A 57,671-nucleotide genomic window follows, 5' to 3' on the forward strand; every position below is an offset into this window, starting at 1 on the left:
TTCCAATTCATATCAACAATGTCAAACAACAGAACTTCCAAACACCAGGCTCGAAAGCACAACGATAGAGAGCTATAAGCTCTTTTTCGCTTTATATTTTCTTAAAATATACTGCCTAGATTTAAGCTGTGATGAAGATCACAAATCCAAGGTTAGCTATTATAAGTCGGTTAAAAATTAGATCAAGTCATTATTTAAATTTCTCTTTAACCGTCCAGCGCATCTTCCAGTTTGTCACCGTTGTCTGCGCCGGTGAAGCTGGGTTATAAGGAGGTCCTTGGGTCTTGTCTATAGAAAAAAACAAAAAAATGAGTTTTTTTTTACAGCAATCACAAAAGTCCCAGTTTCTCTAGCTCTTCTAGCATTTCTTCCGGCATTTTTTCTGATTCGCCATCACCAAACGATTCGTAATCTGAGGCATCTAACGGGGAATCCTCTGCCCTTAAATAACGCCAACCCTGAAAAGGACGATGTTTACGACTTCTTACCCGAACAAGATTCTGATCAAGGATAAAGCGAGTCATAGATTTTCCCTCACTATCTTCAACCCGGACAATGTCCGTTACCAACTGCCTTGCCCTCACCTGGCCTTTGATCACCCAATAGATAGATCCGCCTGCGATTATTTCTTCACGTCTTTTGGGAAACATCCGCGTTTGGTGAAAAATCTCCCCGTACTGAGCCAAGCGGAGAGCTTGAAATTCTTCGAGCGTATCAGGACTTTCTGAGCCGACAGATAATTTAATCAAGTGAAGAGGCATAGAAAACTTACTCAACCAACTATTATAACAAACAAGACCAACCAAAATGATCTAAACAGACAACAAGAGGTACATTCAACATAAAACGTACGAAAGTTATCGCGCATGAGAATTAAGCCGTAAGAATTACGAAATGAAAGTTATTGGGTGAGTGTTAATGGATTTTTTACCGAACTTACTTTTGTTCTCTCTTCTCGGGTCCGCTTCTCGAATAAGACATAATTTCAGAAAACCCAAATAACAAGAGCATGACGCTAACAACAATTTGAATAGAGACAACAGCTTTGACGGCATCGGTCACAGGAATAATATCGCCATAACCTACTGTGCTGAGTGTAATGATTGAAAAATACAAACTGTCCAGAAAGGAGATCGCACGAACTTCACCCTGGATCGAAAAATGAGTTACCGCACTGTAGTGATCGATGATCCGATATAGAAAGCCAAATATCATCACATTCATGGAGTAGAAAGTCAGAAATGCAAAGGCAGGCATGACAAGCATTTCGATGCGTAAGAAAAACTCTTCAAACAACAATCCTGCTTCCAACAGAAAAGTCGCAACATCTTTGCTCACGACACTCACAACAAGTGTAATCCCCCCCATAGAGGCAAAGAAAATAACATCTCCCCAAAGAACAGGAATTGTATTTTCGGGAACAAAGAACGTCACCACACCAATAAGACTTATAGGAAATAACCATTTCACAGAACGAACGGTTAGTCCTTTGGCATTTTTGCGATGTTCAACAACCACAGACTTTATGCTTTTTCGATTAATCCAAGTTCCGCCAAAGAAACCAAGAATAGGCATAAAATACCCCACCCCCAGTAATTCGCCACTCACAAAGCTGAAGTTTGCCGTAACAAAAAAGCTAAATAAACAGGTGTAGAGAGCAATAAAATTTGCAACTGATATGGAAAAGAAACGGCTACCCGGAAAGACGCTGTAGAGATAAACAACATTAAATACGACAGCAGAAAAATAGACGATGAACTGAACAAAGTTTACTGATCCAATGGCCAGGGCCACAAGGAGAAAGATAAACGCTGTAAAGCCAGCTGCTTTCCAACTTCCGCTTTTAACCCTCGGCATCGCTTTCACCCCTTCTTCTTACACCATCAACAAAGCACTTTATTACCATCCCTTTTTTGTTATCCACTCCCCTAACAAAGGCATCTTGTCATATCCCCAGAAGGGTTCATTATTAAAGATAAAGTAAGGGCTACCAAAGACACCTGCTTCTTGAGCATCCTCTACGGCAGTCCACAGGGTATCCTTTATGCCTTGGTCCTTTATTCCTGTTTGGATCTCGTTTGTTTTAAAGTCAAGCGAGACCACAAGATCTGTGACGACACCGTTATCAGAAATATCCAAGCCCATTTGGTATCCAGCTTTAAAGACATTCTTGGCAAAAGTTTGTGCCAAAAATCGATCTTGATGCTTAAGCCAATAGAACGCACGACAGGCAGTAAGAGACATAAAGGGCATTTTGGGTGGCATGATGAAGGGTAACTTTTTTAGCCGCGCCGTACGCTCTAGATCATGTAGGGCATAATCCTGTTTCAACGGCATGGAAAGCAAGGGCTGCGCCCCAGTCTTTTTAAAAATTGCCCCAAGCAAAATAGGGTGCCAATGAACTGCTATGTCATAACGTTCAGCAAATTTATCCACATCCATTGCTGCGAAATATGCATAGGGGCTGGAAAAATCAAAATAGAAATCCAGCATCCCATTCATGCGTCGTCTTCCTGTAAAATCTGTCGGCTGATAACCAGACGCTGTATATCTGATGTGCCTTCGTAAATCTGGCACACCCTGACATCACGATAGATCCGTTCAACTTCGTAATCGCGTAGATATCCGTACCCGCCGTGGATCTGGATCGCATCCGAACACACACGCTCTGCCATTTCAGAAGCAAAGAGCTTGGCCATTGATGCTTCTTTCAAGCAAGGCTGACCGTTATCACGAAGTCGCGCGGCTTCTAGCAACAATAGCTCTGCCGCCTGTAAAGACGTTGCCATATCAGCAAGACGGAAAGCAACGGCCTGGTGCTTGGCGATCTCCTTACCAAAGGTTTTCCGCTCCTTGGCATAGCTTTTTGCTAACCTGTAGGCACTGCGCGCCATACCAATCGATTGCGACGCAATACCAAGCCGTCCGCCCTCTAAATTGGAAAGCGCGATCTTATAGCCTTGGCCTTCAGCGCCTAACAGATTGTCTTTTGATACTTTACAGTCTTCAAAAACCAGATGTGCCGTATCCGAAGCATGCTGGCCGAGTTTATCTTCAATATTAGCACAGGAGAAACCCGGTGTTTTTGTCGGCACAATAAAGGCAGAGATACCCTTTTTACCAGCATCAGGATCTGTAACGGCGAAGACAACAGCTATATCAGCATTTTTCCCCGTTGAGATAAACTGTTTCGATCCATTGAGGATATAATGATCACCGTCTTTCTTAGCTCGCATCTCTAAGGCTGACGCATCAGAGCCAGCCCCAGGTTCTGTCAAACAAAAACACCCAAGTAACTCACCAGTAGCAAGAGGCTTGAGATAAGTTTCTTTTTGCTCTTCTGTGCCGTAGTTCAGAATAGGAGAGCAAACCAAAGAATTTTGGACTGACATAATCGTCGAGCACGAGCCATCCCCCGCCGCAATTTCAATCAGGGCCAACACGTAAGAGATATGATCTGCACCTGCCCCGCCATATTCTGGCGGCACCAGCATTCCCATAAACCCAAGCTCTCCAAGTGCATCAATTGCCTGTCGAGGGAAAATTGCTTCTTTGTCCCACTTTGCCGCAAAGGGTGCGAGCTGCTCACGCGCAAATGATTGAGCCGTCTCGCGAATTAAAGTTTGCTCTTCGCTAAAGCGTGATGACATAGAAGCACCTTTCTACCAGGGAATTATGGTCCCATCATAATTGAAAAATTGTCCGGTTTGTTCGTGCGTAACCTTGCCAATAAGTTTACGTAATCCGGATACCGATTTTGCGATTGATAGCGGGGCCTGTTCACCGCCCATATCTGTCTGAACATGACCTGGGTGAACACAAATGACGGTGACCCCTTGTTCCTTTAGGTCAACGGACAGGCTTTTGGTCACAACATTCAGTGCTGACTTCGAAGAACGGTAAACATAGGCCCCGCCTTTCTCATTGTCTGCAACCGATCCCATTTTACTGGAAACATTTACGATTAGCTTTCGATCACTGCCAGCGACATGCTCGATAAAATTTTCAACCATGCGCAAGGGGGCCATGGTATTGACCGCAAAAGTATGCGCCCAGTCCTCGTAATCTATTTCGCCAAATCCAAGCCGGGGGCCGTAATAGCCAGCATTGTTGATCAGGATATCAATTTTTTCATCAAGCATCCCACGTGCAAGACTTGCCACGCGAAGACCATCGGTCACATCCAGTTTATGGGTGCTGACATCCCCCTCGATACCATGAAGGCCTTTTGCCTTATCCGGCTGGCGGCAACAGGCATGAACTTTCCAGCCATCAACAGCAAATGATTGTGCGAAAGCAAGTCCGATACCCTTATTGGCACCTGTGATTAAGACACTTGGCACGTGGCCACCCCATAGTCTGTTATCCCGATGGACATATATTGTCCTTCGCGCACCTTACGCCTTTCCCATTTCCAGTCAACACGCAGAAGCCTAATCAAACTGCGTAGTTAGTATAAAATTTGGAATTATCTATCATCACGGGATTTACCATTTTAAACGAAATTTATGAAGTTTTTTTGATAAGTAATTGTATTTAAATAAAACAAATGATTATTTTTCATCAAACACCAAATGTAAAAAAATAGCACCAAAGGGTTTCAGAGCAAGAATATTGCCGCTAATCCCAAGAAGGCGAAAAAGCCAATCACATCAGTAACTGTTGTCAGAAACACACTGGAAGCAACAGCCGGATCGATTTCAAATTTCTCCAGCCCTAAGGGGATAAGCGTACCGCACAACCCGGCAACAACCATATTAATCACCATCGCTGCGCCGATAACCAAAGCCAAGGCAGCCTGATCAAACCAAAGCCACGTCACAACACCTGTAAGGATCGCAAAGAGAAAACCGTTTATAATACCAATAATGAGCTCTTTACCGACAAAACGAGCTGCATTGGCTTCAGAGAGGTCTTTCATTGCTAATGATCGTACCGCAACCGTCAGGGTTTGCGTGCCCGCATTCCCGCCCATAGAGGCAACAATTGGCATCAAAACCGCCAAAGCAACAACTTTTTCGATCGTCGCATCAAAGAGACTGATGACAATAGATGCCAGAACAGCCGTTAAAAGATTGACCCCAAGCCAGGTAAAACGGGCTTTTGTTGTATCCGTAACATCTTCATAAAGATCGGGTTCGCTCACCCCACCCATTTTCATCAGGTCATCGCCGGCCTCTTCATCAATAACGTCGACAACATCATCAACTGTTATCACCCCGACCAGACGACCGCTTGCTTCCACCACCGGGGCCGAGATCAAGCCGTATTGCCGGAACATATGGGCAACGTCTTCCTGATCAAGCTCAAGAGGAATAATCCGCATATCATCGTCCATCACTTCATCAAGGCGAACATGACGCCGCGCTCTCATAACGCGGCTTGCGGGAATAAAGCCTACCGGATGATGACGTGGATCAACAACAAAGATGTCATAAAAATCATCCGGTAAATTATCGCTGACACGCATATAATCAATGGTTTCACCAATAGTCCACACAGATGGTACTGCAACGATTTCCCGCTGCATCAAGCGTCCGGCTGAATCTTCCGGATAACTCAGACTTTCTTCTATGACACGTCGATAAGCCTGTGGAAGAGCCGCCAGAATATGCATCCGGAGATCTTCATCCAGATCCTGAACCAGTTCGACCGCATCATCACTGTCCAGTTCCTGAACCAGCTTGGCGATGCCTTTCGGGCCAAGCCATTCAACAATCTCTTCACGGATAGTTTCATCAAGGTAGGGAAGGATTTCAGGATCAAACCCGGCCCCGATCACTTCCATCAAACGATAACGTTCATCACGCCCAAGAATTTCAAGCAGGTCAGCGGTATCAGCTTCGTGAAGGCCCTCGACAAGATCTTCAACATCGGAATCTCTGCTTTCTTCGAGGGCATCCTCAACAGCATGAATAAGATCAGAAGAAAGACCGAAGTTTTCCTCTTCTGAGAGACTTTGAAGATCGCTGTTGTTTTTTGTATCTTCCATCACCTCACCCCTACCGCTTGTCTTTTTGATACTGTTTTAATGCTTACTCTTCTGACTTTTACTACAGGAGGAACGTTACACCTTTTTATGCAACGCTCCTCTCAGCACTCATCAGAACCAGTATTTTCTGATCACGTATTTATCAGGCGATTATTTTTGAATCCGCCTTTCTCTGTTCTGTGCATCAACTACAGCAATTGCGGTCATGTTCACAACCCCTCTTCCTGTGACAGAAGGTGTTAAAATATGTGCAGGCTGTGCCGCGCCAACCAGGATCGGTCCGACGGGTAAGCCGTCTTCAACCGTCTTCATCAGATTAAAAGCGATATTAGCGGCGTCCAGATTAGGGAAAATTAACAGATTTGCAGGTCCAGTCAGGTTCGAGTTCGGGAAAACCCGATCACGAAGCTCGGTATCAAGTGCCGCGTCTGCATGCATTTCGCCATCAACTTCCAACTCTGGATCCATCTCTTCAATCAGAGAAAGAGCTTTGCGTACCCGGCAAGCTGATTCGCTATCAGAACTTCCGAAATTAGAATGAGAAAGCAAGGCAACCCGAGGCTTAAGACCAAAACGACTAACATGTTTAGCCGCGAGGATCGTGGTTTCAGCCAATTGTTGGGACGTTGGTTCCTGCGTTACATAAGTATCCGCCATGAAATACGTTCCACTCGGCATCAACATCAAATTGAGAGACGAGAAATCAGATACACCATCCTGAAGTCCAAGAACACCACGAACGTGCTTTAGATGACGATGGTAACCACCTGTCACCCCACAGATCATAGCATCCGCATCCCCGCGATAAACGGCAAGAGCAGCAATTACGGTATTACGTGTCCGTACAATCACTTTGGCTGTTTCAGGGGAAATCCCTTTGCGTTCCATACGACGGTGATACGTCGTCCAGTAATCATTATAACGGGGATCATCCTGTGGATTAATGATTTCAAAGTCTTTTCCAACCTTGAGCTTAATTCCCACCTTATCCATACGCATTTGCACAACATCCGGGCGACCAACGACAATAGGCACAGCCATTTTTTCATCGATTGCAACCTGTACGGCACGCAATACGCGCTCGTCTTCACCCTCGGCATAAATAACACGTTTGGGATCTTTTTTCGCACGTTCAAAAAGAGGCTTCATCACCATACCGGAACGATAGACAAAGCGTTTCAGTTTTTCACAATAAGCATCAAAATCTTCGATAGGACGGCTGGCTACACCTGTTTCCATTGCAGCTTTGGCAACGGCTGGCGCAATAATCGAAATCAGGCGTGGATCAAAGGGGCTGGGAATAATGTATTCCGGGCCAAAATTCTTGGCTTCACCACCCATGGCCTTGATAACGATTTCATCCTGCTCTTCCATTGCAAGGTCAGCAATTGCCTTCACACAAGCAACCTTCATCTCTTCATTGATGGCAGTTGCGCCAACATCCAGAGCACCACGGAAGATATAGGGGAAACACAAAACGTTATTAACCTGATTTGGATAATCTGAACGTCCCGTAGCCATAATGGCATCATCGCGGATCGCTTTTACTTCCTCGGGCATGATTTCGGGTGTCGGGTTAGCCAATGCCATAATGATTGGGTCTTTGGCCATACGTTTCACAAAATCAGGCTTCAGAACACCTGGTGCAGAAAGACCTAAGAAAATATCGGCCCCATCGATAACATCAGATAGTGTTCTCGCGTCTGTTTTCTGTGCGAAAACAGACTTCCAACGATCCATAAGCTCGTTGCGGCCATCATAAACAACGCCTTCAATATCTGTAACCCAGATGTTTTTGCGGTCAATTCCCAGAGAAACCAAAAGATTGAGACAGGCCAATGCAGCCGCACCAGCGCCAGAGGCAACAACTTTGACGTCTTTCTTGTTCTTTTTCACAAGACGTAGCGCATTATAAATGGCCGCAGCTACGATAATCGCTGTACCGTGCTGGTCATCGTGAAAAACAGGAATGTTCATTTTTTCACGAAGCGCATCTTCAACAATAAAACATTCCGGCGCTTTGATATCTTCCAGATTAATACCGCCAAAGGTTGGTTCCAATGCGGAAATTACATTGATCAATTTGTTTGGATCGGTTTCATCAATCTCAATATCAAAAACATCAATACCTGCAAACTTTTTGAAAAGAACCGCTTTTCCTTCCATAACAGGTTTGGATGCAAGCGGCCCAATAGCTCCCAGGCCGAGAACGGCCGTACCATTTGTAATAACGCCAACAAGATTACCGCGTGAGGTCACGGTAGAAGCTTCGGCTGGGTCTTCAACTATGACTTCACAAGCCGCGGCGACACCAGGCGAATAGGCCAAGGCCAGATCACGTTGGTTACCAAGTGGCTTGGTTGCGGAAATTTCAAGTTTTCCAGGTGTGGGATAACGATGATAGAATAGTGCAGCGTCGCGCAGGTCTTGCGTCATAAAGTTTATTGCTCCTTAGGGCAGTCGATGCCTTATATATAAATTGGGAACGGCTCGTTCCTGCCAATGACGGTCTTGACAGTGTGGCGCATAAAAGCGACACCCTGACGCGATTAAAACATAGCAATCCATGCGATGCCATAGATAGGATGAGTAAAACAGTGAAAAATTCCCTGATACTCCCAAATGATGGGCCAGAGGGTAAAGTTGAAGATGGATTACAGATCTCACAGGAAGAGCTGGGAATCGAGTGGCGCATTACGGAAAACCACGTCACCTATCCTGATGCTCTGAAGTTTATGGAAGATCGCGTTGGAAAAATTTTTAAGAAAGAATCTCCGCAAACTGTCTGGCTATTGGAACATCCCCCACTATACACTGCGGGCACATCTGCTGACAAAAAAGACCTGATCGATCCCGATCGTTTCCCTGTTTATGATGCAGGTCGAGGAGGTCAATATACCTATCACGGTCCAGGGCAACGGGTTGCCTATGCCATGCTTGATCTTAATCTCTACAACAAAGATGTTCGCAAGTTTGTGTACAATCTGGAAGAATGGATCATCCGCACACTGGCAAAATTCAACGTCAAAGGCGAACGCCGCGAAGGCCGTGTCGGTATTTGGATTGACCGAGGAAATGGCCGTGAGGACAAGATCGCCGCAATTGGTGTCCGCGTTCGAAAATGGATCACTTTTCACGGCATAGCCATTAATCTCGATCCTGACTTGTCACACTTTGAAGGCATTGTTCCCTGTGGAATTAATCAACACGGGGTCACATCACTTGTTGATCTGGGATTATGTGTCTCAATGGAAGATCTTGATGTGGCAATGAAAGAAGCTTTTTATGAAGTTTTTAAACCAAAAGGTTTACCAGCCTAAAAAACAAACCTGAAAAACTCGAAACCATCAAATTTGAACAAAATCAAGTTCACTGACCAACACAGATGTATCGATAATTTCCTCAACCGAGGTTACCTTAGCATGCTCAGGTCCTTCATAACATAGCTTGATCAATATATCGATCTTATCTAACTCTCCTTTGACAACAGCCTCAACCTGCCCTGTTGATAGATTTCGGACCCAGCCTACAAGCCCCAACTTTTGTGCAGTTTCAACAGTCCATCCCCGGTACCAGACACCCTGAACGCGTCCGGAAATCAAAAGTCTTATCTGTTTTGTCGTCATTTGGATGATCCCGATCTTTGCCCTGCACTTCTTTTCCAGCTTTTACTTCCTTACTCAGAAAAAGCAAGCCTAACTCTATCTTTAACAGCAATTATACGCCGCAATAAAGCACTTGAGCCAACGAAGAAAAGTATTCGTCGGCTCAAGTAATAGAAACAAGTAAAAAGAAGCGATGCAGTCTTATCAGGAAAACAACCGGCTTATTAGGAAAACAACTAGCTGCCCCTGCCTACGACGCTATTTCATAGGGTGTTTGCAGCGCGTTATTTGCTGATCTGGCAATTGATTCTGAATCTAGGCCAAAGTGACGGTAAAGATCCCCAATCGTGCCTGTTTGGCCAAAGTGCTCAACACCAAGAGGAATTGTGCTATGTCCGCCAACAGCCCCGAGCCATGACAGCGTCGCCGGATGACCATCAATGACAGTCAGAACAACACAGTGCTTCGGCAAACGTGAGAATAATTGCTCAACATGACTTGTGGCCTGACGATTGCCGCGACTGCGATCTCGCTGTGCTGCGGTCCACCCCGCATTCAACCGATCCGCAGACGTAACAGCAAGAACGCCAACGTCACGATTGTGTTGTGACAGCTTACCTGCTGCATCAATAGCTTCATTAGCAACGGCACCCTGATACACAATCACCAGCTCACAGTTTGGTCCCGGCTTACGCATCCAATAGGCACCATCGATAACGCCCTGTTCAAAGTCAGCATTTGACCTTTGTCCCGGCTGTTCCAACGGGTTTGTCGTCAAGCGGAGATACACGGATCCTCCCGTTTCATCCCGAAGCCAAGTACGTTCGTTCGGCTCGCCTTCGCCATCGCGCTGCATATAGTCAAAAGCCCACCCCATGATGATTGCCAACTCATCCACAAAAGCGGGTTCGAAGGCTGCCAAACCATCCTGAGACATACCAATCAAAGGTGATCCAATGGATTGGTGTGCCCCACCTTCCGGTGCCAGTGTAATGCCAGACGGTGTGCCAACAATCATAAAGCGTGCATCCTGATAACAGGCATAGTTCAGGGCATCCAAACCTCTGGCAACAAAGGGATCATAAACCGTTCCGATTGGTAACAGACGCTTCCCATAAAGAGAATGCGATAGGCCAGCAGCTCCAAGAAGCAGAAAAAGGTTCATTTCTGCAATACCAAGCTCAATATGCTGGCCTTCGGGCGTGAATTCCCATTTTGCTGTTGAAGGGATTTTTTCGTTAATAAAGGTGTCGCTCTGTTCACTACGGGCAAAGAGTTTTCGACGATTTACCCAAGGACCAAGGTTTGTTGTTCCTGTCACATCAGGCGATGTTGTTACAATACGCTGCGCAAGTTCAGAACTCCCCTTGGACAAGTCATCCAGGATTTTACCAAAGCCCATCTGGGTTGAAATTTCGCGATCACTTGCCAGCTCAATTTTTGGAACCTCGACAGTCGTATCAGAAAAGCGACGCATTCCCTTGGCAAAGAATGGTGTTTTATCCAGAAATTTCTGTAGCCCCTCGACATCTGAAACAGCAGCGAACTTCTCCCATTCCTGTCCTTTCGGCACGCCCATGTGAGCTTGCCACTCGGCCATTTGTGGTTGGTTCATCAATCCGCCGTGATTGTCTTTGTGTCCGGCAATCGGTGTCCCCCATCCCTTGATGGTATAGGCTAGAAAGCAAACGGGTCGATCATGATCGATGGCATCAAAAGTTTCCGCCATGGTTTGAACGCAGTTACCACCCAGATTTTCCATCAACTCGGCAAGCTCATCATCACTTCGCTTGTTGATCAGGGCCGTTACATCACCCTGATCCCCCAAAGCATCCATGAGGCGTTCGCGCCAAACTTTCCCCCCCATATAGGTCAAAGCGGAATAAAGTTGGTTCGGGCAACTATCGATCCACTCTTTTAACTTCTCTCCGCCCGGTTCCTGAAATGCTGCACGTTGCAGGTGACCGTATTTCACCCGAACAACATCCCACCCAAAAGCATCAAAAATCTGCTCTATACGCTGAAACAAACCTTCACGTACAATGCCATCGAGAGACTGGCGATTATAATCAATAATCCACCAGGTATTACGCAGGTCATTTTTCCAGCCCTCTTGCAGGGTTTCGTAAATATTGCCCTCATCCAGTTCCGCATCACCGACAAGGGCAACCATACGCCCAAGAGGTAAATCTTTGCCCCATGACTTCGCCTGAATGTAATCCTGAACCAAAGATGCAAAAGACGTTATCGCAACACCCAAACCAACAGAGCCCGTTGAAAAATCAACATCATCAATGTCTTTTGTTCGCGAAGGATAGGATTGAACGCCTTTGTACCCTCTGAAATTTTGCATCTTTTCCAGAGTTTGATTTCCCATCAGATATTGCATCGCGTGGAAGATCGGCGATGCATGAGGCTTCACAGCCACACGGTCTTCGGGTTTCAGAGCAGAGAAATAAAGCGCGGTCATGATTGACACCATAGAGGCCGAAGACGCTTGATGCCCGCCGACCTTGATACCATCTTCCTTGGGACGAAGATGATTGGCGTTGTGAATCATCCAATGCGAAAGCCACAGCAATCGTTGTTCAATTGTTTTCAAATGATTTATTTTTATTTGGCTCGCTTTATCAGACACGATGCTTTCCTCCCAAACTCAAAACGCCCAAAACCCATATCTCAGGGAACAATATAAAGACGCGCCCAAATGCTATTGAGGCAAAATACTGTTCAATTATAAACGGTACCATCTAACAAAAAGCGATATCTTGCTATTTGCACCTATTTCGAGATAATAATTAGGTGTTTTTTATGTTTTTAAGGATTTTTTAGTGGCTTCAGCTAACTTAGACGAAATAGACATTCGAATCTTACGCGAACTCAGAAATGATGGGCGGATTACTGCTGCGGAGCTCAGCCAACGTGTTGGTCTAAGCGTAACACCCGTTATCAGGCGTCTGAAGCACCTTGAGAACACTGGTATTATTACAGGCTATGTTGCTTTGATCGACGAAGTTGCCCTTGGCTATGAAATGTCGGTCTTTGTTTCCGTAAAGCTGGACAAACAGATAGATGCAGCCATCGAAAACTTCGAAAATGAAATGTTGAAGTTCCCAGAGGTTGTCGATTGCTGGTTGATGACGGGACACAGAGACTATCTGTTACGTGTCGCTATAACTGGTTTGAAAGAGTTTGAAGCGCTTATGATTGAAAGGCTCGTAAAGATCAAAGGTGTAGCCTCTATCGAATCATCTATTCCGATACGTCGGGTAAAGTCTGGGATCTCGAGAACGCCTTAACTCCACCTTTAACTCCAAAGTCCAAATTGGTGAAGGCTGATATACAGTACATACCAGCCTTCATTTTTGGTAATAACAGTTACCTTTTCAGATCTTAGATCTTTGCCAATTTCAACTCTTGTTCAATAGAGGAAAAAGAGCTCGCAACAGATAGATCACCTTTGCTATCAAACCGATCAGGGTCTTTTCATAAAAAGCGCCCCTTTCGATTTCGAGAGATTATCGGCATATAGATAGTTTCTTTTCTTCCCCACAAAATTCGACCTCGTGGATTTAAGTTCTGCATTTCAAAAAGCCTATATCGAGTTTCATTCAAGAATAAATCGGGAAACGATCACAGATACTTGCAACCTGTTTCTTAGACTTTTGGATAACGGCCTCTTCTGCTTCAGTACCCGCGGCCAAAATCATTTGGCTGATCATTTGTCCCAATTCGGAAAATTCAGCTTCCCTCATACCCCGTGTTGTTGTCGCACTCACACCGAGACGCAGACCAACCCAATCAACCGGGCGTTTGCTATCAAAGGGGATCGGGTTTTTGTTTGACGTAATATCTGCACGCTCCAAAAGCCTTTCAATCGTTTGTCCTGTCTTGTTGTGTGCACTGAGATCAAGCAAAACAATATGCGTATCTGTTCCACCAGATACGAGGTTAATCCCCTGCCCCAACAGCGTCTCGGCCAAGGTATGGGCGTTATTCTTTATTTGTCTCGCATAGGACTTGAACTCTGGCTGCAACGCTTCGCCCAGACAAACCGCTTTTGCCGCGAGAACTTGCGTATGGATAGATCCTTGAACACCTGGGAAAACCGCAGCCTGTATCTTCTTTTCATAGTCACCAGACTTGGAAAGAATAATTCCTCCGCGAGGACCACGCAGTGTTTTTGTCGTTGTGCAGGTCACAAGATCTGCATGGGGAATTGGGCTTGGGTGAGCACCACCCGCAACCAGACCCGCGAAGTGCGCCATATCAACATGAAAGAGCGCATCCACCTTTTTAGCAATGGCCGCCATCCGTTCAAAATCAATCTCCCTTGGATAGGCTGATCCCCCTGTGATCAACAGCTGGGGACGAATTTCCAATGCCTGAGCCTCCAACTTGTCATAATCAATCTGCCCGGTTTCACGCTCTACGCCATAGTGATGTGCTTCGAACCAACGACCAGATAAATTAGCGCCCAAGCCATGACTTAAATGACCACCTGCGGCAAGGTCCAGACTCAAGACCTTGTCGCCGGGTTTTAAAAGCGTAAAGAAAACAGCCAAATTGGCCTGACTGCCGGAATGAGGCTGAACATTAGCGTAGGCGCAGTTAAACAGTTCTTTAGCCCGATCAATCGCAGCCTGTTCAACAACATCGACATAACGGCCACCGCCATGAAAGCGCGCACCGGGATAACCTTCTAGCGTTTTGTTCGTCATCTCATGCCCCAAGGCATCAAGAACCGCACGACTGACAATATTCTCAGATGCAATCAATTCAATCTGGTCTTGTTGACGGGCTTTTTCATTTCGCAAAGCCTCGGCAATTAACGGGTCAGTCGCTGAAACGGGGGCGTCAAAATACACTGACATCTGAAATATTCCCTATAAAAGTATGCGCCAGCCCAAACCAATAGGCTTAAACATTATATGCAGGTTTAAACCCAAACGACATTCACAAATCAGCTTTATTCAAACTGGCGCAATTGAGTTACTGTCTCTTGAGGACCCAGTTATCATCACTCGAATTCAATGGACGTCGCAAATCAGTTTTGCTATATCTTAGGCCTAGAAAAACTGAGTCTAATTATTATGGCTATTGCTCCTCCACGCCCGCAAATTCCTCCCCTGAATTCTCTCCGTGCCTTTGAAGCAGCAGCGCGACTTGGCGGCTTTTCGATGGCATCTGACGAGCTTTGTGTGACCCCCGGTGCCGTGGCTCAACATGTAAAATCACTGGAAGCATGGGTTGGCGCCGAGCTTTTCATTCGAAGGTCACAAGGTGTGGAGTTAACTGAATTGGGGCAAAACGTCCTTTCAGAGTTCAGCGCTGCTTTTGATCAACTCGGTCTCGCCGTCCAAACACTGCGATCACAAGCAACACCCAAACATATTCGTATTGCCGCTCTCCCCAGTATTGCCCAACTCTGGCTCTCTCCCAAATTGCCTTCTGTCCGGAAAGCTGCGCCGGAACTAACAATCTCTGTCACAGCACTGGAGAAACAACCTAATCTACAACGTGAGCCTTTTGATTTATGTATTTTCTATCAAGATAACGTGAGCAACGATAAAGATGTCTTTTCCACTACATATGAAGTCTGTAAGGATATCATCTTTCCCGTCTGTTCCCCCCTAGTTGCCAAACGCTTGAATAACTATGAAGATCTAGACAAAGAACTTTGTCTTCATGACGCATCCTGGGCAGAAGACTGGTCTAAGTGGGTTTCCTATGCTTTTCCAAATGGCTTCCTGAACACCGATGGCTCTGTTTTTTCACTCTATGGTCTCGCCATAGAAGAAGCCCGTAATGGCGCAGGCATTATGATGGGGCACAAGGCACTGGTAGAAAACCATCTTAAAGACGGTAGCCTGGTCGTACCATTTGACGCCCCCTTAGCACTTGAGCGTGCTTTAGTCATCACAACGGCGAAATCGGCAAAGGATAATCCTTATCTTGGTTTGATTATCCAGACCCTACTGGAAAACAAATCAAAATAAGATGATAAAAATATCCTTCTTATTTTGTTTTTAAAGGTTCCAAGAAGTGTCACATTTATGCAATGGCTAGTAAGTAAGCGTTAAGCATTCAAAAATGATAAAGCCAACTCCCATTGAGGATGTTGTGCGCTTAGGAGTGCAAAATGAATGAAAACAAAAACGATGACCTTTCTTTTGATGAATTTGATGAAATCACCAATCCTGGCCCGGAAGTAACCGGGTTTGAGCAGGTTGTTGAACGCGCTATGTCACGCCGTAATTTTCTTGGCGGTGGCCTAGCCATTGGGGCATCTGCCTTTGTTTTGGGATCAACAGCTTTAACGCCTTTCACAGCAAAGGCAGCAAGCAATTTTGATTTTGAACCTATTCCAGCAAACTCTTTGGATACGGTAACTGTTCCCAAAGGATATTCATGGCAAGTTGTAACTCAATGGGGGGACGAGTTGTGGTCCAAATCCATTCCATTCGATCACAAAACACGCGGGACAGGCGAAAGCCAAGAGCTTGCCATAGGCGATAACAACGACGGCATGTCACTCTTTACAGTTGATGGACATCATCTGCTGGTTTCGAACAATGAATACACAAACCGCAGCATTATGTATGACAACCGTGAGAGCAAGTTACCGGAAACAGCCGATGACATTCGCAAGAGCAAAGCCGCTCATGGTGTTACTGTGGTAGAGGTAAAACAAGACGGTAAGAAATGGAATATTGTAAAAGATTCCAAATATAACCGCCGTATTACAGCTGATTCACCTATGGAAATTTCCGGCCCTGCACGTGGTCATGACCTGCTAAAAACATCCGCAGATCCATCCGGCACGCAGTCACTCGGCACATGGAATAACTGCGGAAATGGCCGCACACCTTGGGGCACCTATCTCGCCTGTGAAGAAAACTTCAACGGTTACTTCTCTAGCAGTGATGAAAGCTATACGGCAAGTGATGAGCTAAAACGTTATGGCGTCAAGAATGAAGACTGGGGCTATGCCTGGGCTACGGAAGACGATCGTTTTGACATTAGCAAAAACCCGAATGAGCCAAACAGAGCTGGTTATGTTGTGGAAATAGATCCTAGCGATCCGACATCAACACCCAAAAAGCGTACAGCTCTGGGACGCTTCAAGCACGAAAATGCAGAAGTTGTCATCAATAAAGACGATCATGTTGTCGTTTACATGGGTGATGACGAGCGCGGTGAATTCATCTATCGCTTTGTCTCCAAAGAAAAATTTGTTGAGGGTGGCGACAATAGAAATCTTCTGGATGAAGGTCAGCTTTACGTTGCCAAGTTCAACGATGACCAAAGTGGTGAATGGCTTGAGCTTTCCCCTGCCACAACGGGCATGAAGTCTCAGGCTGAAGTTTGCATTCATGCCCGCATCGCGGCCTCAAAAGTTGGTGCAACGACAATGGATCGTCCTGAATGGGTCGCATCACATCCAAAAAAAGCAGAAATTTACTGTGCTTTGACCAACAACAAAAATCGGGGCAAAAAGCCAAATGCTGGCGGTGACGAAACGCCGGTAACAGGCCCCAATCCGAGGGCTGCAAACCTCTATGGTCAGATCGTCCGTTGGAGACCTGAGGGCGAAAATCATACTTCAAAAGCTTTCTCATGGGATCTATTTGTGATGGCTGGCAACCCCACCGTTCACAAAGATACCTATGCAGGTTCCAAGAACATTGACGCGCACAATATGTTCAACTCACCAGATGGTATCTCATTCGATAACAATGGTAAGCTCTGGATCCAAACGGATGGCAAATATTCCAACAAGGATGATTTTGCGGGTATGGGAAATAACCAGATGCTGATCGGTGATACCGAAACTGGCGAAATTCAACGCTTCCTTGTTGGCCCTAAAGAATGCGAAGTTACAGGCATTACCTGGAGTGAAGACCGAAAAACAGTCTTTGTAGGCATTCAACATCCGGGAGAAAAAGGGGACAGCACGTTCCCCGGTGGTGAAGGAACTGCACCACGTTCTGCAATCATTGCAGTTACCAAAGACGATGGGGCGATTCTCGGCTAAAGAGAATAGCTTTTATTCATTTCAAGAAGGCAGAAAACGTAATGTTTTCTGCCTTCTTTTGTGAACGCCTAGACTTAAAAGCTTCCCTCCTCTTGACTAACAGTGTCATTTATTCTTAATAATAAGACGTCTGACGTCTGATAAATAAGAAATGATAAAAAATGGTTGGAATAGATAAAAAGCGCCAAATTCTTACACAGGATGAAGCATTTGAATATGGTTCAATTGTTCCCCCGATCTATCAGACCTCAACATTTACCTTTACTGATTATGATTCGCTAGAAGACAGATATTCAGGCAAAAGTAATGCCGATATCTATTCCAGAACAGAAAACCCGACCTCGCGTATCCTTGAAGAAAAACTTGCACAGTTAGAGGGGGGAGAAGCAGCAGCTGTATTCGGTAGCGGTATGGCTGCCATTTCCAGTACAGTGCTCGCATTGGTGAAATCAGGCGACAAAGTAGTATCCGTACAACACGCCTATTCTGATGCCTACCGTCTTTTCGAAGTCTTACTCAAGCAGTTCAACGTTTCAGTAGAATATGTTGATTGCTCTGACCTAGAAGCACTTGATGTTGCCCTGTGCGGTGCCAGATTACTTTTCCTGGAAAGCCCATCCAGCTTTACCTTTGAAACACATGACATAAGTGCAGTTGCCCAACTGGCCAAGAAACATAAGGTCATAACCCTTATCGACAATAGCTTTGCAACACCCCTTTACCAAAACCCGATTGAACACGGCATCGATCTCGTGGTTCATTCTCTCTCGAAATACCTCTCGGGTCACAGTGATGTGGTTGCTGGTTGCACGATTGGTTCAGAACAACTGATTAAAAATATCAGAGACACAAGCCTATCCCTTCTTGGCGGCAAACTGTCCGCAATGGAATCATCACTGATACTACGTGGTATGAGAACTTTAGAATTGCGACTGAAAGCCCACAGTGAAGCGGCTGATTATATCTTAAAGCACTTAGGAAAAGATCACCGTATCGCACAGATTAACTTCCCCGGTTATTCATCAAAAATCCCTGATAGCCTGACAGGAACCGGCGGACTTTTCTCTATTCAACTCGCCCAAGGTGCCAATATCAAAGCCTTTTGCGATGCTCTCGACGTATTTCGCCTTGGGGTTAGCTGGGGAGGTTATGAAAGCCTTGTATTACCCGTAGAGGTCGCAGGACGCATAGATTCAGGTCCCAACGCAATTAACGATTTCGGCGTACATAGAAATACCGTGCGCCTCTTTGCCGGGCTGGAAGGAAATGACCTGTTATTACAGGACATTCTTACAGGCCTCGCGGCCGCATTTTCTTCAGATCAACAACATATTTCTGATCAGAATAATGTGGCCATAAACAACTAAAAAAAATAATCAATCTGGGAGGACGTAATGAAGTTCAAAAAATATCTATCAGGAAGTGTTGCTGCCCTGTGCCTAGCGGCAACATGTTTCGGAACAGCTGCTTTGGCTGATGGAAAAAAAGCTGAAGTGATCCATTGGTGGACATCCGCAAGTGAAGCTGCTGCAATCAAGGTCTTTGCCGATCGCTTTCAAGAAGCCGGCGGCGAATGGGTTGATAACGGTATCGCTGGTGATGCTGCCAAACAAACTTTCACCAACAGATTACTGGGTGGTAATCCGCCACAAGTAGGGCAGTTCAACGTTACCCGTGAATTCGAAGAAATCGTTGACGCAGGGTTACTCAACAATCTGAATGCCGAAGCCGAAGCAGGCAACTGGGCCGAAGTTCTTCCCGGCATTATCAACAACGTTATCAAACGCGATGGCAACTACTATGCGGTTCCCGTTAATATTCACGGGTCAAACTGGCTGTGGTATAACAAGGCCGCTTTTGAAAAAGCAGGCGCAAAGCCCCCTACCGACTGGGACAGCTTCTTCGAAGCAGTTGACAAGCTGAAAGCCGATGGCGCGGTTCCTCTGGCTGTCGGTGGTGAAGCATGGCAGGAAAGACTGACCTTTAACGCCGTTCTGCTATCTGTTGCTGGTAGAGATTTTTACCTCAAGCTATTTAATGATCGTGATGCAGAGTTAATCAAGTCAGAAAAGATGGGCGAAGTCATCGACGTCTATACCCGTCTGCGGGATCTAGTAAGAGAAACCGACAAAGGATCTCCGGGACGTAGCTGGAACGAAACCACCAGCATGGTTATTACCGGCAAAGCTGCGATGCAGATCATGGGCGATTGGGCCAAGGGTGAGTTTATTTCTGCCGGTCAGAAAGCTGGTGTGGACTATGGCTGTATTCCAGCCGTTATCCCGCAATCACCTTACATGATCTCTGGTGATGTCTTCGTTTTCCCGAAAACAGGAAACGAGGCTGATCGCGAAACACAGTCTTTGATGGTCAACGTAATGCTGGACAAGGAAACCCAGGTTGCCTTCAATAACGTAAAGGGTTCAATCCCTGTACGTTCAGATGTTGATCCAAGCAAGCTGGATCCCTGTGGGGCACAAGCGATCAAATTAACATCAAGTGACGCAACCCATGTTGGGTCAACAGGTATGTATATCACGCCTGATCTCGCAGGCGCTATTCAAGATATTTATACTGAATACTGGAACGCAAGTGACATGACCAAAGAAGATATGGTTGCACGTCTTGTCGAAACTTTCGAAACAGTAAACTAACAGATAATCTGAACCCGGTATTATATTTGATTGAATGATAACAAGTTTGATTAACAAAATATCGGGTTCCTTTTATTCCCCCAACCAGGCGAGAAAATGAAATACCCTTTGATATCATCTCGGTTGGCTGCACGTTTGACGATTTTACCGTTTGTTGTCATTGCTTTGACAATTTTTGTCGGTTGCGTCCTCTGGTCTGTACAGCTTTCTTTTACCAGCTCCAAGCTGCTCCCGAATTCTGACTTTGTTGGCTTGGATCAATACATCCGTCTGTTTAATACGACGCGGTGGATTGTTTCCCTGAAGAACATGGTGATCTTTGGCGTTCTCTTTACGTCCGGGTCCCTGATCTTAGGGTTTTTGCTTGCTGTCTTCATTGATCAGAAAGTACGGGCTGAGTCCTTTTTCCGAACTGTCTTTCTCTATCCCCATGCTTTGTCCTTTGTTGTCACAGGACTTGCCTGGCAATGGTTTTTAAATCCTGCACTGGGTTTACAGGAAATGGTGCGCGTTGCAGGTTGGGAAAGCTTTACTTTTGACTGGCTTGTTAATCGGGATTTTGCCATTTACACCGTGGTTTTTGCAGCTATTTGGCAGGCATCCGGTTTGGTAATGGCCTTAATGCTTGCTGGCCTGCGAGGTGTTGACCCGGAAATCTGGAAAGCAACAAAAATAGACGGCGTTCCGACATGGCGCGTTTACTTGCACGTCATTATCCCTATCCTCGGCCCTGTCATCTTTACCTCCGTCATTTTATTATCTCTGTCAGTTGTTAAGGGGTATGACATCGTTGTTGCCATGACAGGTGGTGGCCCGGGTATTGCCACTGAAGTTCCGGCAAAATTTGTACTCGACCATCTTTTACAGCGTGCCAATATCGGCCTCGCAATGGCTGGCGCAACAGTGATGTTGTTGACCGTGATTGCTGCCCTAGCCCCTTGGCTTTACGTCAAACACGTCAAAAAGGGAGCTAATGGGTAATTATGACAATGACACAAAGTACATCAACACCCTCTCTTAAAAAACCTAGAACAATAATATCCAAAGAACGGATTGCGATTTATCTCTTTCTAATCATCTGTTCTCTTTTCTTTCTGCTACCACTTTACATAGTTCTGATTACATCGCTCAAAACCATGCCCGAGATCCGTATGGGCAATATCATGAGTTGGCCGGAAACATGGAACACAGATGCCTGGGTCAAAGCCTGGTCCACGGCGTGTACTGGTCTGCAGTGCGAAGGGGTAAGTGTCGGCTTCTGGAATTCTATCAAAATTCTAATCCCCAGCCTCTTCGTATCTATTCTGTCCGGCGCGATCTGCGGGTACGTTCTTTCATACTGGCGATTTAAAGGCGCAGAACTATTCTTTGGGATTATTCTATTCGGAGCCTTTATTCCCTATCAGGCCCTCATCTATCCGATGATTAAGATTTTCGCGACTTTTGGCCTCTATGGAACTCTTCCGGGGATTATTCTCGTCCATACAATTTTTGGGCTGCCCATCATGACGTTGATATTCAGAAATTATTATTCGACATTACCGTCAGAGATTTTCAAAGCAGCTCGTGTTGATGGTGCAGGTTTCTTTGGCGTGTTCTTTCATGTTTTGTTGCCCATGTCGACGCCGATCCTGATTGTCGCCGTCATCCTACAGGTCACAGGTATCTGGAATGATTTCCTGTTGGGATTGATTTTCGGCGGGCGTGAAAACATGCCCATGACCGTTCAACTAAATAATATTGTCAATACGGCGCGCGGTGCCAAGGAATATAACGTCAACATGGCGGCAACGTTCCTGACCGCTATGGTTCCTCTGTTGGTGTACTTTTTTTCCGGGCGTTGGTTCGTTCGCGGAATTGCAGCTGGTGCTGTTAAAGGATAAGAGATGCAAAACAATACAAATACAGCACATGTAAGTGCAAAAGATCTCAGTGTCAGCTTTGGCAAGGTCGATGTTCTTAAAAAACTAAACCTTGAAATCAACAAGGGGGAATTTCTTGTTCTTCTTGGTGCATCCGGTTGCGGGAAATCCACACTACTCAATACTTTTGCGGGCCTTCAGGAAGCAACAGACGGCGATGTCTGGATTGATGATCGGAACGTTACGTTTATGGAACCAAAAGACCGTGGCATCGCGATGGTATTCCAGTCCTACGCTCTCTACCCTAAGATGACTGTTCGTGGTAATTTATCTTTCGGTTTGAAAATGAACAAAACGCCGAAAGACAAAATTAATGAACTGGTCGCTTATGCCGCGCGGGTTCTTCAAATAGAAAACCTGTTGGACAGAAAACCCGGTGAGCTTTCGGGCGGGCAAAGGCAAAGGGTTGCAATTGGCCGCGCACTAGTACGAAAAGCCGATGTCTTTCTGTTTGATGAACCATTGTCAAATCTGGATGCAAAGCTGCGCTCAGAGCTTCGTGTAGAGTTAAAGCGCCTACACGAAGAACTTGGCGCAACCATGATTTACGTAACGCATGATCAAGTTGAAGCCTTGACCCTTGCCGATCGTATTGCCGTTATGAAAGCAGGTGTCATCCAACAACTTGGAACGCCGGATCAAATCTACAAAGAACCGGCAACACGCTATGTCGCCCAGTTTGTCGGCATGCCAAGCATGAACTTCGTTACCGGAAAAATAATAAACACTTCTGGTGGCACATACTTCGAAAATGGCGATATCAAATTTTCCATTGATGAGTATATCTCGAAACAACCGCTGAGAGACGGTCAGACAGTTGAACTCGGTATACGCCCGGAACATGTGGTTTTGGATACTGATGGTTCAACTACCTTTAATGTTGATATCATAGAAAAGCTAGGATCAGAGCTTATTGTCTGGGGTAAAGTTGGATCGACGTCCTTAACTCTGCGCGCTGAACCGGAATCTTCTGTTGCTTCAAAAGAAGTGCGAAAGATCAGCTTTAAGATTTCTGGATTGAATTTTTTCGACCCGGAAACAGGATTGCGTTTATAAAAGCTGTTATAGTCTCGTATTATATCTGAATAAATAAGATAAAATTGGAATTTTAATATGCTGGGTCTAGCCCCTATTTCCACAACGAATAAATCGGATATGATTGCTGAGCAGTTGATTCATTTCATCAATCTGAACAACTACAAGGCAGGCGATCAACTGCCATCCGAACGTGAATTGATGGAAGCTTTGGGCGTTGGACGCTCTTCTGTTCGTGAAGCCGTCAGAAAGCTCGAAGCCAAAAATATTATCCAAATCAGAAGAGGTGCAGGAACCTTTCTTTGTCGTCAGGTAAGTAAAGACGAAGTTCTGGTACCTATTAACATCGGACCAGAGCGGGATAGCCTTATTTTTGCGCTTGATATCCGGCGCGGGCTTGAAGCTGAAGCGGCCATGATTGCAGCAAGCAGAGGCACAGATGAAGCAATTGCCTTCATTGAAAAATGCCTTATAGCCATGGAACATGCCCATCAGACAAATGGCAGTGCGCGGGACGAAGACGCTGTCTTTCATCGTTCTATTTATCAGGCCACCGGCAATCCGCTTTTTGAGCAGTTAATTTCTGGTATGCGCGGACCGTTTCAAAGCTTCTTCAGCAAGCCTTTTGATCGACAGGACTTTGGACAAAGATCTTTTCCCTTACACCGGGAACTATACGAAGCAATCGCTAAACGAGACCCCGAGCTAAGCAGAATAACAACGCTAAAGCTCCTGGATTGCGTTGAGAGAGATATTCTAGAAATGGCTCCTGCATAAGTATATTTAAAATCTAACCATTATTTTTGATAAATGAACATGCTTAAAAAATCACTCGCGACATGGGACATGAAATCTGCCAAGGATATTCGTGCGATCTATACCCAATACGTGAATACACCAAGCTTTGAACAGGATTTAATGGATGTTCTGCTGGACAGAGAACTTCAATCTGGCTCCACATGGATTTTAAAGAACCACCTCTGTAATAAGGGTTCTTTTACCCCGCTCTATTCAAAAACCATACTCGATCATCTAGAGCTATTTGATCAGTGGGAAAGTCAGCTCCATATCCTTCAATCTTTTGAGCATTTGACCATAACCGCCGCACAAAAATTTACGGTAGAGAATTTCATTCGTCTTTGCTTGAGAAGCGAAAGGAAATTAATTCGTGCCTGGGGGTATCACGGATTTCATTTCTTCAGTAAGAAATTTCCTGAATATAAGACGGAAGCAGAGACTATAATGCAAAAAGCTCTGTTCGATGAAGCAGCATCAGTAAAGGCGCGAATTAGAAATTTACTCAGGGAATCCCCCCCTCAAAAAAAATCAACTAAACTTGAGAAAATCTGAGTCTGAAACAAGCCCCCTGCCCCTGTGTCGCTTCCTTATACTCTATAAATCCACCATGACGTTCCATAATTTCCCTGACAATTGGCAAGCCCAGACCACAGCCTTCATCGTCCCGTGTTTCAGAGCGATAAAAACGTTCAAAAATTTTATCGCGCTCGTCCTTAGAAACGCCGGGACCATCATCTTCAACCTCAATCATAGCATCTTCCAATTCCTGTTTTATCCGCACCGTAACCGTCGAATTTTCAGGACAATAATGTAATGCATTTTCAATTAAATTCTTCAATGCCTCTTTGATAAGCTCCTCATTCCCGACAACCGAATTAATTTGGTCTTCTTGCTCAAATCCCAAGTCAATTCGCAACGCAACCGCCTGAGGAACATAAACTCGCGTCACCTCCTCACTCAGTAGCTTTAAATCTATTATTTCCGATTGGAAGTTCTCCTCTTCCTGATGTGTTCTCGCCAAACTGAGAAGCTGATTAATCAAGCGTGATGTTTGTTTCGTACTCCGATTTAAATGCTCTAGTCGTTTCGTGATTTTCACCGGATCTTTTTCATCTTGCGCCAACTCAGCCTGAGTTTGGATCGCCGCAAGTGGTGTTCTGAGTTGATGTGCTGCGTTGGATGTAAAACGTTGCATCGCCTCAATAGAAGCGCCCAGTCTCTTCATCAGGTCATTAATTGCCTCAATCAAATGACGTACTTCTTGCGGAACTTCGTGCTCAATAGGCCTTAGATCCGAAGGTGTTCGTCTATTTAATGCTGCTTCCAACCTTACAAGCGGCTTAAGTCCCCATCCGATCCCGATCCATAACACAATTCCCGCAACCAATATCAACACCAGTTGACGAACAATGGCAGCTGTCATCATTTCATTGATCAGATTATTGCGCCCCTCAATCGTTTCGGCGACCATCACCGTAAAACGTGCTGACAAACGCCCCCCGGAAATGTGACGGGATATCACGCCAACCCGAATTGCATCACCGCGATAATCAGCATCAAAGAAAAGCGGTGCGCCATTTTTAGGAATTTCCTTATCATCCACGATGGGCAAATCATCATAGCCTGTAATAAAGCTATTTCCCGGGCCAACAACCTGATAAAATACGCGATCTTGCGCGGCCGAAGTTAACATTTCAAGCGCAACATAAGGCACATCAACTTCTAGCTGTTCTCCAACAACAACAACTCGTTCTGCAATCGCCAGTGCAGACCCCAGCAATACCCGGTCATAGGCCTCGTTGGCTGCTTTACTTGCACTGGAGCGAACTTCGAAAAGCATCAGAGCTGAGATAATCGCAAGCGCACCTAGCAACCATAGTAACAAACGACGGCGAAGGGACTTGCGTTGCCACCTCATTATTTTTCCAACAGATACCCAAGACCGCGAACAGTCTTGATATTGATATCGGCCGCCGCCAGCCTCTTTCTCAAACGGCTAATATAAAGCTCAACAGCATTGGGACTCATATCCTGATCAAAATTGGCAAGACTGTCTGCAATCTGTTCTTTGCTGACAACCTGTCCGGCCCGGCTGATCAAAAGCTCAAGCAAGCAAAATTCACGGCGTGGCAAGTCCAGAGGCTCACCCATCATCGAAACCCGGCGCGCCACACTGTCAAAGATCAGCTCACCGATGACAATTTCGGGTGATTTCAAGCCGCTTTGTCGCCGGAGAAGTGCTCGCACTCTTGCTTCAAGCTCAACCAGATCAAAAGGTTTGGTCAGGTAATCATCCGCCCCAAGGTCAAGACCTTTGACCCGATCATTTAGTGTATCCCGCGCAGTCAGAATTAGGACCTGAGCTTTACCACCATTCTGACGATATCGTTTTAAGATCTCCAGCCCGTCATAACCCGGCAGGTTTAGATCCATTACGACCAGGTTAAATTCCTGGGTTCGTAAAATATTGTCTGCTTCGGTACCGTCACCAACAACATCCACAGCCATTTCCATGCGGGTCAGCGCACTGGATATTCCATCAGCCAAAGCGGCATTATCTTCAACGACTAGTATTCTCATGCCCAAAAGACTAACTTTGTTCCAAGGGTTTTGAAAAGCCCGGGAATTAAAGAAAATCTATTTTCCTTCCTATGACAGGTTCTCGACAGCTTTGAACCATAATGTGAAGAAAAAAACAAAAACAGTAATTGGTTCCTAAGAAAGCAATAATGGACCAAGTATAAATCAGGGGCTCGGACTATTAAGACACGATCAACAACGCTACAACATAAGCTTGGTTTATTTTGTATGCCATTGCTTCAGGCTTTGTATTTGGTAATCATAATTGCCATCACCCAATCATATGTACATTCAGCCAAGGCCAAAGCTTTTGATTTTCCCGCAATTTCGGGCAAGGAAAACAATGTCATTACGATTTATAGCGTTACAGATGTTGATATTTTCCAAGGCACAATTGCTGACTTTCAAGAACTCTTTCCCGACATCTCGATCGTTTATCATGACCTGCAATCTCTTGAACTCTATGAACGCATCCAAGATGAAACCTTGAACAGTGATGTAACCGCAGATATTGCCATCAGTTCGGCCATGGATCTGCAAATGAAGCTCGCCAACGATGGCTTTGCACAACGCGTGGAAATATCGACAGCACAGGATATGCCGTCGTGGTCACAATGGCGGAACGAAGTCTTTGGCTTTACTTCTGAACCCGCAGTCACGATATACAACAAGGAATATTTTAAAGACCAACCGCTCCCCAAAACCCGTTTGGAAATGCAGCGCTTCCTCGCCGAAAGGCCTTCCGATCTTTTCGGTCGTATTGCCACGTACGATATAGAACGGAGTGGTGTTGGCTTTCTGTTTATGGGGGTTGATTCAGAACGATACAAAGGAATCTGGAATCTTATAAAAACCTTTGGCGCAAATGGCGTTAAGCTATCCACGAGCTCTACGGCAATTATCAATAACGTCAACAGTGGCAAATATGTTATCGGATACAATGTTCTAGGTTCATACGCCCTTGCAAGATTAGACAGCTCCCCGAACCTCGGAATACTCTACCCGGAAGACTATACAACGGTTCTATCTCGCCTTGCTATTATTCCCAAGGCTGCAAAATCGAAAGAAGCTGGTAAGCTTTTTCTAGAGTATCTTCTCTCAGAGCGAGGACAACAATTGCTCACGACCAGCGCGAAGCTTAATGCTGTGCATCCTGGAATAAAAAGTAGCGGCCCAGAAGAAATTCTCGCAGCTCAAGCCCGTAGTAATTTACAACCAATTAAAGTTGGTCCTGGCCTGTTAGTTTATCTTGATCAGGTAAAAAGACGGAAAACGATAAACCAATGGAACAAGTCATTGCGTGGCGAATAATAAATAACATTAAACAAACACTTTATACATCTGTATTAATTGATAATTTTATTTAATAAAAATTATTTTTCAAAACGACAGGGTAGTGACAGCTTTATCCCCTAGCCTACAGGTATTGAATGATAGGCCGCAGCTAAAAAAATAATAAAAGCGGTTAGGGAGACAGTAAAAAAACAGTTCAGACAATCTTCTGATCTGATAATTCCAATATGGACACCTCCCCCATCCGACTTCGTTCGGCGGTTTGTTATTCATCGAATTAACAATCATACTCGGAGGCCAATTCATGTTTGGCAAAACAACAAAATTATCCCGTCGTCTTGTGCTATCTATGGCAGCTGCTGCTGTTTCAGTGGGTATGGCCATGCCGCTTTCTTCTGCATCTGCCGCAGATCTCGAAAAAATCCATTTCCTTATTCCCGGTGGTGCCGGCGGTGGTTGGGATGGCACAGCACGCGGTACAGGCGAAGCCTTGACAAAATCGGGTCTACTTGGCTCTGCTTCGTTTGAAAACATGTCTGGTGGTGGTGGTGGTAAAGCCATCGCGCATCTTATCGAAACGGCTGAACGTCAGGGCGATACCTTGATGGTAAACTCAACCCCGATCGTTATCCGTTCACTAACAAAGGTTTTCCCACAGTCATTCCGTGACCTTGTCCCTGTTGCAGGTGTCATCGGTGACTATGCTGCTTTTGTTGTTCCGGCTGATTCCAAGTACAAATCTTTCGCAGAGGTTGTCGCTGATTTCAAGGCAGATCCAAAATCCGTGAAAATCGCTGGCGGCTCTGCACGCGGCAGCATGGATCACCTAGTCGCTGCACAGGCATTTAAAGCTGCGGGCGGTGACCCGAAAGCTGTGAAGTACATTCCCTATGATGCGGGCGGCAAAGCAATGGCTGGCCTTCTATCCGGGGAAACAGCACTACTTTCAACCGGTCTTTCCGAAGCGTTGGAACTGGAACGTAGTGGTCAGGTACGCATTCTGGCAATGACTGGCGCCAATCGTATTGAAGATGCGCCGAATATCCCGACCCTAACAGAACAGGGAATTGATGCGACATTCGTAAACTGGCGCGGTTTCTTTGCAGCCCCGGGTACATCCAAAGAAAAAGTAGCTGCCTATAACGCAACTCTTGAAAAAATGTACGACACACCGGAATGGGAAACTGTTCGTTCACGTAATGGGTGGGTTGAAGTCTTCCAACCTGCTGACGTTTTCTACACTTTCCTTGAAGAACAGGAAGGCATTGTTGGAGACCTGATGAAAGAGCTTGGCTTCTTATAAGCCAAACATCTTTCAGTAGTATCTGCCAATAGAATAAAGAAGGAATGGAGACAATGACCCTCAGCAAGGAAAAAGCGGGAGCCTTGTGTTTTCTTGTTCTCGCAATCGCTTATGGTATGGAAGCAAGGCATATTCCCTTGTTTCCGGGTGATGAATTGGAACCCTTTACCGCCCGAACCATGCCAATAGCCCTTTCCTGGCTTACAGGCATTGTCTCCTTCCTTCTTCTCGTTCTTCCGCAGCGAGAAGAAACGGATGACATCTTCTCAGTTTTTAGAGGTCTGAATTGGGGAAAGACATTTGTTCTGATCGCCCTCATGGTCTTTTATGGGTTAACCTTGAGCCCGTTAGGCTTCCTGCTATCCACGGCCTTATTCCTGATTGGTGGAATCTATGCCCTGGGTGAAAGACGTTGGTCTGTTATTCTTCTCTCTTCAGTACCTGCTACCGTTGGGTTCTGGTTTATTCTCGATAAGCTCCTGGGTATCTATCTCGCGCCCGGTGAGATCTTTACTATGCTCGGAGCAAATTAATGCTTGATGGTATTCTTCAAGGGTTAAGCACCGCTGCTTCCCCCGTTAATCTTCTGATGGTTTTTGTTGGCTGTTTCGCAGGAACCTTTATCGGCATGTTACCCGGCCTCGGTCCGATTTCAGCCATTGCCCTCATGATTCCGATTACCTATGGTTTTGATCCCGCAACGGGAATGATCTTGATGGCTGGTGTTTATTATGGTGCTATTTTTGGCGGATCAACATCTGCGATCCTGATCAATGCACCAGGTGTTGCAGGTACTGTTGCCACAGCATTTGACGGCTATCCCCTCGCCAAGCAAGGTCATGCAGGGAAAGCCTTGGCAATCGCAGCCTATAGCTCTTTCAGCGGCGGTACCATTGCCGCAATTTTCCTTCTTTTCGCAGCACCAGCTTTGGCTTCCGTATCACTCAGTTTTCAGTCTGCCGATTATTTCGCCCTTATGGTTCTGGGATTAACAGCAGTATCTGCCTTTGCTGGAAAAGGGAAGTTTCTGGTTGCCGTTCTGATGACGCTCTTTGGTTTGATGCTTTCAACCATTGGAACAGATCAAACAGCCGGACTTCAGCGATTTACCTTTGGATCTCTGGATCTGATTGATGGTATCAGTTTTCTTCTACTAGCCATGGCAACCTTTGCCCTGTCGGAAGCCCTGATGGTGGTTCTCAAGCCGGAAAAAGTATCTCAAGAAGCAGAAGACGCGACCAAAGGCAAGCTCGGTAGCATGAAAGTCAGTAGAGAAGAGGTCAAAGACCTCGCACCTGTAGTCGGGCGTAGCTCTGTTCTCGGTTTCTTTATCGGCGTTCTCCCCGGTGCCGGCGCAACAATTGCCTCTTTTCTCGCCTATGGCATGGAACGCAGCTTTGCCAGTGCAAAAGAAAAACTCAAATTCGGCAAAGGTTCTTTGCGCGGTTTGGCTGCCCCGGAAACGGCAAACAATGCCGCTTGCTCAGGATCTTTTGTGCCGCTTTTGACACTTGGAATTCCAGGATCAGGCACAACAGCCGTTATGCTTGGGGCTCTTATCTCCTATGGTGTTCAGCCAGGCCCAAGACTTTTTGTAGAACAACCAGCCGTGTTTTGGTCCGTGATTATTTCCATGTACATCGGAAACATTATCCTGCTTGTTCTCAACTTACCCTTAATTCCTTACATTGCGCGACTGTTGGCTTTACCCAAGAAAATTCTGACGCCCCTGATACTATTCTTCTCGTTGATCGGGGTTTACCTCGTCTCTTTTAATACCTTTGACATTCACATCATGGTTATCGTCGCTATTCTTGCGATCATCTTCCGGTTGATTAACTTCCCCCTCGCCCCCATGCTCCTTGGGTTTATCCTTGGCGGAATGATGGAAGATAATCTACGCCGTGCATTAGCGATCAGTGATGGCGAGCTTTCATTTCTGTGGGAACGTCCAATTACAGCAAGTATTCTGGCTATTACTGTTATTGTCCTACTTGCTCCATTGATACAGAACATCATCGATGTTCGCAGAAGACGCGCCCTCAAAGTTAATGATGGTGAAGGATAGAATGTGTCTTCCCTGAAAACAGGGCGCTCGAAAACAGCATTTAAGCTGCTTCTGACTTTTCTATCCGGTTTGACGGGGGGCTGTGTGTTTTGGACACTTGGCCTCCCGCTTCCCTGGATGTTGGGTTGTTTGACAGGCAGCCTTATCGCGTCGCTATCAGGTGTCCCCGTTGGAGTTACCAAGCCTGTTCGTCTGATCATTATGGTCATTCTTGGCGTTATGCTGGGCGGAACCTTTTCTCCCGAAGTTCTCGCCCGCGCTGGTGAATGGATACCTACCTTGATCGCTGCGGTGCTCTATCTCGCTGTACTGACATTTATCGCACAGTTCTACTGCCGAAAATTTATGAAGATGGATCGCCTGACAGCAATCTTTGCAGGATTTCCAGGCGGGCTATCAGAAATGACACTACTTGGCGAAGAAGCCGGTGCTGACGTCCCCGCACTTACTCTCGCTCACGCCTGCCGCGTGGCAACTATTCTCCTCGCAATCCCATTGTTTCTCACCTATTGGTCCGGGCTTGAGATGGTGGAGAGAGAAAGCACTGCCCCTCTCTGGTCTCTTCTTGATATTATTATCTTGCTTATCATTGCTTCAGGCGGGTTGTTTTTAGGCAAGATTGCCAAATTCCCTGCCTATCAATTGACAGGTCCTCTGTTATTGAGTGCCATCGTTCACACCAGCGGACTAGTTCAGGGCGAACCACCTGAAATCGTTACGGTCTTGTTGCAATTAACGCTGGGTTCCGCTTTGGGTGCTCGCTTTGCTGGCTATTCTCTCGGTCAGGTCGGTAAATTAATGCTTTTGTCTGTCGTTATGGCATTCTTGATGCTCGCGGTTACATTGCTTGTTTCAGGCATCTTATCCTATGCCTTTGATCTTGAGTTTGAAGCCCTGATCTTAGCCCTGTCGCCCGGCGGATTTGCAGAGATGACATTAGCCGCCTTGTCCATGGGTATCGACCCGGCCTTTGTCACCACGCATCACGCCCTACGCCTTTTGGTAATCGTCTTTATTGTTCCCGTCTTTTTAACCCGAATTATCAAACGAAATAGTTAGAGAAAAAACCATGTTTCCTCTCCTGGAACTGATGTTATGAACAACATACATTAAGATATAATTTTTTTGCATCTTTCTTGACTTACATCAAAGGCAATTCTTCAAAATAAGCAGATGCTTGTTCCCATTAGGATTTTTGTCAGTATGTAAGCGAAAGGAGATGCTTCATGCCGAACCAAAAGGCATGGGCAAAGGGTATAACGGAAAAAAACATCAACAAACCACGGGCACTTACTGCCTGTTGTGATGTTTCTGCTGTGTTTATTCACAAGCTCATTTATATATCGCTTCTACTCGGGCTCTCTTTCCTGTTCGCTTTCGCCACAGCGAATGCGGCAACAAATAGTTTTGAGAAATATATTTCCAAAGTACAGCCCGCTGAAATTTTTGACGGAGCTACTGAATTTCGCATTATCTCCGGCACTCCTTCTTATGCGGAGATTTTAAAAGGCACCCAAAAAGTCGGTTATGCCTATCTGAATACCGACTTTGTAAATGCCACGGGTTATTCAGGTAAACCCATCAATGTCATGGTTGGTCTGACCCCGGAAGGCGTGGTCAGTGGATCAAAGCTTGTAAAGCACAGTGAACCCATCGTTCTTATCGGAATTCCAGAAGAAAAAATTTCCAATTTTATGTCCAGCTATACTGGTATTGATGCTGTCAGTCGGACAGGGCAAAGCCGGGATACTGGCGAAGTTGATATGATCAGTGGCGCAACAGTCACCATCATGGTCATCGAAGATTCCATCTTCAGATCAGCCATTAAGTTTGCACGATATCTTGGCATTGCTGGCATACAACAAGATCAGGCATCCGGGCCAACCGAAATAAGACACGTCAACAAAGACATCACCGACGTTACGGATTGGCAAACACTACTTGGCAATGGTGCTGTTCGCCACCGCGTTATTACACTGGCTGAAATTAATGAAGCCTTTGAAAATTCCGGGAATAAAAAGGCGGCTGCCCGCCCTGAAAAAGGGGCTCCAGACGATATCTATATTGATCTTTATGTTGCGCCGGTCAGTGTTCCCGTCATCGGCAAAACTCTTTTGGGTGATGCAGAATACGAACATTTACAGAAACAACTAAAACCAGATCAGGAAGCGATACTCATTTTTGCCAATGGCCGCTATTCATTCAAAGGCTCTGGCTATGTCCGTGGTGGTATCTTTGATCGCTTCCAGCTCATCCAAGGTGAAAGTTCTGTCCGTTTCCGGGATAAACTTCATAAGCGCATTGGTGATCTTGGTGCTGATGACGCCCCCTATTTCAAGGAAATAGCTCTCTTCCGCATCCCGACGGATGTTGAGTTTAATCCGGCAGATAATTTCCGTATCGAACTACTTGCCAACCGCGAGATTGCCGCCATCAAAAAGATTTTTCTAGCCTTCGAATTAAATTATGACCTGCCAGACAAGTACGTCACAATAGAGAAACTAGCACCAACACCTGCTGTGGCAACAAAAACACCAGAACTTTCTGTAAAACAGGAAGCATCAGAAAATGCGCAACGCGTAGAACTATGGAAACGTATGTGGGATCTCAAAAGACCCGACATTGCTGTCCTTAGTATTGCTATAGCCATACTCACAGTGATTTTCTTTTTTCAGGATTGGCTGGTTAAACGCCCCAGACTTTTGACATGGACCAGAAACCTGTTTCTTGTCTTTACGGTTCTCTTTATTGGGTTTTACGCTCAGGCACAACTTTCTGTCGTCAATGTGCTCACCTTTGCAAATGCCCTTATAACAGATTTCAGCTGGAACTACTTCCTGATGGAACCCATGATCTTTTTATTGTGGTTGTCTGTTGCTGGCGCGCTGCTCTTTTGGGGTCGTGGCGCCTATTGTGGATGGCTATGTCCCTTTGGTGCGTTGCAAGAACTCCTAAATCAGGCTGCCAAATTCTGCAAAGTACCACAGTTCGAGCTTCCTTGGGGATTGCATGAACGTTTGTGGCCTTTGAAATACATCATTTTTCTCGGTCTATTCGGTTTATCTCTCTACTCTTTGCAAGACGCAGAGCATTGGGCTGAAGTCGAACCTTTCAAAACCTCAATCATTCTGAAATTTGTGCGTGATTGGCCATGGGTTCTTTATGCCTTTGCCCTTCTGGCAGCAGGTCTGTTTGTTGAGCGTTTCTACTGCCGATACATTTGTCCTTTAGGCGCAGCCCTAGCCATTCCCGGTCGCATGCGCATGTTTGAATGGCTCAAAAGACACCCAAAAGACTGTGGCAATCCCTGTCAAACTTGTGCGAAGGAATGCATGGTTCAGGCGATCCATCCAACTGGCGAAATCAACCCGAACGAATGCCTCTACTGTCTGCATTGTCAGGTTGTTTACCACGACGAACATCGTTGTCCGCCAATGGTGCAAAAACGTAAGCGTAGAGAACGCCTTCAGGACCTTCAAAGCAAAAGCGCTGCTGTTGTTAAAGCAAGCTGCTCTGCAACTGAAATTCCAGATTTCATAGGTGATGATAAAAATAATCCCGGACCTTCTGCAAAAGCCAGAGGGAAAGGTGCTAACCCGGAGAAAATCATCCCGGGTTAGCAAAACCGTCGTCCAAAGGGCGACAGCACGCCCAGCCTGTTGAATGGTGAGACACGCGACAGGTTGGGCCCTTAAAGAGGAGCATATAAATGTCAAAAGATAAAGGTCTGTCCAGACGTGATCTGCTTGGGGGTTCAGCTAAACTAGCGACTATTGCTGGTGTCGGTGCTGCCTCTGGTATTGCTGGATTAGGTGGTGTTTCAACAGCATCTGCTGCTGGTGCAAATAACCCTGCAATGGTTGAACCGGGACAGTTGGACGAATACTACGGTTTCTGGTCATCAGGGCAAGCGGGTGAGCTTCGCATTCTGGGGCTTCCTTCTATGCGTGAACTTATGCGCGTTCCCGTCTTCAACAGATGTTCTGCTACGGGCTGGGGGCAAACCAACGAAAGTAAGAAAATTCTTACTGAAAATCTGTTACCACAAACCAAAAAGTTTCTCGAAACTCGCGGTGGTGACTATATGAACGGTGACTTGCACCATCCTCATATGTCCTTTACCGACGGTGCCTATGATGGCCGATATCTCTTCATGAATGACAAGGCAAACACTCGTGTTGCTCGTGTTCGTTGTGACATCATGAAAGTTGATAAAATCATCGAAATTCCAAATGCCTCAGATATCCACGGCTTACGACCACAGCGATATCCACGTACGGGTTATATTTTTGCGAATGGCGAGCATCGGGTTCCCCTACCAAATGATGGCTCTGTTCTTGATGATCCAAGTAAATACTTTGCCGTGTTCTCAGCTATTGACGGCGACACCATGGAAGTTAAGTGGCAGGTTAAAGTCAGTGGTAACCTTGATAACGTCGATGCAGATTATCAGGGTAAATATGCCATTTCTTCATCTTACAACTCTGAAGAAGGTGTCAATCTGGCTGAAATGACATCATCAGAGCAGGACCATGTCGTCGTTTTCAATATCAAGCGTATTGAAGAAGCTGTTGCCAAGGGTGAATACGAAGTATTTGACGGTGGCGTTCCAGTTGTTGATGGAACCAAAGGTTCATCATTAACCACATACATTCCTATCTCTAACAGCCCACACGGTGTCAATGCGGCACCGGACAAACGCCACATTGTTGTGAATGGCAAACTATCACCAACAGTATCTGTAATAGACGTAGAGCGTCTGGATGATGTGTTTGAAGGTAAGATCAAGCCTCGCGATGCTATTGTTGCAGAACCGCAGCTCGGCCTTGGTCCTCTTCACACAGCATTTGACGGGCGCGGCAGCGCCTATACCACCCTCTTCCTCGATAGTCAGGTTGTTAAGTGGGACATGGAAAAAGCTATCCGTGCCTACAAAGGCGAAGATGTAGATCCCATCATTCAGAAAATCGATGTTCACTATCAGCCTGGCCACAACCATACATCTATGGGGGAAACCTCTGAGGCTGATGGTAAATGGCTGATCTCTATGAACAAGTTTTCTAAAGATCGATATATCAATGTTGGACCTCTTAAACCAGAAAACGAACAATTGATTGATATCTCTGGCGATGAAATGAAGATCGTTCATGACGGTCCGACTTTTGCCGAACCACATGATTGTATCATCGTTCATCGTTCAACCGTAAACCCTGTTCACGTTTATGATCGTAACGATCCAACTTTTGCTGATACCGTTGCAATGGCAAAAGCTGATGGTATCGATCTGGAAGATTGTCAGGATGTTATAAGGGACGGCAACAAGGTTCGGGTTTACATGAACTCTGTTGCACCAGAATTCAGCCTTGAAAAGTTTACTGTCAAACAAGGCGATGAAGTCACTGTTGTGGTTACGAACCTTGATGATGTTGAAGATCTGACCCATGGCTTTACGCTAGCAAACTACGGCGTTTGCTTCGAAGTCAGCCCTCAACAAACAGCTTCTATAACCTTCATCGCAGATCGCCCCGGTGTTCATTGGTTCTATTGTCAGTGGTTCTGTCACGCGCTTCATATGGAAATGCGTGGCCGTATGCTGGTTGAACCGGCTTAGGTAAAGTTGAGTAGATCGATGGCTTGGTTTTCAAAAAAACTGACAATGAAACAATCTGTTTTGGCGTTCTTTTTAAACATCATCGTCTTGTTGGTGATGTTTGAGAGCCAAGCCGTCGTTTTACAGGTAACACCTGAGACGCTGATAGCATCCTTGAACAAGGCACAGGACGGTGATGTTCTCGTCTTGGACAAGGGTATCTATACAGGCCCTATTTTACTCACAAAATCGCTCACACTTATCGGCAAAGAAGGTGCGATCATTGATGGCAATAGCATAGGCAACACGATTGAGGTTCTAGCACCAGATAGTGTTGTCTCTGGATTGAAGATCATCAACTCTGGCCAGGACCTTTCCCAGCAAAACAGCGGCGTTTTTGTCAATAAAACGGCTCATAATACTGTTGTCGAAAATAACATCCTTCAAGACAACCTGATCGGAATTTATCTCTGGGGTCCTAAAAATGCAGTTGTCAGAAATAATCGCGTAGAGGGATTACAGGTCCTACAGGTCAACGACAGGGGTAACGGTGTCCAGCTTTGGAATACGCCAGGGTCAATTGTCGAAGATAATACAATTCTTTTTGGCCGTGACGGCATCTTCACCACCACTAGTAAAAAGAACATATTCAGAAACAATATTTTTGAAAAGACACGCTTTGCAATTCATTACATGTACACAAACAACAGCGAGGTCAGTGGCAATATTTCCCGCGGAAACGATGTCGGGTACGCCTTGATGTTTTCCAAGAAGCTGAAAATAACCAACAACCAGTCTATCAACGACAAAGAGCATGGCTTTGCGCTTAACTATGCAAATTCATCACTTTTCAAAGGAAACATTGTTGAGAACGGTGGTGTGAAATGTGTTTTCATCTATAACTCGAACAAAAACCGTTTTGTTCAAAATCGCTTTGAAGGATGTCAAATTGGCATCCATTTCACGGCAGGATCAGAAAAGAACATCGTTAGTGAAAATGCCTTTATTGGTAATCAACATCAGGTCAAATATGTTGGCACTCGTCATCTGGACTGGTCAGAGAACAATCGCGGTAATTACTGGAGTGATAACCCCGCCTTTGATCTGAACGGTGATAACATTGCTGATAGTGTCTATCGCCCTAACGATGTTCTAGATCAAGTAATTTGGGCTTACCCCTCTGCCAAACTATTAATCAATTCACCGGCCATGGAAATTTTGCGCTGGTCACAATCTCAATTCCCATCCTTACAACCCGGTGGTGTTTTTGATAGCGCTCCCCTGATGACTCCCCCACAAATCGATCGTGTTTCATTAAATTCAGATATATCTATTTCTGGCAGATTAAACCCTGACATGGAGACAAATCCATGATTAAAAACAGCATTATTTTAGAAAATGTGAGCAAACATTACCCGTCTCACAAAGCAGTAACAGATATTAATTTCTCTGTGCCCGAAGGTTGCCTTATGGCTTTGGTTGGACATAATGGTGCCGGGAAGACCACGTTGATGAAACTCATTCTGGGTTTGGTGCAACCGACAACCGGATCACTCTCAATCCTCGGGCATAATCCAAAAGATCAAGCATCTGTAACCTATCGCAACGCTATCGGCTTTCTACCGGAAAATGTCTCGTTTGATGCAAACATGACAGGCAAGGAGCTCATCGCATTTTATGCAAGCCTGAAAGGCGAAATAAAATCACGTAGTCTTGAGCTTATGGACATGGTTGGCCTCTCGGCAGCACTTAATCGGCGTTATAAAACTTATTCCAAAGGCATGAAACAACGCCTGGGATTGGCACAGGCGCTTTTGGGTAAGCCACGATTGCTACTTCTTGATGAGCCAACATCCGGACTTGATCCAGCAGCCAGACAACACTTTTACGATATAATCAGAGACCTTAGAAAAGACGGTGTCACGATTTTACTTTGCTCTCATGTTTTAACTGAACTCGAAGCGCAGACAGATGCCGTAACTGTTATGAACTCTGGCAGAGTTGTCGCTTCAGGATCATTGGAAGATCTTCGCACACAAGCCGGATTACCCCTTAGTCTTCGCATAACAGTCCAAGAAGGTATGAGCGAAAAAATCGCTCAGCCACTTCAAAATCAAAATGCAACGATAACCAATATGAACGGCAGATATCTGGAAATTGAATGCGCCCCAAGCTCAAAGATGACAATGCTCCGCCACTTGGGGGAACTTGGATCTATTGTTGAAGACATCGAACTTCAAAACACTTCATTAGATCAACTCTATGCCGTCTTTAGTGACCAGAGAGGGCAATAATAATGAAAACAATCTGGATCATTGCCCTAAAAGAACTGAAAGACGCATTGCGAAACCGTTGGATCATTGCCGCTTCTTGTTTATTGGCTGTACTCGCCCTTAGTTTAGCTTTTGTTGGAACAGCACCTGTAGGCGGCGCTAAAATAAGCACCATGCAAGTAACTGTCGTCAGCCTTTCCAGCCTGTCAGTTTTTCTTGTGCCGTTGATATCTCTGATGCTTTCTTATGACAGTATTGTCGGCGAGGTCGAGCGTGGCTCTATGTTATTGCTCCTCACCTACCCGATCAATCGATGGCAAATCATCTTCGGGAAGTTTCTCGGACATACGCTCATTTTGTCTATCGCCACAATTCTTGGTTATGGCGCAGCAGGTTTTTTGATTGGCCTTAGTTCCAATGGTGCCAATATTCAGGACTGGCTCGTATTTAGCAGTTTAATCGCTTCAACTGTTTTACTCGGCAGTGCCTTTTTGTCTATCGGTTATCTCTTGAGCGTTTGTGTCAAAGAACGCGCAACAGCCATTGGTCTGGCCGTCGCTGTCTGGTTGCTGTTTGTCTTGCTGTTTGATATGGCTGTTTTGGGGGCTTTGGTCGTTGATCAAGGTGAAAACCTGAAGTCTGATTTCGTCAACTTCCTACTCCTTTTTAATCCAGCAGATTCCTTTAGGTTGCTAAATCTTACAGGCTTTGACAGTACGGCGGCCCTTTCAGGAATGTCGTCTATTGCCGGACGTGCAGTGCTTCCCGTTCAATATGCCATTATTGCGCTTCTTGGTTGGATTTCTCTACCTCTCTTGCTTTCCGGATATCTTTTTTCAAGGAGAGAGATATGAAAAAGCTTTCAACTTTACTTCTGTTATCAAGTTGTATTCTCTTAAACGGTTGTTTTGGTTCGGATGATACCCCTAAGCCAGATCCGGCAACACTTACTTCAGATGATCAAAGCTATTTCTGTGGCATGACTGCCGCGGGACATCCGGGACCAAAAGCACAAATCCATATTCTTGGACAGGCCGTTCCTATCTGGTTTGCGGCCACCAGAGATGCCGTGGGTTATATGAAGCTCCCGGATGAAAGCAATGAAATTACTGCCGTTTATGTCACTGACATGGGAAAAGCCAACTGGCAATCACCAGATGCAGGACCCTGGATTGATATAAAAGAAGCAACCTTGGTCATTGAAAGCAAACGTCGTGGCGGTATGGGGGCCCCTGCTGTGGTGCCTTTCAAAGATCAATCTGCCGCCGAAAGTTTTATAACTCAATATGGCGGCAAGATTACTTCTCTTAATGATATCCCCATTGATTACGTACTGGGGATGGTAGAAATCCCCGATAATCCAGTGTTATCTGTAATCGAATAACGAACCTATAGTCAGGTAAATAACCATGCTCACGAATAAAGCCAGACGACGCGTTCTTCAAATTATCGGAACAGCATCACTTCTTTCGCCCGCTTTAATAAAACAGGCTGTCGCGCAGGATAATTTAAAAGAAACGGCACTTCATAAATGGCAGGGTATTGCCCTTGGGGGACAAGCTGAAATCATCCTTCCAAAGGAAAATGGATCAAAAGAGCTCGCGCATAAAATCCGACAAGAAATAAAGCGTTTAGAAAATATCTTTAGCCTCTATATTCCAGGTTCCGAAATTAATCGTTTAAATACTAGAGGCGAAATATTAAATCCTTCGCCAGAACTTTATCATGTGATCTCAACATCACATTCGATCTCATCCCTTACCAAAGGAGCGTTTGACATAACGGTACAGCCCATGTGGTTGCTTCACAGCGAAATGCCCAACCTGACAGACTACAAACGCCATCAAATGGCGCAATCAATCAGTGAATTGGTTGATTACAGAAACATTGATACTTCGGTGAACAAGATATCTTTCAAAAAAAGTGGCATGGCAATTACATTAAATGGTATCGCCCAGGGCTTTATTACCGATCACATATATCAATTACTGAAAAGCCATGGATTAACAAAAAGCCTTGTAAATATTGGAGAAATCAAAGCCCTTGGAACACATCCTTCTGGGCGAGAATGGACGATCGCGATTGATAATGAAGGACAACAGTCTTTAGAAAACGCTGTAAATCTACACGCAGGGAAAGCGATTGCCACCTCGACCCCAACCGGAACGGTTCTGCGTGATGGACATTCACATCTAATTCAAGCGCACTCATTACTGGTCCGTGATTTTCGTACCCAACCTCTTTACAAATCTATGAGTGTAATCGCCAATAACGCAACCAAGGCTGATGCGTTATCGACAGGACTGTCTTTCATCCCAGTGCAAGAGTTGAAGGATACCCTATCAACAGAGAACGATATAGAAATCATAGCAAAAACGAGTACTGGCGAGACCATCCGTATCCAAGTTTAAGTCCTGATTGTCATCAGCATTTGATTAGGATTCAGCCATTAATTCATCGGCTTTGCGTTGTGCTTCAGCTCTTTTTGTTAGAATTGACGCCGTAATAACCCCCATCGTGACAATCATGATCAATATGGTTGAAAGTGCATTAATTTTTGGCGTCACACCAAGCCGAACCTGACTATAGATTTTCATTGGCAACGTTGTCGCCCCCGGCCCAGAGGTAAAGGATGCAATCACCAGATCATCCAAAGACAAAGTAAAGGCTAAAAGCCAGGCAGAAATAATCGCTGGGGCCATGATCGGAAGTGTAACCTTTATAAAGGACTGAAAAGGCGTACAGCCCAAATCGGTCGCAGCTTCTTCTAATGAACGATCAAAGGTAACCATCCGCGAAGAGACCACAACAGCCGCGTAACACATCGAAAATGTAATGTGCGCCATTGTAATGGTCCAAAACCCTCTATCGACGCCCATGGCAACAAAAAGTAAAAGCAGGGAAAGTCCGGTTATCACTTCTGGCATCACCAACGGCGCATATATCATTCCGGAAAAAAGAGTGCGTCCCCGAAAACGTCCGGCACGGACCATTACAACAGCCGCAAGGGTTCCCAGGATTGTCGCTACCGTTGCCGATAACAATGCAACACGCAACGTAACCAAGGCCGCATCGAGAAAAGCTTCATCTTTGAAAAGCTCGACATACCATTTGGTTGAGAAACCAGCCCAAACGGTTACAAGCCGAGATTCATTAAAACTGAAGAAAACCAGAATAAGAATGGGGAGATACAGAAAGACAAAACCCAATGTCAGTGACGTGGTATTAAACCAGGTAAAACGATTACTCACTGTTCTGCCTCCTGCGCACGCTCTTGCTGTTTTTGGAACAGAACAATCGGTACGATCAACAATAATAGAAGCAATACCGCAACTGCTGATGCCACTGGCCAGTCTCTATTACTAAAGAATTCAGCCCAGAGAGTCTTACCAATCATCTTGGTGTCAGATCCGCCAAGAAGATCTGGAATAACAAATTCACCAATTGCCGGAATAAAGACCAGGAAAGATCCTGCAATAATACCCGGCATAGAAAGAGGTAAAGTTACCTTCCAAAAGGCAGAAATCGCCGTACAGCCAAGATCTTGCGCCGCTTCCAGAAGTGATCCATCCATCTTTTCAAGCGAGGAATAGAGCGGAAGCACCATAAAGGGCAGATAAGAATAGACAATCCCTATATAAACGGCTGTATCTGTATTCAGGATCTGTAGCGGATCGTCAATAATACCCACAAACATCAGAAGCTGATTAAGAAGGCCCTCGGTTTTCAGGATACCAATCCAGGCATAAACCCTGATCAGAAAACTCGTCCAAAAAGGCAGGATAATTAGCATCAGCAGTGTTGGTCGCCATTCAGAAGGCGCCTTTGCCATGGAATAGGCCAAGGGATAGCCGATCAACAATGTCAAAACCGTGGAAACAAACGCAATTCTCAAGCTGGATAGGTAACTCGTCCAATAGAGATCATCTTCGGTAAGCCAGATATAATTCTCAAAATCCAGCTCAACCAGTAAAGCCTTGAGCCCTTCCCATCCGCTTTCAAGATCAAAGGTCGGCGTGTAGGGAGGAATGGCAACAGCAACATCCGAGAGTGAAATTTTAAGCACAATCCCGAAAGGAACGAGAAAAAGCAGGAACAACCAGAAATAAGGTATCCCGATAAGTAATAAGCGTCCGAGTTTCTTATCCATGATTCCCGCCCTTAATCCAAAAGGACACCGGCGGTATTACGCCAGGACAACCAAACCTGATCTTCCCAGGTAAATTCACGATTTGCGAGACGACGGCGGTTTGATTCCTGTGCTTTGAAAATCATACCGTTGCTTAGCTTTACGTAATAGGTTGATAGATTACCGATATAAGCAATATCATCTATCTGCCCTCTGATCCTATTATCTGCATCCAGCGGCTCTTCACGAGAAACATGTACTTTTTCAGGGCGAATAGCAAAACAGGCATTCTCATTCTCTGACCGCTTTGTATTATTCGCTATGGCGATTTCCGGTTGTCCTTCGGCCCAGGATAGCTTGATTCCCTCGTCGGTTCGATTATCAAGCCGACCTTCAATAATATTTACATCGCCGATAAAGTCAGCAACATAGCGGCTATTAGGGTATTCATATATAACTTCAGGTGTTGCAACTTGCATGATCTTGCCGTCATCCATCACCGCTATGCGGCTGGCGACGGTCATGGCTTCTTCCTGATCATGCGTTACAATAACAAAGGTCATACCCAGTTTTTCCTGAATATCCATCAGCTCAAACTGGGTTTGTTCCCGCAGCTTTTTATCAAGTGCGCCAAGCGGTTCATCCAACAAAAGAAGCTTCGGTTTTTTTGCCAATGAACGGGCAAGTGCCACCCTTTGACGCTGTCCACCGGAAAGTTGGTGAGGTTTGCGCTTGGCAAACTTACGTAGCTGCACAAGCGACAGCATTTCCTCAACGCGTTCTTCAATGAGATTTTTTGGCCATTTATCCTGTTTCAACCCAAAGGCAATATTAGCCTCAACCGTCATATGCGGGAAAAGGGCATAGGATTGAAACATCATATTTACAGGACGTTTATAAGGCGGGACCGCGCCAATATCATCATCGCCAAGAGAAATTATACCTTCGCTGGGCGTTTCAAACCCGGCAAGCATACGCATCATCGTTGTTTTCCCACAGCCAGAAGGCCCGAGTAAAGCAAAGAACTCACGCTCATAGATATCAAGACTGATATCATCAATCGCGGTAAATGATCCGAAACGCTTGGTAACATTCTTAAATTGCACCAACGGCTTTTCATTGGGGTTGTCCCAAGGCTCAAAGCGAGTTGATGGTTTCTTGGCTGATGAAATATTCATAGCACCCTCAAATAAGACTCTATACAAACAAAGCATCGCCTCAACAAATGAGACGATGCTTTTATCTGGATTTAACTGCCGCTTTTGATCTTCGTCCACGCGCGTGTCACAACACGTTGAGTTTTTGGATCATAGGGTGTCAGTGTATAGAGGCCTTCCATGGTACCTGAATCAGGATAAATCGCCGGGTCGCCGATAACATCTTCTTCCAGAAGCTTTTGGGAAGCAAGATTACCATTAGCGTAATAAACATAATTTGAAGCTTTCGCCATCACGTCATCACGCATGATATAGTCAATAAACTTATGTGCATTTTCAGCGTTTGCAGCATCAGCAGGAATAGCCATCTGATCAAACCACATCAAGGCACCTTCTTTAGGGATGCTGTAGTCAACAATAACACCGTTATCTGCCTCTGTCGCTCTGTCCCGCGCGATAAGCATATCGCCAGACCACCCCACTGAAAGGCAGATATCACCATTAGCCAGGGCCGATATATTTTCCGATGAATGGAATTTCTGAACAAAAGGACGAATTGACATCAGAAGATCTTCGGCAGCTTTCAAATCTGCTTTATCGCGGCTATCTGGATTTTTCCCCAGGTAATTAAGAGCAGCCGGAATCATTTCATCCGATGCATCAAGAAGATAAACGCCGCAATCTTTGAGCTTTGCCAATTTTTCAGGATTAAAGACAATATCCCAGCTTTCAATGCGCTCAAGGCCAAGGCGCTCTTTAACCATATCAACATTGTACCCGATACCCGTGGTGCCCCACATATAATTCACGGAATAAACGTTACCCGGGTCGTATTTTTCGACGCGCTCGCTCACAACATCCCAAAGATTGCCTTTGTTCGTCAGTTTTGATTGATCAAGTTTTTGGAAAACACCAGCCTGGATTTGACGGGCGAGAAAGGTACCGGACGGGACGACCACATCGTAACCGGAACTACCGGCAAGAAGTTTTGTCTCCAAGACATCATTTGAATCAAAAACATCATAGACCACTTTGATCCCGGTTTCTTTTTCAAAATCCGCAAGAATTTCTTCGTCAATATAATCTGACCAGTTAAAGACATTAACGACTTCTTCTGCACTCGCTTGGGTACTCACTGCCAAGCCAAGTGCCAAAACACTGGTCAGCAAACCATTTCCAATTTTTTTCACGATGTAGCCTCCGTTATGTATATGTACCCGGTAAAGTTATGTGGATATCAGTCTCATTTTTTTGATGAGTTTTCAATATCCACTCCCAGTTATAACTTTCCAAGATCTTTTGCTGTCAAATCAAGACAATATTTCACTTTTTCCAACAACTCGTCAATTTCCGCCTTCGTCATGACCAATGGCGGCGAAAGAACCATTCGGTCTCCACAAGCCCGCATAATCAGGCCGTTGTTAAAACAATGATCGCGACAAATGTTACCTACTTCGGATCCATTTTCAAAGAGTTCACGGGTTTCCTTGTTTTTTACCATCACCATGCCGGCAACCAGGCCATAACCGACAACTTCACCAATCAAAGGATGATCTTCCAGTTCACGCAACCGCTTTTGGAAATAAGGTCCTGTTTCGTCCCGAACTCTATCAACAATACCTTCATCGCGCATAAGGCGAATATTTTCAATTGCCACAGCACAAGACGCGGGATGACCGGAATAGGTATACCCGTGATAGAACTCACCACTTTTTTCAATAAGACTGTCGGCGACACGATCCCCAACCATCACAGCTGAAATAGGCAGATAACCAGATGACATTCCTTTTGCCATGGACATAAGATCTGGCTTGATTCCAAAAGTCTCACTGCCGAACCAATTTCCGGTACGACCAAATCCACAGATCACTTCATCAGCAACCAATAGAATATTGTACTTTTCACAGATCCGTTGAATTTCAGGCCAATAGGTTTCCGGCGGTACAATCACGCCCCCGGCGCCCTGAATAGGCTCACCAATAAAGGCAGCTACCTTTTCCGGACCAACCTCAAGAATACGTTCTTCCAATGCCTGAGCTGCCTTCAACCCGAATTCTTCAGGCGACAGGTCTCCGCCATCCTTGTACCAATATGGTTGCATGATGTGCTCGATCCCGGGCATCATAAGCCCGCTTTGCTCATGCATCGGATCCATACCACCAAGGGAGGCACCGGCAACGGTACTTCCATGATAGGCATTATTTCGGCTGATGATCACATTTCTGTCGGGCTGTCCCTCTACCTGCCAATAGCGACGCACCAAACGAATAACAGTATCAACCGCTTCTGATCCGGAATTGGCAAAGAACACCCTGTTCAGCCCTTCTGGCGTGATTTCAGCCAAAAGCTGAGACAGTTCTGTCGCAGGTGCATTCGTGGTCTGAAAGAAGGTGTTGTAATAGGGAAGTTCCATCATCTGACGCTGAGCAGCATCTACCAGTTCTTTTCGTCCGTATCCTATATTCACACACCACAGGCCCGCCATACCGTCAAGCACGCGATTACCATCGGAATCCCACAGATAAATGCCATCAGCTTTGGTAATAACGCGGGTGCCTTTTTCATTCAGGCTCTTGGTATCCGTAAAGGGATGCAGATGATGCGCCCGATCCAGTTCCTGCCAATACTCAGTACTTTTATTTATATGGTTCATAACACCCTCTTAACTGCCGATCTCACAAACAAGACCATGGGCACTAAACATTAAGCAACAGATGTTCGCGTTCCCACGAACTAATGACTTGGTGGTAATTGTTGTATTCAACTTCTTTCGTCGCACAGTGAGCCTCGACAAAACGATCTCCCAATACGTCTTTTATTGGCTTACAATCCATCAGCGCTGTAATCGCATCAGATAAATAGAGCGGTAATCCCCGTGGTAAGATATAGGCATTATCTTCGATTTTCGGTTCAGCCTTCAGACCTTTAGTCATTCCCAAATAACCGCAAAGCAAACTCCCTGCAATCGCCAGATAAGGGTTAACATCAGAACCACACAAACGGTTCTCGACACGTCGACTCTGTGGACTTGAGTTTGGGACCCTGAAACCACAGCTCCGATTATCAATTCCCCAATGCATATTAATTGGGGATTCATCATACCCAAAGCGTCGATAGGAATTCACATTCGGGGCAAAGAAAGGCATTGCCGCACTGGAATAGCGTTGAAGACCTGCGATAAAGTTTTCAAATAGCTCGGTTGCATTGCCATCTGGATCACTGAAAATGTTATTACCCGTTTTGGTATCAACGACAGAATGATGAATATGCATAGAGCTTCCTGGCTCATCCTTCATTGGCTTGGCCATAAAAGTTGCATAGATATCGTGGGATAGAGCTGTTTGTCTCACTGTACGTTTAAAGAGAAAAACCTGATCGGCAAGTGACAAAGGATCGCCGTGTAGAAAATTGATTTCAATCTGGGCCGCACCAGCTTCATGGTTAAGTGTATCAATATCAAGGCCCTGAGCCTCACAATAATCATATACATCTTCGAAAACAGGATCGAATTCGTTCACCGCATCAATGCCGTAACACTGACGAGCGGTTTCTGGACGTCCATTCTTGCCAATAGGGGGCACCAAAGGCATATCCGGATCGGTGTTTTTTTGGACCAGATAGAATTCCAGTTCAGGGGCAATGACAGGTTCCCAGCCTTTTTTCTCGTATAGCCCCAGTACGGTCCGAAGGATTTGACGCGCATAGAGATCTACAGGTCTGCCATCGGGGTAAACACAATCACAAATAACTTGAGCAGTTGGTTCTTTATACCAGGGAACAGGCCGTATTGTGGTCGTATCAACTTCAAGAATCACATCATGATCAGCGATATCAACCCACGTATCTTCTTCTGGCCATTCCCCCGTTATGGTTTGTGTAAAAATACTTTCAGGAAGACGGTGCCCGTTACTTCCAATGCCACGCAAGAATTTTTCAGTAGGCAAGATTTTGCCACGTGGCACGCCTGAAATATCAGGTATCATGCATTCGACTTCGGTAATCTTTCGTTCCTTACACCACTGCTCTAATTCTTCAAACGTCATAAATCACCTGTTTTATTGGATATCGGTTTCCTATACCAAATCCTGTTTTACCTACCGTCAACTCATTACCGCCTACTTGTTATCGTTTCCTGGCGCGTTCCCGGCAAGCATCCCCAAAAGCTTTAAAAATCTTGTTGGAGAATTCATTATCACTGGCGTTCCATTCCGGGTGCCACTGCACTGCCAGCGCAAATGCAGAAGCCCCGGAAACGCTGACGGCTTCGACCAACCCGTCTGGGGCATAGGCTTCTATCGTCAACCCCTCTCCTAAACGGTCAATGCCTTGAGCATGTACGGAATTAACTTTAACTGTCGGACCATTGTTTAACCCTGCCAGAATTCCACCAGATACCAACTCAATATCGTGGGCCAGTGCGAAACGGTCTTCGATCGCGCCAGTCATATCAGCTCTGTGATCCATTTTTCCGGGTTGGTCCTGCACTTTCTGGAAAAGCGTACCGCCAAAAACAACATTCAGCTCCTGATATCCTCGACAGATCGCCAACATTGGAATGCCTCTCTCCAATACTTTTTTGATCAACGGTAGTGTTGTGGCGTCTCGTGCCGGATCATGCAGTGTTCCTTCGTCACTCTGCTCACCTGCATAGTACTTGGGCTCAACATTTGACGGGCTCCCTGTAAAAAGCACGCCATCCAGATGATCCAACAGAGAGTCACTATCTAATTGATCACCTAATGCAGGTATCCCAAGTGGGATTACTTGCGCAACATTAGCACTAGCCTCGGAATAATATCGGCTTACGCTATCGTACTCATTGCCATTCTTCGGCATACGACAGGTGGAAACACCAACAAAGGCCTTACCAATACTCATTTTTGAACTACCCTGATGCAGATGATGATCGTTATTCTGAACAGAATGATAGTTCTCATTTTTAAAAAAGAGAACATAAAAATTTATTTTTTTAAAAAATACATAGGAATATTTCAAAATTATTCATTAGTTACAGATAATTAAATACCGATCAATATAACGAACACGCTTCAACCTGAATCCTAAAACTCAAACAAAAGAGTTCTTTTTATTGGACATCACTTGACAAATATAAGACCAGGATGCGCATAATCTTGAAAATTGCGTTAAATCTGGGCGATAAATAAAATGAACAATACAACCGATCATTATTCTGAACACGCTGATTTTCTAGAAGCACATCCTGAAATTGGGTTGATTGAACTTCTTATCGCTGATGGCAATGGCATTTTACGTGGTAAGCGCATTACACGAGACAAGCTCGCTTCTGTTTATAAAGAAGGGATTCTTCTGCCCGGGTCCATTTTTTGCCTTGATACGTCAGGCGCCAATGTGGAAGGCACTGGCCTGGTTTGGGCAAATGGTGATGCAGATCGCGTCTGTCACGTCGTGCCAGGAACACTCAAACCCGCGCCATGGCATAGAAAAGGTCTGGCACAGGTTCTTCTTACCATGCACGAAGAAGACGGTTCGCCCTTCTTTGCAGATCCCCGCCATGTACTAAAAGGTATTATTGATCGTTTTACTAAAATGGGGCTAAAGCCAGTAACAGCTGTCGAGTTGGAATTCTACCTTATCGATAAAGACAGAACCATGGCTGGCTACCCACAGCCTCCGGTGTCTCCGATTTCCGGGTTACGGCACGCACAACCTGCCGTTTACGGCATTGACGAGCTCTATGATTTCGACGACTTTCTGGACGAAGTTGCTGCAACAGCCAAAGCCCAAGGCATACCAGCGGACACAATGGTAGCGGAATACGCCCCTGGACAATACGAAGTTAACCTACATCACGTGGATGATCCGCTTCTGGCCTGTGATCAAGCCGTACTGCTTAAACGCCTGATCAAACACGTCGCCCAACGTCATGGTATGGAAGCCACCTTTATGGCGAAGCCCTACACACAAGAATCAGGGAATGGCACTCATATCCACGTCAGTTTGCTGGACGAAGACGGAAAAAACATCTTTCAGGGTAAGGGAACAGAAGACGAAGAACGTCTGAGCGATGAAATAAAATGGGCGATGGGCGGCCTGTGTGATTCCATGGCAGAATCAATGGCACTTCTTGCCCCCAATGCAAATTCCTATCGCCGTTTTCAGTTAGGTTCTTACGCCCCGCATACACCTTGTTGGGGCATAAACAACAGAACAGTTGCCCTACGCATACCCGCCGGACACCCAGCAGCGACACGGATAGAACATAGGCTGGCCGGTGCCGATGCCAGCCCGCACCTAGTCATGTCTGCTGTTTTATCGGGCATGCTCCATGGGTTGGAAAATAAAATTGATCCCGGCCCGCGGATTACAGGAAATGCTTACGAAGAAAAAGAAGCAACCCTGCCCAACATCTGGCCGGATGCAATTGATATCTTTGAAAAGGCCGAAATTTTACCAAAATACATGGGCAAAGAATTCTGCAACGTCTTTACCATCTGTCGCAAAACCGAGCGAGAGCGCTTCAACAGCCATATATCCCCTGTCGAATTTGATTGGTATCTGAGGAGCGTTTGAATATGAGCGATCAGGACTACACAAATTCCTATTACACAGCAAGCATGAACCCGAGCCATGATCGCCCGGAAATAACGGGCGAACATAACTGTGACGTATGCGTCATAGGTGGCGGTATGACGGGGACTTCAGCTGCACTTCACCTCGCCGAACGCGGCTACAAGGTTATTCTGCTCGAGGCCAGTAAAATTTCTTGGGGTGCATCCGGGCGTAGCGGCGGCCAGATGATTATTGGCTATAACCAGTCTTATCAAGACATCAAAAAGATGGTCGGTAAGGATGATGCCAGTAAACTCTGGAAAATGGGTGAAGAGGCTATGTCTCTCGCCAAAAGCCAAATTAAAAAACACCACATAGATTGCGATCTGGCTTCCGGCCATTATCACGTAAGCACCAAACAACGCCATGTTGGCGAACTCGAAGAATACCTCGAAGATTTGGAAGCAGCGGGTTACAAAGGTTGTAAACTTCTGAATCAAAGCGAAATTCGCCAGAAAATCGACAGTGATAAATACCTGTCCGGCATGTACGACCCCAATGGAGGACACCTACACCCTCTTAACTACACATTGGGTTTAGCCAATGCGGCTGAAAAAGCAGGTGCAACACTCTACGAACACAGCCGCGTAACCAACATTGAGCACGGAAAAGCCCCTAAAGTCTATACCGACAAAGGCGTTATAAACTGCAAACACGTTGCCCTCTGCACCAATGCCTATCTCGACGGTCTTAACAAAAAGATTGATAAAAAGATCATGCCCGTCGGCACCTATATACTTGCGACAGAACCTCTGTCTGAAAATGAAGCAACCAAACTAATCCCTGACAACGCTGCCGTTGCCGATATTCTCTTTGTCCTTAACTATTACCGACTATCCGGAGACAGACGCATGCTGTTTGGCGGCGAGGTCAACTATTCAGGTAAAGACCCATCGAATATCGGTAAGATCATGCAAAAAACCATGCTTGAATATTTTCCCCAGCTTGCATCAAAAAAAATTGATTATGCTTGGGGCGGAAATGTCGCCATAACCGTCAACCGCCTTCCCCATTTTGGCAAACTGGCAGAAAGCACGTATTTTGCCCATGGTTTCTCAGGTCACGGTGTTGTTTTGACAGGACTGGCAGGGAAGTTAATCGCCGAAGCTATTGCCGGCTCGGAAGAACGCTTTGATGTGTTCAATCGTATTCCGCACCAATCATTCCCTGGCGGACGTTTGCTGAGAACCCCTGCCCTGATTCTGGCTATGGCTTATTACCGTTTACGAGACCTACTATAGAGAAAATTCATTGAACGAGATCATTATTGAACGAGGTGAAACAGAACAGATGTCAGCCAGTGTTGGAAAACGCCTAAAAGCACTACGCGCCATGCACGGCCTCTCACAGCGGGAACTTGCCCGACGTGCAGGCGTTACCAACAGTGCAATCTCTATGATTGAGCAGGATCGCGTTAGCCCGTCTATCGACTCATTGACAAAAGTTCTTGCCGGTTTTCCGGTTACCATGATCGAATTTTTCTCAATGGAACCAGAACAGGAAGAGAAGATCTTTTATGCCGAGGACGAACTGGTCGAGATGTCTGATGGTACGATGTCAGTACGCTTGGTTGGCGCCGCCAAAAAAGATCGAAAAATGCGGGTACTGCACGAAAAATACCCCCCGCATGGCGACACAGGCGAAAAGATGATTGTTCAGGAAGGCGAAGAAGCTGGCGTCATCATTCGCGGGCAACTGGAAATCACTGTTGGCAACGAAGTTAAAATACTCAATGCCGGTGAAGCCTATTACTTTAATGCAGAAATCCCACACCGCTTCCGCAATCCCGGTGACAAGGAATGTGAAGTCGTGAGTGCAGCAACCCCGCCGTCGTTCTAAAATCCAACCCGATAAATTTCACAATAAAATCCAAGATCGTTCTGGAGACACAGTATGACCGATATATCTGGTATCAATTCCGAAGGTGATAACGCCTTTATGGCAAAAGGCTTGTTGGGAACAGATGTTGAACCTATGTATTCCGGTGCAAATTCTTTTATGCGCCGTAAATACACCCGCGATCTTCGCGATGCAGATGTAGCTATATCAGGTATCCCCTATGATTGCGCCACCACAGGTCGCTCAGGCACCCGATTGGGCCCACAAGCAGTCAGAAAAGCTTCGGCCAATCTTGCTTGGGCACCACACTTTCCTTCCGGACTTGATGTTTTCGAAATTTTAGCCGTGGCGGATTATGGTGATCTTGTTTTTGATCCCGGTGAACCAATGACCATCCCAGGTGCCATAGAGACTCACGCAAAAACCATTCTGGATACAGATACCGCAATGCTCACCTTGGGCGGGGATCATTTTGTCACCTACCCCATCCTAAAGGCCCATGCAGAAAAACATGGACAACTCGCCTTAATCCAGATCGATGCCCATTCAGATACCTGGGAAGAAGATCAGCAACGCATTGATCATGGTACCATGTTTTATCATGCCGCCAAACAGGGGATTATTGATCCCTCATCTTCTGCACAGGTTGGTATTCGTACGCACAATGACAAAACCCATGGCTTTAATATCATTCACGCGCCCTGGGTTCATGAAAAAGGTCCTGAAGCAGTTGTCGCAGAAATTAAGCGGATCGTTGGCAACAGAAAAGCTTATCTCACTTTTGATATTGATAGTCTCGATCCAGCCTTTGCCCCCGGCACAGGAACTCCCGTCACAGGCGGCTTAACCCCACACCAAGCCCTGACAATACTCCGCGGCCTAGAGGGTATAAACATTGTCGGCGCGGATGTAGTCGAGGTATCCCCGGCCTATGATGTCAGCGACATTACTGCCCTTGCTGGCGCGACCATGGCCTTTGAAATGCTCTATCTTATGGCGATACAAAAACAGAAAAAGGGATAAGAGCGCCACAAAGAAAACCAACAGAACAAGGGCACTCCATGCGAAGTGCCCTTGTTTTTATCAATCTTTCACCAATGTCAATTTCAGCGAAATCTCATTTGTCGGCTCATGACAATAACGATCAACTTCGACAAAGCCATATAGATCGTAAAACCGTCGACCCACTTTGTTTTTCTCAAAGACCTCTACACTCAGAGAACCTTTCAACTTCACCGCATGATCGACCAAAGCTTTACCCAACCGCTTACCATGAAATTCTGGGTCCAGAAATAATCCCCCAATTTCAGTATTGATAAGCGCAATAAAACCAATGGGCTTTTGGTCGAACTCAAGAACCCAGGTTTCGGCATTGGGAAGGTAAATATCCCGCATATCCTTTGCGACCTGTGCGACAAAAACATCGCTCAGAAAAGGGTGAGCAACTTTATTTGCCGCGGACCAAATCTCGACCAAGGCTGTCGTATCTGTAGTTTCGTACTTTCTAATCATAACAATATCTTTCTACGTTTGTTGATTTATCTGTTATCCAGTTGCGATCGGACAGATCGAATGCCCAAACGGGTAATCCGATAGGGTTTTCCCTTTTGGGATTTCACAAATGATCGCCGCCTCAAACGCTGAAAAACTCGATAGTTACAATCAGCAAGCACATGGCCATCCCGGGTATAGCAAACCACCTTTGTAATCTTGCCATTCTCGCCACGCTCATAGTGGATAGCTCCACCCTGAGCGAGAACGTGTAAAACACGCTGTTCATACTTTGAAATATTCAATGGATTTTCATCTTATGTGAGCACAGAAAAAGGTATCGCTCAGCGCACAGCTTGAACGTTACAACAGTTTCAAATGTTCCTAAAGCTCAGGAACTAGCGGATTACCGCAATCTCTAACATAAAATCTCCGTCGGGCCTGTGCGGGCAATAGAATTGCACAGACAAACACAGATCTAACAAAATCTGTGTTTGCGAACAAGAAAGAAAATTTCACACATATCAAAATAGAAAACAATAAAGGCGGTTATGAAGAATCATACCCGCCTGGAACCAAGATAGCTGAATAAATACAGATTACATAAATGAAATACTCAACGCTTTCTGAAGCCCTTGCCTGTTAGACATTAAATCTTTCAGAGTGTAGCGGGATAAAACATCAAAGAAGGCAATAACAGCCTCACCCAAAATACCTTGCAACTGACAATAGCCATCGATTTGGCAGCAGCCTTTTTTCTTATCGAAACATTCCACAATATCCAGGTTATCTTCCATGTCCCGGACCACATCCCCAAGATTTATTTCTGCAGGAGAACGCGCAAGGAGCATACCGCCTTTTTTACCGCGAATGGTTTTAAGGTACCCATCCTGAGACAGTTGATTGACAACTTTCATCAAATGATTGCGTGAAATGTCATAGCGTTCTGAAATTTCAGTAATCGTTGTCAACTCATCACCTTTTAGCCCGACAAAAATCAGGACGCGTAATGAATAGTCAGTATAGGTTGTCAGTCTCATCTCGGGCCAAACATTTCAAAAAAACAGGTGTCTTATATATAAACTCAAAATAGGGTCACACCATACAGAAAACAATAGGACAGGATGACGCTATTGAAATCGGATACACTCTATCGATCAGGAAAATATATTTCGCGCAGTATCCAACCACCCAAGTCCCGATTTGGTATCCGTTTTCGGTGTGTATTCACAACCGACCCAACCATCATATTTAGCCTTTAGCAATTCAGAAAATATCCAACCATAGTTTATTTCCCCATCCGATGGCTCATGACGATCTGGCACACCCGCAATCTGGATATGTCCTACATAGTCCATTTGATGGCGAATCAACACCGAGAGATCACCTTCCATAATCTGGGCATGGTACAAATCCATTTGTAGTTTGAGGTTCGGCATGGCGATATGATCAATAATCTTCCGCGCCTGGGCTTGATGAGATAAAAGATATCCAGGGAAGGCCCTCGTATTCAAAGGCTCAATCAGCACCATAATGTTTGCAGCCTGTGCCTGTTCGCAAGCATAGGCCAGATTTGCGAGATACACTTCGAAGCAAGATTCCAGCGTTTCACCTTCGGGGCAAACCCCTGCCATGATATGCAGCTTGCGACAGTTTAAATGATCAGCATATTCCAACGCCAACTCGACACTATGCAGAAACTCGCTTTCCCGTCCTGGCAAAGCAGCAATCCCACGCTCTCCCTTTCCCCAGTTACCAGCCGGAAGGTTGAACAGTACCTGCTCGAGCCCTGTATAATCCAGTCTTGCTTTAAGATCCTGTTTTGACCACTCATAGGGAAAAAGAAACTCAACTCCCTCAAAGCCAGCATCCTTTGCAGCCCTGAAACGATCAAGGAAGGGAATTTCGGTAAAGAGCATGCTGAGATTAGCTGCGAAACGATACATAATAGCAACCTTAATTAATTGAGTTTTTCGACAATTCGGATAAAGCCTGCCTGATCCAGCTCCCCCAACCCGTCATCAACCATGCCTTGCCACAAAGTAAGCGCCGTTTCTAGTCCAGAGAGCTGGAGACCATAATGTTCTGACAATTCAATTGCCTGCTTAACATCCTTTAGCTGGATAGTCGCTCTCGCCCCCGGCTCAAAGTTGCGTTCGATCATACGTTGACCGTGCAACTCAAGTATGCGGCTATCGGCAAAGCCCCCTAAAAGAGCGTTACGGACTTTGGCAGGATCGGCACCGGCTTTTGATGCCAATGTCAGAGCCTCGGCAACAGCATCTATAGTCATGGCAACAATCATCTGGTTGGCGGTTTTGGCAATTTGCCCCGCACCAAGAGGCCCAACGTGATTGATATTCTCACCGAGAACCTTAAAGAGTGGTATGGCACGATGAAAATCACCTTCTGCACCACCAACCATAATAGAGAGCGTCCCTTGCTCTGCACCGATGACACCACCACTCACGGGCGCATCCAGATACTTAGCACCAAGCTGTTCGACCCGTCCCGCAAGATCGCGTGTATTCATAACCTGGGTCGTTCCCATATCAATCACAAGAACGTCGGAGCGTATAGCCGATAACAGCCCGTGATCACCGCAAAGCACCTGCTCAACAGCGGCCGTATCTGTCACGCAAATAACAATAAATCCGCGATCGACATGCTGCGCAAGATCAGTGGGCGATTTACAGTATGTAAGTCCACTCGCTTCCAGATCAGTTGCTTTGTTCCGCGTTCTGGAATGGATGAATACCTGCGCCCCAGAATCGTGCAAACGACGGGCAAAGCTCCAGCCCATTTTACCCAGGCCGATAACACCTACTTTTATTCCTGACAGGGATGACGTTTCAGAAGATTTACTCATACGACAAGACAATCTAACAGCTGTTTATTCCTAAACATTCTGAAAGAGTTATCGTACAAGGTCAAAATAAATAAGTTGGCTGCCTAACTCACCCGCGCAAGGCGATCTTCCCGAGGGGTTGACCCAAAATACCCTCTGTAAGCGCGCGAGAAATAAGAGAACGATGTAAAGCCACAAGCAATCGCGACCTCACTGACAGGTAGTGCCGTTTGTCGTAAAAGAGAACGGGCTCTTTTCAGTCTCAGGCGCTTATAGTACCGCTTTGGACTGCACCCGAGGTGGCGCGCAAACAATCTTTCAATTTGACGTTTAGAGCTTCCAATTTCTTTGGCAATTTCCTCTGCGGTCAACAAAACTTCCAGATTTTCTTCCATTATACGAACCGCTTCGGCCAACTTGCCTGATAGCTTCTGCAGAGTGAGGTTTCTCTGACGCAAAGGAATA

Annotated in this window: 52 protein-coding genes (1 of these 52 running past the window's edge); 27 read left to right on the plus strand and 25 right to left on the minus strand. The window is 45.6% G+C overall.

Translation table 11 applies throughout. The features are described from left to right. Nucleotides 1–329: 329 nt before the first annotated feature. From WH96_RS16020 to WH96_RS16050, 7 genes are all read right to left on the minus strand, one after another. On the minus strand, nucleotides 330–761 hold the full coding sequence (locus WH96_RS16020) for a DUF1489 family protein (protein WP_047765234.1): 432 nt from the start codon (nucleotides 759–761) through the stop codon (nucleotides 330–332). Between the two features lie 175 nt (nucleotides 762–936). Further along, nucleotides 937–1,857, minus strand: coding sequence for a potassium channel family protein (locus tag WH96_RS16025; RefSeq protein ID WP_047765235.1), 921 nt, complete (start codon nucleotides 1,855–1,857; stop codon nucleotides 937–939). Nucleotides 1,858–1,899: 42 nt separating this feature from the next. After that, nucleotides 1,900–2,502 carry a 2-hydroxychromene-2-carboxylate isomerase gene (locus WH96_RS16030; protein ID WP_047765236.1) on the minus strand — a complete coding sequence of 201 codons (603 nt, stop codon included), beginning with the start codon at nucleotides 2,500–2,502 and terminating at the stop codon, nucleotides 1,900–1,902. Then, complete coding sequence (locus WH96_RS16035; protein WP_047765237.1) at nucleotides 2,499–3,650, minus strand: acyl-CoA dehydrogenase family protein; 1,152 nt, start codon at nucleotides 3,648–3,650, stop codon at nucleotides 2,499–2,501. Before WH96_RS16035 ends, WH96_RS16030 begins: the two co-directional genes overlap by 4 nt. 12 nt (nucleotides 3,651–3,662) lie before the next feature. Continuing rightward, nucleotides 3,663–4,343 carry an SDR family oxidoreductase gene (locus tag WH96_RS16040; RefSeq protein WP_047765238.1) on the minus strand — a complete coding sequence of 227 codons (681 nt, stop codon included), beginning with the start codon at nucleotides 4,341–4,343 and terminating at the stop codon, nucleotides 3,663–3,665. A gap of 257 nt (nucleotides 4,344–4,600) precedes the next feature. After that, on the minus strand, nucleotides 4,601–5,992 hold the full coding sequence (gene mgtE / locus WH96_RS16045; RefSeq protein ID WP_047765239.1) for a magnesium transporter: 1,392 nt from the start codon (nucleotides 5,990–5,992) through the stop codon (nucleotides 4,601–4,603). Nucleotides 5,993–6,142: 150 nt separating this feature from the next. Then, nucleotides 6,143–8,428 carry an NADP-dependent malic enzyme gene (locus WH96_RS16050; protein WP_047765240.1) on the minus strand — a complete coding sequence of 762 codons (2,286 nt, stop codon included), beginning with the start codon at nucleotides 8,426–8,428 and terminating at the stop codon, nucleotides 6,143–6,145. A gap of 239 nt (nucleotides 8,429–8,667) precedes the next feature. Here WH96_RS16050 and lipB point away from each other — a divergent pair, with 239 nt between their 5' ends. Continuing rightward, nucleotides 8,668–9,312: a lipoyl(octanoyl) transferase LipB gene (gene lipB / locus WH96_RS16055; RefSeq protein WP_281175858.1), complete on the plus strand. Its 645-nt coding sequence runs from the start codon at nucleotides 8,668–8,670 to the stop codon at nucleotides 9,310–9,312. A 27-nt stretch (nucleotides 9,313–9,339) separates the two neighbouring features. On the opposite strand, the gene WH96_RS16060 is transcribed toward lipB, so the two are convergent. Continuing rightward, the gene (locus tag WH96_RS16060; protein ID WP_047765241.1) at nucleotides 9,340–9,618 is read right to left on the minus strand and encodes an acylphosphatase; all 279 of its coding nucleotides are present in this window, start codon (nucleotides 9,616–9,618) and stop codon (nucleotides 9,340–9,342) included. A 229-nt stretch (nucleotides 9,619–9,847) separates the two neighbouring features. Beyond that, nucleotides 9,848–12,235: a transketolase-like TK C-terminal-containing protein gene (locus WH96_RS16065; RefSeq protein ID WP_204248220.1), complete on the minus strand. Its 2,388-nt coding sequence runs from the start codon at nucleotides 12,233–12,235 to the stop codon at nucleotides 9,848–9,850. A gap of 193 nt (nucleotides 12,236–12,428) precedes the next feature. Between WH96_RS16065 and WH96_RS16070 the strand changes: the two genes are divergently transcribed. Next, complete coding sequence (locus tag WH96_RS16070; protein ID WP_047765243.1) at nucleotides 12,429–12,896, plus strand: Lrp/AsnC family transcriptional regulator; 468 nt, start codon at nucleotides 12,429–12,431, stop codon at nucleotides 12,894–12,896. A 312-nt stretch (nucleotides 12,897–13,208) separates the two neighbouring features. On the opposite strand, the gene WH96_RS16075 is transcribed toward WH96_RS16070, so the two are convergent. Next, nucleotides 13,209–14,471 (minus strand): serine hydroxymethyltransferase, encoded by a 1,263-nt coding sequence (locus WH96_RS16075; protein WP_047765244.1) that lies wholly within the window; start codon nucleotides 14,469–14,471, stop codon nucleotides 13,209–13,211. Between the two features lie 219 nt (nucleotides 14,472–14,690). Here WH96_RS16075 and WH96_RS16080 point away from each other — a divergent pair, with 219 nt between their 5' ends. From WH96_RS16080 to WH96_RS16120, 9 genes are all read left to right on the plus strand, one after another. Then, on the plus strand, nucleotides 14,691–15,596 hold the full coding sequence (locus tag WH96_RS16080; RefSeq protein WP_047765284.1) for a LysR family transcriptional regulator: 906 nt from the start codon (nucleotides 14,691–14,693) through the stop codon (nucleotides 15,594–15,596). 143 nt (nucleotides 15,597–15,739) lie between these two features. Continuing rightward, nucleotides 15,740–17,635, plus strand: coding sequence for a PhoX family protein (locus WH96_RS16085; RefSeq protein WP_047765245.1), 1,896 nt, complete (start codon nucleotides 15,740–15,742; stop codon nucleotides 17,633–17,635). Nucleotides 17,636–17,796: 161 nt separating this feature from the next. Continuing rightward, a complete protein-coding gene (locus tag WH96_RS16090; protein WP_047765246.1) occupies nucleotides 17,797–19,002 on the plus strand; it encodes an aminotransferase class I/II-fold pyridoxal phosphate-dependent enzyme in 1,206 nt (401 codons plus the stop codon). A gap of 27 nt (nucleotides 19,003–19,029) precedes the next feature. Beyond that, the gene (locus WH96_RS16095) at nucleotides 19,030–20,289 is read left to right on the plus strand and encodes an ABC transporter substrate-binding protein (RefSeq protein ID WP_047765247.1); all 1,260 of its coding nucleotides are present in this window, start codon (nucleotides 19,030–19,032) and stop codon (nucleotides 20,287–20,289) included. A gap of 96 nt (nucleotides 20,290–20,385) precedes the next feature. After that, nucleotides 20,386–21,270, plus strand: a complete 885-nt coding sequence (locus WH96_RS16100; protein WP_047765248.1) for a carbohydrate ABC transporter permease — start codon at nucleotides 20,386–20,388, stop codon at nucleotides 21,268–21,270. 8 nt (nucleotides 21,271–21,278) lie between these two features. Beyond that, entirely contained in the window at nucleotides 21,279–22,172 is an 894-nt protein-coding gene (locus WH96_RS16105; RefSeq protein WP_053006040.1) for a carbohydrate ABC transporter permease, read from the plus strand. Between the two features lie 3 nt (nucleotides 22,173–22,175). Beyond that, nucleotides 22,176–23,267 (plus strand): ABC transporter ATP-binding protein, encoded by a 1,092-nt coding sequence (locus tag WH96_RS16110; RefSeq protein ID WP_047765250.1) that lies wholly within the window; start codon nucleotides 22,176–22,178, stop codon nucleotides 23,265–23,267. A gap of 57 nt (nucleotides 23,268–23,324) precedes the next feature. Continuing rightward, nucleotides 23,325–24,023: a FadR/GntR family transcriptional regulator gene (locus WH96_RS16115; protein WP_047765251.1), complete on the plus strand. Its 699-nt coding sequence runs from the start codon at nucleotides 23,325–23,327 to the stop codon at nucleotides 24,021–24,023. A 39-nt stretch (nucleotides 24,024–24,062) separates the two neighbouring features. Further along, the gene (locus WH96_RS16120) at nucleotides 24,063–24,596 is read left to right on the plus strand and encodes a hypothetical protein (protein ID WP_047765252.1); all 534 of its coding nucleotides are present in this window, start codon (nucleotides 24,063–24,065) and stop codon (nucleotides 24,594–24,596) included. On the opposite strand, the gene WH96_RS16125 is transcribed toward WH96_RS16120, so the two are convergent. Both WH96_RS16125 and WH96_RS16130 read right to left on the minus strand, forming a co-directional pair. Beyond that, nucleotides 24,577–25,962, minus strand: a complete 1,386-nt coding sequence (locus WH96_RS16125) for a sensor histidine kinase (RefSeq protein ID WP_047765253.1) — start codon at nucleotides 25,960–25,962, stop codon at nucleotides 24,577–24,579. The two genes, WH96_RS16120 and WH96_RS16125, sit on opposite strands and share 20 nt — an antisense overlap. Continuing rightward, nucleotides 25,962–26,624, minus strand: coding sequence for a response regulator (locus WH96_RS16130; RefSeq protein ID WP_047765254.1), 663 nt, complete (start codon nucleotides 26,622–26,624; stop codon nucleotides 25,962–25,964). Before WH96_RS16130 ends, WH96_RS16125 begins: the two co-directional genes overlap by 1 nt. Before the next feature lie 228 nt (nucleotides 26,625–26,852). Here WH96_RS16130 and WH96_RS16135 point away from each other — a divergent pair, with 228 nt between their 5' ends. The 12 genes from WH96_RS16135 to WH96_RS16190 all read left to right on the plus strand — a co-directional run bounded on the left by WH96_RS16135 (nucleotide 26,853) and on the right by WH96_RS16190 (nucleotide 41,562). Then, entirely contained in the window at nucleotides 26,853–27,935 is a 1,083-nt protein-coding gene (locus WH96_RS16135; protein ID WP_053006030.1) for an ABC transporter substrate-binding protein, read from the plus strand. Nucleotides 27,936–28,221: 286 nt separating this feature from the next. Then, nucleotides 28,222–29,220, plus strand: a complete 999-nt coding sequence (locus WH96_RS16140; protein WP_047765255.1) for a tripartite tricarboxylate transporter substrate binding protein — start codon at nucleotides 28,222–28,224, stop codon at nucleotides 29,218–29,220. A gap of 53 nt (nucleotides 29,221–29,273) precedes the next feature. After that, nucleotides 29,274–29,753, plus strand: a complete 480-nt coding sequence (locus WH96_RS16145; protein ID WP_047765256.1) for a tripartite tricarboxylate transporter TctB family protein — start codon at nucleotides 29,274–29,276, stop codon at nucleotides 29,751–29,753. Further along, nucleotides 29,753–31,288: a tripartite tricarboxylate transporter permease gene (locus tag WH96_RS16150; RefSeq protein ID WP_047765257.1), complete on the plus strand. Its 1,536-nt coding sequence runs from the start codon at nucleotides 29,753–29,755 to the stop codon at nucleotides 31,286–31,288. The genes WH96_RS16145 and WH96_RS16150 overlap by 1 nt, the downstream gene beginning before the upstream one ends. A gap of 3 nt (nucleotides 31,289–31,291) precedes the next feature. Continuing rightward, complete coding sequence (locus WH96_RS16155) at nucleotides 31,292–32,347, plus strand: AbrB family transcriptional regulator (protein WP_053006032.1); 1,056 nt, start codon at nucleotides 31,292–31,294, stop codon at nucleotides 32,345–32,347. Nucleotides 32,348–32,514: 167 nt separating this feature from the next. Then, complete coding sequence (locus WH96_RS16160; protein WP_082130533.1) at nucleotides 32,515–34,908, plus strand: NosR/NirI family protein; 2,394 nt, start codon at nucleotides 32,515–32,517, stop codon at nucleotides 34,906–34,908. Between the two features lie 89 nt (nucleotides 34,909–34,997). Continuing rightward, complete coding sequence (gene nosZ / locus WH96_RS16165) at nucleotides 34,998–36,899, plus strand: TAT-dependent nitrous-oxide reductase (RefSeq protein ID WP_047765258.1); 1,902 nt, start codon at nucleotides 34,998–35,000, stop codon at nucleotides 36,897–36,899. Between the two features lie 18 nt (nucleotides 36,900–36,917). Next, nucleotides 36,918–38,252, plus strand: a complete 1,335-nt coding sequence (locus WH96_RS16170; protein WP_053006034.1) for a nitrous oxide reductase family maturation protein NosD — start codon at nucleotides 36,918–36,920, stop codon at nucleotides 38,250–38,252. Continuing rightward, nucleotides 38,249–39,172: an ABC transporter ATP-binding protein gene (locus WH96_RS16175; RefSeq protein ID WP_047765259.1), complete on the plus strand. Its 924-nt coding sequence runs from the start codon at nucleotides 38,249–38,251 to the stop codon at nucleotides 39,170–39,172. The genes WH96_RS16170 and WH96_RS16175 overlap by 4 nt, the downstream gene beginning before the upstream one ends. Before the next feature lie 2 nt (nucleotides 39,173–39,174). Beyond that, complete coding sequence (locus WH96_RS16180) at nucleotides 39,175–40,005, plus strand: ABC transporter permease subunit (protein ID WP_047765260.1); 831 nt, start codon at nucleotides 39,175–39,177, stop codon at nucleotides 40,003–40,005. After that, complete coding sequence (locus WH96_RS16185) at nucleotides 40,002–40,535, plus strand: nitrous oxide reductase accessory protein NosL (RefSeq protein ID WP_047765261.1); 534 nt, start codon at nucleotides 40,002–40,004, stop codon at nucleotides 40,533–40,535. Before WH96_RS16180 ends, WH96_RS16185 begins: the two co-directional genes overlap by 4 nt. A 25-nt stretch (nucleotides 40,536–40,560) precedes the next feature. Beyond that, a complete protein-coding gene (locus WH96_RS16190; protein WP_047765262.1) occupies nucleotides 40,561–41,562 on the plus strand; it encodes an FAD:protein FMN transferase in 1,002 nt (333 codons plus the stop codon). Nucleotides 41,563–41,586: 24 nt separating this feature from the next. On the opposite strand, the gene WH96_RS16195 is transcribed toward WH96_RS16190, so the two are convergent. The 7 genes from WH96_RS16195 to WH96_RS16225 all read right to left on the minus strand — a co-directional run bounded on the left by WH96_RS16195 (nucleotide 41,587) and on the right by WH96_RS16225 (nucleotide 49,315). After that, a complete protein-coding gene (locus WH96_RS16195; RefSeq protein ID WP_047765263.1) occupies nucleotides 41,587–42,402 on the minus strand; it encodes an ABC transporter permease subunit in 816 nt (271 codons plus the stop codon). Then, entirely contained in the window at nucleotides 42,399–43,301 is a 903-nt protein-coding gene (locus WH96_RS16200; RefSeq protein ID WP_047765264.1) for an ABC transporter permease subunit, read from the minus strand. The genes WH96_RS16195 and WH96_RS16200 overlap by 4 nt, the downstream gene beginning before the upstream one ends. 11 nt (nucleotides 43,302–43,312) lie before the next feature. Next, a complete protein-coding gene (locus WH96_RS16205; RefSeq protein WP_047765265.1) occupies nucleotides 43,313–44,458 on the minus strand; it encodes an ABC transporter ATP-binding protein in 1,146 nt (381 codons plus the stop codon). 71 nt (nucleotides 44,459–44,529) lie between these two features. Further along, nucleotides 44,530–45,627: a polyamine ABC transporter substrate-binding protein gene (locus tag WH96_RS16210; protein WP_082130534.1), complete on the minus strand. Its 1,098-nt coding sequence runs from the start codon at nucleotides 45,625–45,627 to the stop codon at nucleotides 44,530–44,532. An 89-nt stretch (nucleotides 45,628–45,716) separates the two neighbouring features. Continuing rightward, entirely contained in the window at nucleotides 45,717–47,090 is a 1,374-nt protein-coding gene (locus tag WH96_RS16215; RefSeq protein ID WP_047765266.1) for an aspartate aminotransferase family protein, read from the minus strand. Between the two features lie 43 nt (nucleotides 47,091–47,133). Further along, nucleotides 47,134–48,480, minus strand: a complete 1,347-nt coding sequence (locus WH96_RS16220) for a glutamine synthetase family protein (protein ID WP_047765267.1) — start codon at nucleotides 48,478–48,480, stop codon at nucleotides 47,134–47,136. A gap of 79 nt (nucleotides 48,481–48,559) precedes the next feature. Further along, the gene (locus WH96_RS16225) at nucleotides 48,560–49,315 is read right to left on the minus strand and encodes a gamma-glutamyl-gamma-aminobutyrate hydrolase family protein (RefSeq protein WP_053006036.1); all 756 of its coding nucleotides are present in this window, start codon (nucleotides 49,313–49,315) and stop codon (nucleotides 48,560–48,562) included. 288 nt (nucleotides 49,316–49,603) lie between these two features. On the opposite strand from WH96_RS16225, the gene WH96_RS16230 reads away from it, so the two are divergent. Genes WH96_RS16230 through speB form a run of 4 tightly spaced genes read left to right on the plus strand, consistent with a single transcriptional unit; the run spans nucleotide 49,604 to nucleotide 53,890 of the window. After that, nucleotides 49,604–50,989 (plus strand): glutamine synthetase family protein, encoded by a 1,386-nt coding sequence (locus WH96_RS16230; protein WP_047765268.1) that lies wholly within the window; start codon nucleotides 49,604–49,606, stop codon nucleotides 50,987–50,989. A gap of 2 nt (nucleotides 50,990–50,991) precedes the next feature. After that, complete coding sequence (locus WH96_RS16235) at nucleotides 50,992–52,269, plus strand: NAD(P)/FAD-dependent oxidoreductase (RefSeq protein WP_047765269.1); 1,278 nt, start codon at nucleotides 50,992–50,994, stop codon at nucleotides 52,267–52,269. A 49-nt stretch (nucleotides 52,270–52,318) separates the two neighbouring features. Then, the gene (locus WH96_RS16240) at nucleotides 52,319–52,867 is read left to right on the plus strand and encodes a cupin domain-containing protein (protein WP_047765291.1); all 549 of its coding nucleotides are present in this window, start codon (nucleotides 52,319–52,321) and stop codon (nucleotides 52,865–52,867) included. 54 nt (nucleotides 52,868–52,921) lie between these two features. After that, the gene (gene speB / locus WH96_RS16245; protein ID WP_082130535.1) at nucleotides 52,922–53,890 is read left to right on the plus strand and encodes an agmatinase; all 969 of its coding nucleotides are present in this window, start codon (nucleotides 52,922–52,924) and stop codon (nucleotides 53,888–53,890) included. Between the two features lie 60 nt (nucleotides 53,891–53,950). Here the strand turns inward: speB and WH96_RS16250 are convergent, their stop codons facing one another. The 6 genes from WH96_RS16250 to WH96_RS16270 form a co-directional block, all read right to left on the minus strand. Then, nucleotides 53,951–54,379, minus strand: coding sequence for a GNAT family N-acetyltransferase (locus WH96_RS16250; RefSeq protein ID WP_047765270.1), 429 nt, complete (start codon nucleotides 54,377–54,379; stop codon nucleotides 53,951–53,953). Between the two features lie 26 nt (nucleotides 54,380–54,405). Continuing rightward, nucleotides 54,406–54,663, minus strand: a complete 258-nt coding sequence (locus WH96_RS21790; RefSeq protein WP_082130536.1) for a YjhX family toxin — start codon at nucleotides 54,661–54,663, stop codon at nucleotides 54,406–54,408. Between the two features lie 294 nt (nucleotides 54,664–54,957). Then, entirely contained in the window at nucleotides 54,958–55,398 is a 441-nt protein-coding gene (locus tag WH96_RS16255; protein ID WP_047765271.1) for an Rrf2 family transcriptional regulator, read from the minus strand. Between the two features lie 117 nt (nucleotides 55,399–55,515). Next, nucleotides 55,516–56,304 (minus strand): 2-oxo-tetronate isomerase, encoded by a 789-nt coding sequence (gene otnI, locus WH96_RS16260; RefSeq protein ID WP_047765272.1) that lies wholly within the window; start codon nucleotides 56,302–56,304, stop codon nucleotides 55,516–55,518. A gap of 14 nt (nucleotides 56,305–56,318) precedes the next feature. After that, nucleotides 56,319–57,227 (minus strand): NAD(P)-dependent oxidoreductase, encoded by a 909-nt coding sequence (locus tag WH96_RS16265; RefSeq protein ID WP_047765273.1) that lies wholly within the window; start codon nucleotides 57,225–57,227, stop codon nucleotides 56,319–56,321. An 83-nt stretch (nucleotides 57,228–57,310) separates the two neighbouring features. After that, nucleotides 57,311–57,671 carry the 3' end of a GlxA family transcriptional regulator gene (locus WH96_RS16270; RefSeq protein ID WP_047765274.1) on the minus strand. 641 nt of this gene lie beyond the right edge of the window, so 361 of the gene's 1,002 nt are visible here — the last part of the coding sequence; its start codon lies off the right edge, out of view; its stop codon occupies nucleotides 57,311–57,313.

Origin of the sequence: Kiloniella spongiae (assembly GCF_001026905.1) — a bacterium.
GTDB classification, from domain to species: Bacteria; Pseudomonadota; Alphaproteobacteria; order Kiloniellales; family Kiloniellaceae; genus Kiloniella; species Kiloniella spongiae.

Coding starts and splice junctions, on each gene's coding strand:
- WH96_RS16160 (WP_082130533.1), top strand. CDS start 32,515: ATGCCGAACCAAAAGGCATGGGCAAAGGGTATAACGGAAAAAAACATC.
- WH96_RS16090 (WP_047765246.1), top strand. CDS start 17,797: ATGGTTGGAATAGATAAAAAGCGCCAAATTCTTACACAGGATGAAGCA.
- WH96_RS16265 (WP_047765273.1), bottom strand. CDS start 57,227: ATGAGTAAATCTTCTGAAACGTCATCCCTGTCAGGAATAAAAGTAGGT.
- WH96_RS16135 (WP_053006030.1), top strand. CDS start 26,853: ATGCCATTGCTTCAGGCTTTGTATTTGGTAATCATAATTGCCATCACC.
- WH96_RS16115 (WP_047765251.1), top strand. CDS start 23,325: ATGCTGGGTCTAGCCCCTATTTCCACAACGAATAAATCGGATATGATT.
- WH96_RS16215 (WP_047765266.1), bottom strand. CDS start 47,090: ATGAACCATATAAATAAAAGTACTGAGTATTGGCAGGAACTGGATCGG.
- WH96_RS16205 (WP_047765265.1), bottom strand. CDS start 44,458: ATGAATATTTCATCAGCCAAGAAACCATCAACTCGCTTTGAGCCTTGG.
- WH96_RS16150 (WP_047765257.1), top strand. CDS start 29,753: ATGCTTGATGGTATTCTTCAAGGGTTAAGCACCGCTGCTTCCCCCGTT.
- WH96_RS16185 (WP_047765261.1), top strand. CDS start 40,002: ATGAAAAAGCTTTCAACTTTACTTCTGTTATCAAGTTGTATTCTCTTA.
- WH96_RS16255 (WP_047765271.1), bottom strand. CDS start 55,398: ATGAGACTGACAACCTATACTGACTATTCATTACGCGTCCTGATTTTT.
- WH96_RS16050 (WP_047765240.1), bottom strand. CDS start 8,428: ATGACGCAAGACCTGCGCGACGCTGCACTATTCTATCATCGTTATCCC.
- WH96_RS16145 (WP_047765256.1), top strand. CDS start 29,274: ATGACCCTCAGCAAGGAAAAAGCGGGAGCCTTGTGTTTTCTTGTTCTC.
- WH96_RS16140 (WP_047765255.1), top strand. CDS start 28,222: ATGTTTGGCAAAACAACAAAATTATCCCGTCGTCTTGTGCTATCTATG.
- otnI (WP_047765272.1), bottom strand. CDS start 56,304: ATGTATCGTTTCGCAGCTAATCTCAGCATGCTCTTTACCGAAATTCCC.
- WH96_RS16075 (WP_047765244.1), bottom strand. CDS start 14,471: ATGTCAGTGTATTTTGACGCCCCCGTTTCAGCGACTGACCCGTTAATT.
- speB (WP_082130535.1), top strand. CDS start 52,922: ATGACCGATATATCTGGTATCAATTCCGAAGGTGATAACGCCTTTATG.
- WH96_RS16125 (WP_047765253.1), bottom strand. CDS start 25,962: ATGAGGTGGCAACGCAAGTCCCTTCGCCGTCGTTTGTTACTATGGTTG.
- WH96_RS16020 (WP_047765234.1), bottom strand. CDS start 761: ATGCCTCTTCACTTGATTAAATTATCTGTCGGCTCAGAAAGTCCTGAT.
- WH96_RS16200 (WP_047765264.1), bottom strand. CDS start 43,301: ATGGATAAGAAACTCGGACGCTTATTACTTATCGGGATACCTTATTTC.
- WH96_RS16080 (WP_047765284.1), top strand. CDS start 14,691: ATGGCTATTGCTCCTCCACGCCCGCAAATTCCTCCCCTGAATTCTCTC.
- WH96_RS16190 (WP_047765262.1), top strand. CDS start 40,561: ATGCTCACGAATAAAGCCAGACGACGCGTTCTTCAAATTATCGGAACA.
- WH96_RS16035 (WP_047765237.1), bottom strand. CDS start 3,650: ATGTCATCACGCTTTAGCGAAGAGCAAACTTTAATTCGCGAGACGGCT.
- WH96_RS16085 (WP_047765245.1), top strand. CDS start 15,740: ATGAATGAAAACAAAAACGATGACCTTTCTTTTGATGAATTTGATGAA.
- WH96_RS16095 (WP_047765247.1), top strand. CDS start 19,030: ATGAAGTTCAAAAAATATCTATCAGGAAGTGTTGCTGCCCTGTGCCTA.
- WH96_RS16175 (WP_047765259.1), top strand. CDS start 38,249: ATGATTAAAAACAGCATTATTTTAGAAAATGTGAGCAAACATTACCCG.
- WH96_RS16220 (WP_047765267.1), bottom strand. CDS start 48,480: ATGACGTTTGAAGAATTAGAGCAGTGGTGTAAGGAACGAAAGATTACC.
- WH96_RS16120 (WP_047765252.1), top strand. CDS start 24,063: ATGCTTAAAAAATCACTCGCGACATGGGACATGAAATCTGCCAAGGAT.
- WH96_RS16025 (WP_047765235.1), bottom strand. CDS start 1,857: ATGCCGAGGGTTAAAAGCGGAAGTTGGAAAGCAGCTGGCTTTACAGCG.
- mgtE (WP_047765239.1), bottom strand. CDS start 5,992: ATGGAAGATACAAAAAACAACAGCGATCTTCAAAGTCTCTCAGAAGAG.
- WH96_RS16250 (WP_047765270.1), bottom strand. CDS start 54,379: ATGATTAGAAAGTACGAAACTACAGATACGACAGCCTTGGTCGAGATT.
- WH96_RS16225 (WP_053006036.1), bottom strand. CDS start 49,315: ATGAGTATTGGTAAGGCCTTTGTTGGTGTTTCCACCTGTCGTATGCCG.
- nosZ (WP_047765258.1), top strand. CDS start 34,998: ATGTCAAAAGATAAAGGTCTGTCCAGACGTGATCTGCTTGGGGGTTCA.
- WH96_RS16105 (WP_053006040.1), top strand. CDS start 21,279: ATGACACAAAGTACATCAACACCCTCTCTTAAAAAACCTAGAACAATA.
- WH96_RS16170 (WP_053006034.1), top strand. CDS start 36,918: ATGGCTTGGTTTTCAAAAAAACTGACAATGAAACAATCTGTTTTGGCG.
- WH96_RS16230 (WP_047765268.1), top strand. CDS start 49,604: ATGAACAATACAACCGATCATTATTCTGAACACGCTGATTTTCTAGAA.
- WH96_RS16130 (WP_047765254.1), bottom strand. CDS start 26,624: ATGAGAATACTAGTCGTTGAAGATAATGCCGCTTTGGCTGATGGAATA.
- WH96_RS16235 (WP_047765269.1), top strand. CDS start 50,992: ATGAGCGATCAGGACTACACAAATTCCTATTACACAGCAAGCATGAAC.
- WH96_RS16100 (WP_047765248.1), top strand. CDS start 20,386: ATGAAATACCCTTTGATATCATCTCGGTTGGCTGCACGTTTGACGATT.
- WH96_RS16180 (WP_047765260.1), top strand. CDS start 39,175: ATGAAAACAATCTGGATCATTGCCCTAAAAGAACTGAAAGACGCATTG.
- WH96_RS16060 (WP_047765241.1), bottom strand. CDS start 9,618: ATGACGACAAAACAGATAAGACTTTTGATTTCCGGACGCGTTCAGGGT.
- WH96_RS16030 (WP_047765236.1), bottom strand. CDS start 2,502: ATGAATGGGATGCTGGATTTCTATTTTGATTTTTCCAGCCCCTATGCA.
- WH96_RS16110 (WP_047765250.1), top strand. CDS start 22,176: ATGCAAAACAATACAAATACAGCACATGTAAGTGCAAAAGATCTCAGT.
- WH96_RS16240 (WP_047765291.1), top strand. CDS start 52,319: ATGTCAGCCAGTGTTGGAAAACGCCTAAAAGCACTACGCGCCATGCAC.